This window comes from Megalodesulfovibrio paquesii (assembly GCF_054653055.1).
Map to the genome: position 1 here is coordinate 840,001 of NZ_BAAIGQ010000005.1, position 57,198 is coordinate 897,198.

A 57,198-nucleotide genomic window follows, 5' to 3' on the forward strand; every position below is an offset into this window, starting at 1 on the left:
GCTTGAGAGAACGCTGGCCAAGGAACTCGGCAAAATACCCCCGTAACTTCGGGAAAAGGGGGGCTTCCCTCGGTGAACATACTTGCTGTGCTAGCTAAGGGAAGCCGCAGAGAAATGGCGGTGGCGACTATTTACTAAAAACATAGGACTCTGCGAAGTCGTAAGACGACGTATAGGGTCTGACGCCTGCCCGGTGCCGGAAGGTTAAGGGGTGGGGTTAGCGCAAGCGAAGCTCTAAACCGAAGCCCCGGTAAACGGCGGCCGTAACTATAACGGTCCTAAGGTAGCGAAATTCCTTGTCGGGTAAGTTCCGACCTGCACGAATGGCGTAACGATCTCCGCGCTGTCTCGGCCAGCGACTCAGTGAAATTGAATTCGCGGTGAAAATGCCGTGTCCCCGTAGAGTGACGGAAAGACCCTGTGCACCTTTACTATAGCTTGACATTGTGTTTTGGACATGCATGTGTAGGATAGGCGGGAGGCTGTGAACCAGGCGCGCCAGCGCTTGCGGAGCCACCCTTGAAATACCGCCCTTGCATGTCTAAGACCCTAATCCCACGCCGTTACCCGGCTGGGAGACAGTGTCTGGTGGGTAGTTTGACTGGGGCGGTCGCCTCCCAAAACGTAACGGAGGCATGCAAAGGTTCCCTCAGGCTGATTGGAAACCAGCCGGCGAGTGCAAAGGCATAAGGGAGCTTGACTGTGAGAGAGACATCTCGAACAGGGACGAAAGTCGGTCTTAGTGATCCGGTGGTCCCGCATGGAAGGGCCATCGCTCATTGAATAAAAGGTACGCCGGGGATAACAGGCTGATCGCGTCCAAGAGTTCACATCGACGACGCGGTTTGGCACCTCGATGTCGGCTCATCACATCCTGGGGCTGAAGCAGGTCCCAAGGGTTCGGCTGTTCGCCGATTAAAGTGGTACGCGAGCTGGGTTTAAAACGTCGTGAGACAGTTTGGTCCCTATCTTCTACGGGCGTAGGAGACTTGAGAGGGGCTGCCCCTAGTACGAGAGGACCGGGGTGGACGATCCGCTAGTGGACCTGTTGTCGCGCCAGCGGCATAGCAGGGTAGCTATGATCGGAAAAGATAACCGCTGAAAGCATCTAAGCGGGAAACTTGCCTCAAGATAAGGTCTCCCTGAAGGACCCAGGTAGACTACCTGGTCGATAGGCCGGATGTGGAAGTGCAGCAATGCATGCAGCAAACCGGTACTAATAGTCCGTTCGTCTTCTTACTCCCCAACTACTCCTCCATCTCACCTCTTTCCCTATATATTCGCCTCGCCGCGAACCAGGGAATCAGATCAGGCACACGCGAGAAACGCGCAACAGCGAACTCCCCGCACCCAGCCTGCTCAACCCGATGCAGACCCCAATCCCTGCATCCTCACCCCCCCCGCGGCACTAAAAGGCATGCCATTTGTCCTGGTGGCCATTGAGGAGGGGTCACACCCGTTCCCATTCCGAACACGGTAGTTAAGCCCTCCTTCGCCGATGATACTGCATGGTTGTGTGTGGGAAAGTAGGTCGCTGCCAGGGCATCCCTTCCAAAACGCCCCGCTTGTTTACTCAAGCGGGGCGTTTTGACGTTGGGGGGAATGGGGAGGAGCGGATGCAGGGCCGTCTTTAATACGTATGCCGTCTGGCAGGCCCTACCACGCGGCCCTCCTTGACCCGAAGCTGGTTTGCTTTCAGGAGGGCCCGGCGGCAACACTCGCGTGCCGCAAGGTGATTGGCCTGCAGCTCATCCCTTTGCCGACATGTAAGTACGGCATGTTGCCCCAACATGGCTTCGACTTCATGCAACCAAGCCTGCGCTTGCTCTGGGCTCATTTGAATCCTCATCTCGATGGGGTTGTGAGTTTGTTCAGATTTAGATAATGAAAATGAATTTCAAAGTCAATAATGGAGTGGGTGATTGGTTATCTCTGGCAACCGTCTGCGACCGGAGTTTCGTTCTCCCTTGGCGATTGCATGCCATGGCAGACAGCTGGCTTCGGCACGGTAATGGGGGCGTATTACAGAAGAAGGCGGTCTTGTCCGCCAGAGGGAGATGTACAGGGCTTGCGGAATACACCTGAAGTGTCAGCGGCAAGGATCAGCATGTTGATCGGCTAATTGGACCGCACCGAATTTGCCGGCGGACAGAGAACGGCACTGCCTGATTACTGATGCGCCAGCTCCATGATTCGCAGATATTCCGCCTCGGCAACGGGCATGACGGAAAGCCGGGAGCCTTTGCGCAACAGTTCCATGCCTTCCAGGCCGCGTACCTGACGGAGCTGGGCCAGGGGGAGCGGGGTGGGGAAGGTTTCCCGCCACTGCAGGTCCACCATGTCCCAAATGGGGTGCGCCGGCGTGGATTTGGGGTCGTAATGCTGATCGTCAGCATCAAAGGCGGTGTGGTCCGGATAGGCTTCCCGAACCACGGCAGCGAGCCCGACAATTCCGGGATTGGTGATGCTGTGATAGAAGAGCACCGGATCCCCCAGCTGCATCTGGCGCATGAAGTTGCGGGCCTGATAATTGCGGACACCGCTCCAGCACGTGGTTTTGTTCTCAGAACTCGCCAAATCCTCTATGGAAAAACAACCCGGCTCAGTTTTGACCAACCAGTATGCGGGCATTGGGTAACCTCGACTGTGAAGGTGGAGCGGGGAAGACCCCTTTGCTCAGCCGCCATCCTCGCTATTGGCCACGGCCTGGCTACAGGTCATACTCTGCACCTGATTGCGGCCCTGCTCCTTGGCCAGGTAGAGTGCAGAATCCGCGCGTTTGAGCACCTCTTCAAAGGACTCGCCTTCCCTGCGCGTGGCAATGCCAAAGCTGGCTGTGAAGGGGATTTCCGTCTTGCCGTAGAGCACAGGCAGGCAGGCGAAGTGCGAGCGGATGCGTTCCGCCACGGCACAGGCGTCCAGGCACTGGGTTTCAGGGAGCAGGACGGCGAATTCCTCACCACCGTGGCGCGCCAGGGTGTCGTACAGCCGCAGGCAGGAGGCAGCCCGCAGGGCGGCTTGCCGGAGGATCTCGTCACCAGCGTCATGCCCGAACGAATCGTTAATGCTCTTGAAGCGGTCCAGGTCAAACAGGATGATACTGAATGGCTCGCTGGTGCGGTCGCTTCGCTTGAGTTCCTGGGCACCGAGCTCAAACAGACGGCGGCGGTTACAGATTTTGGTCAGACAATCTGTGGAGGCCATTTCCGTGAGCAGCTCATTGGCTTTTTGCAGTTCTGCGGTGCGCTCAGCCACACGGCGCTCCAACTCTTCGTTGGCCAGGGTCAGCTGCTCGTTGGCGGAAAGGAGCTTTTCGTAGAGCAGCACATTGGTAAAGCTGGCGGAAATCTTGGTGGCAAACAGCTCAAGCAGCCGGCGGTCATCCTGCCGCAAGGGGGCGCGCTGCAGGGCCAGGGCGGCGACTTCGTTGCCATCCTCCGCCCGCAGATACAGGGTGGTTGCGGTATCCAGGTAGATGTTCTCGCGGCGGTCAAAGGCCTGGCGGATGGCATCGCGGACGGTGGTGTCCTCCACGGCATCCAGGGAAGCCCGGGCCAGCGAGGCAAACCGCCCCGCCCCGGCGATGATGGTTGGCTTCTCGAAGCCGGCTTTTTGCAGGCAGATGACGCCTTCCGGCTTCTGCTCCAGGAGTGAACAGACCTGCAGCAAGGCGCCATCAGCAAATTCGGTGATGGACACCATCTCCATGAGCTGGTCCGAGGCGCGGATGATTTTTTCCAGACCCGCCCGGTTGGCTTCGATGGTGATGATGTCGCGATACGAACGCAGGGCGGCAATGATGGCCGTGAAGAGCTTCTGCGTGGTCAGCTCGGTTTTGGCCTTGTAATCATTGATGTCATATTCAACGATGACCCGTTCTTCAGGGGCCTGGCCGGGCTGGCCGGTGCGCAGAATGATCCGGGTGGCCTTGAGGCCAAGATCCTCGCGAATCTTGCGTGTCAGCTGGAGGCCGGCATCCTCGGTCTCCATGACGACATCCAAGAGAATGACGGCAATATCCTGCCGCTCACGCAGCATTGCCTCGGCTTCAGCGGCGGAGTACGCGCTCAACAGCTGCAGCTTGCGGTTTTTGTACGTCACCTTGCGCAAGGCCAGTCTGGTAACGGCGTGCACTTCGGCATCGTCGTCCACGATGAGCACCGGCCAATAGCCCTCGGGCGCCGCAGGGGGCGCGCCTTGGCTGCCGCCCCCATCTGCTGCTGGCGGGGTATCCGTTGCTGTGGGGGGCTTGGGGGCAAAGAGAAACTGCGTCATGGGGAGGCTCCGTCTGTTCCTGCAGCGGGTTCGGGCGCGGGAGTTCGTCCCACAGGATGCTGAGGAAAGACAAGGGTGAAAGTCGCGCCCTCGCCCTCGCGGCTGGCAAGGGAGATGGCGCCGCCCAGGGAATTCACCACAAGATTGTACACAATGTGCAATCCCAAGCCGGTGCCCCCCTGGCCGCGGCGAGTGGTGAAGAATGGATCAAAAGCGCGCCGGCGTACCTGTTCGGGCATGCCCGCGCCATTATCCTGATACGTGAGGACAAGCGTTCCCGGCTCATCCGAAGGTCGAACGGCAAGATGCATTCTGCCGGCGTTCCCGGAGTGCTTGAAGGCATGCGCCAGGGAGTTCATGACCAGATTGCTGACAATCTGGGCCAGTGCTCCGGGATCGCACACCAGCTCCAGGGCCTCAGGGCACTCCACCGTCAGGGTGTGCGGGGTTCGCTTGAGCTGAGGCCGGAGACTGAGGATGAGATCATCGAGATATTCCTTGAGGTTGATCGCCCGCAGCTCATGCACGCTCTGGTCTGCGGCCACTTGCTTGAAGGACCGGACCAGATCGGCCGCGCGGGTGCAGTTGGCCACCATCAGGCGTGTGGCCTCGCTGGCGTCTTGAACAAATTCAGTCAGTTGTTCGGCCGTCAATGTCTGATCGGAAAAGGCGTGGCTGATGGTGGCCACATCTTTATCCAGCTGCGAGGCTGCAGTGAGCGCCACGCCCAGCGGGGTATTGATCTCGTGGGCCACACCGGCCACCATGGAGCCGAGCGAGGCCATTTTTTCTTGTTCCTGCAGCGTGTTGTGTGCACGTCGCAATTCTTCTTCGGCCTCAATCAATTCAGTGTCGTCCAGAAATACCCCATTGATGACCACGCGCTTCAGGCCGTCAACCTCCTGTTCGCTGACCCGGGCCTTGATGCGCAACCAGCCGTTGCGGCCGTGAAGGTCGATGAACCGGCCCAGGTATTCCCAGCGCGGCGGGCGTTGCAAGGCGTGCTCAAGGGATTGCAGAAACGCCGCGGACGGCTGCATCAGATCGGCAATGCGGTCCAGGGTGGCCAGGTCTGGATTCATGCGGAAGAGCTTGGCAAACCGCGGGCTGATAAAGGTGAATCCAAACCGTTGGGAAAGGGCGGAGGTGTCCGGCTCCAGTTCTTCCAGCCGAAAGAGCACCCCCGGGACACTGGCAGCCATATCCATCAGTTGCCCGCGGCTGGCCTCCAGGGCCTGCGCCGCGGCGACGAGGTCGGAAATATCCCGCCATTCCACAAGGATGAATTCCACATGGTCCTGCTCGAAGACCAGCGGCTTCACGCTCACATCCACTGGGTAGAGGTGGCCGGCGCTGTCCGCGTTGAGACTTTGATATCGCGACGGACGCCCGGCCAGGGCATCGGCGACAGCCTGGCGGGTGGAGGCGGTCCCGTGCGGGGCTTCGGGGCGCCACCAGCGTTGTTCCCAAAACGCACAGCCAAGCACCTGCTCAAGGGAGGCATCAATTCGCAGCAAGGCCGCCTGATTCACCTTGAGCACCTTGCCCATAGGGTCTAGCAAGGCGACGTACTGATTGGCATTTTCGAAAAGCGCTACCAGCATTTCCTCGTTGTGCTTGCAGCGGTCCTGCCAAAACCGGGCCCGCGTTGCAGAGCGGATGAGAAACGCCAGAAAGGCCAGCAGCAGCACATCGGCCAGCACCATTCCGGTGATCACGGTTCGTGCGGCGCTCTGCCAGCGCGACATGGCTTCGGAATAGGGCTGCTCCAGGATCAGGCGCCCCCCCTCAGGGGTGGGCAGCGTGGCTCGCAACACGGAGGAGGAAAAATCCGGGGAGCCTTGAAGCAGGCGTAGTGGGTCCTGCCCCGGACGCTCCAGAATCAGGAGGCTTTGCGGTGGCAACAATTCCTTCAGGAGGGCGTCCGGTGGCGGAAACGCCAGGGCGCCTTCGCCCTGCACGGCGACAAGCCTTGCCTCCAGTCGTTCCAGAGCAGCGCGTTCTGCGGCAACGCGGTGCTGGCGATAATGCATGGCAAAATAGCCATTGAGCACCAAAAGAAAAATCCCTGCAAAAATACATATTTGCAGAGTGTGTCTTGAGAAAAGTGGCTGCGACGCAGCAGATGACAAGGAGGTGCCGGCCATGAGGCTCAACAGGATGTATAAGGATGTGCCAAAAAGGACGTGCGGAAGTGGGTAGCTCCTTACCATGGGTGCCTGAACAGGTCCAGCGGCAAATTATCACAATAATGTCAAGGGAATAGCAATCCTAAAAAAGAGGAGAAAGCGGGTGTTCAGGCAACAGCATCCAGGACCAGATGGCTGAGATAGCCCAACACGGCGGCAAGGTAGCCCGGGAGAACGGCCTGCCAGGGAAGTTGATAGAACCACAGGGGCAAGGCGCAGACCAGGGCCGGGATAAGAAGCGCCGCCCACCACCGGTGCGTAAAGCCCCGGTGGCGCGAAATGGCGGGCAGCATGGCAATAAATCCTAATATTGCCGACCACTTGTATCGCTCTTGGGCCATGAGTACCATGTCCACCACGGCCAGGAGGGCGTAAAAAAGGTGCTGGCCCTTGGAGTTGGTGTCCACATCCGGGAAGATGGAAGCGCCCAACCCGATGAGCATCAGCATGGTGGCGGTAAAGGGATCGAAGGTGGCCAGGTTGTGATGGTGTGCCGCTGCCAGTCCACCTCCAATCACAACACCACCGAAGGCGAGGTGCAGCTTGTATCCGGGCATACTCATCTCTGGGCTCAGGTGCGTCCAGCCATTTCCTTGCTGCTCACGCGTGGAAAGTCAAGATTTCAGTGGTTGATCGATGTTTCACGTGAAATAACATCCTTGAATTATTGTCTATTATTTTTGACGAGAGTGGGGAAGGGTGGCTGTTGGTTGCGCCGGGTTGATGTGTGTTGATCACAGTGGGGCACAGCCCCTTTTGACTTCTCCGCCCCCCTGCGCTAGACAGCCCGCAAGAACAGGAAACGGAAGACGGTGTAAATCCGTCGCGGACGCGCCGCTGTAACCGGCAATCTCCCCGCCTGGGCCACTGTTTCTGCGGAAATGGGAAGGGTCAGGCATTGCGCAAGGGGCCGGAAGCCAGAAGACGCCCTGTTCTGGAGCAAGACTGCCTCGCGTGCCAGGCAGGAGTGGCAACCAGTCTGCATACGCGCGTTTGCCAGGAGCCCGGCGCTCCCGAACGCGTTTGCGCCGTTGTGTTGTTCCCGCCCCTGTGTTCCCCCCGCGTTGCATCTCCGCTCCTTTGTTCAACACGCGAACGGCAAGGAGTTTTGGCAATGGAAACGCATGTGCTTGGATTTCCCAGAATCGGCTCGGCCCGCGAGCTCAAGGTTGCCCTGGAAAAACGTTGGCGCGGTGAGAGCAGCGCAGAACAGCTGGATGCCACCGCGCGCGAGCTCAAAATCCGGCATTGGGCCCTCCAGCGCGAGGCCGGGCTCTCCCTGGTGGCTGTCGGAGATTTCTCCCTGTACGACCACGTGCTGGACACGGCGGTCGCACTGGGGCTTGTGCCGCCCCGCTTTGTGGCCCAGGACGGCGAATCGGCTCAGGACCGCTACTTCCGCATGGCCAGGGGCGACGCCGCCCGCAACCTCCCGGCCATGGCCATGAAAAAGTGGTTTGATACCAACTACCACTTTATGGTTCCCGAGCTCTCGCCCGGCCTGCAGCCCACCCCGGGGGGCCTGCCCGCCATTGAGGATGCCGCCCTGGCCCAGTCCCTGGGATTTCGACCCAAAACCGTGCTGCTTGGGCCCATCACCTTTCTGAGCCTGTGCCGCGAGGATCATGGTGCGGACCGCTGGGCGCTCATGCCCGCGCTGCTGGAGGCCTACGCCGAACTTGTGCGGCAGGCGGCCGTGCGCAGCAAGTGGATCCAGCTGGATGAGCCGATTCTGTGCACCGAGATGTCCCCGGACGCCCGGGCCTTTTTTGCCCAGTCCTGCAAGGCCATCCGCCGTGCTGCGGGCGATTGTCCCGTGATGCTGGCTGCCTACTATGGCCCACTTGGGCGAAATCTGGAGCTGGCTCTGGACTCTGGCTTTGCAGCCGTGCATGTGGACGCCGTGCGCGGCCGGCAGGAGCTGGAGGCCGTGGTCAGCCGTCTGCCTGGCGGCATGCGGCTCTCCCTCGGACTGGTGGACGGGCGCAATATCTGGAAAACTGATCTGAATGCGGCCCGCCAGCGGGCTGAGGAACTGGCCCGCCGCCTGGGAGTGGAGCGGCTGCTGCTCGGCTCCAGCTGCAGCCTGTTGCACAGCCCGGTGGATCTGGAGTCGGAAACGCTCCTGCCTGCACGCGAGCGACGCTGGATGGCCTTTGCCGCGCAAAAGTGCCGCGAGGTGGCCGCGCTTGGGGAGGCCGTGGCGGGCAATGCGGACGAGGCTTTTTTTGCGGAGAATGCCGCCTGCCTGGCCGAGCGCAGGGCTGCTCCGGAACTGTGCGACCCGGCCGTTCGCGAACGGATCGCTGCGGTGGAGCCGGCAATGACCCGCAGGCAAAGCCCGTTCCCGGTGCGCAAAGGGCTGCAGCAGGCGGCACTGCAGCTGCCGCTCTTGCCCACCACCACCATCGGCTCCTTTCCGCAAACGGCCGAGATCCGAACCGCCCGTCTGGCCCACCGCCGCGGCGAGATGAGCAACGATGCCTATGCACAGTTCCTGGAACAGACCATTGCCGACACCGTCGCCCGGCAGGAGGCGCTGGGTCTGGACGTGCTGGTGCATGGCGAATCCGAACGCAATGACATGGTGGAATACTTCGGCCAGATGCTCCAGGGCTTTCGCTTCAGCGGTAACGGCTGGGTGCAGAGCTACGGCAGCCGCTGCGTCAAGCCGCCCATCATTCTGGGGGATGTTTCCCGCCCCGGCCCCATGACCCTGCGCTGGATCGGCCATGCCCAGTCCCTGACCAGGAAGCCGGTCAAGGGCATGCTCACCGGTCCGGTGACCATCCTGAACTGGAGCTTCGTGCGCGATGACCTGCCACGCTCGGAGGTCTGCAGGCAGATCGCCCTGGCCATCCGCGATGAAGTGCAGGATCTGGAAGCCGCGGGTGTACAGATCATCCAGATCGATGAAGCCGCGTTCCGCGAGGGGTTGCCTCTGGCTCCCGAGGCCCAGGAGACCTATCTGGAGTGGGCCGTGGAGGCCTTCCGTCTGGCCTCCTCCGGCGTGCAGGATGGCACCCAGATCCACACCCATATGTGCTACAGCGAGTTCGGCCCCATCCTGCGCTGGATTGCGGCCATGGATGCGGATGTGGTCAGCATCGAGTCCAGCCGCAGTGGCATGACCCTGCTGCAGGCCTTCAACGACTTTGATTACCCCAACGACATCGGCCCTGGCATCTACGATATTCACAGCCCCCGCGTGCCCGAGGTGGAGGAGATGGTGCAGCTGCTGCGCAAGGCGCTGGAAGTCATCGACGCCGAACGGCTCTGGGTCAATCCGGATTGCGGCCTGAAAACCCGCGCCTGGCCGGAAACCATGCGCAGCCTGGCCAACCTCGTCGCCGCGGCCAAGGCCGTCCGGGCCGAGGTGCAGGGCAGATAGGACGAGACCAGAAAACGAGAGGGAGCCCCTTTTGAAAAGAGGCTCCCTCTCACACGGGTCGTTCTCAAAGGAACATGCTCTAGAACATGTTCTTTTCGCTGTCGGCCAGGGTCTTTTCGATGACTTCCTGCAGGGCCGGGGGCAGGCCCTGGATGTCCACGTTCAGGAAGCCCCGGACGATGGTGGAGGTGGCTTCATCCTCGTCCAGGCCACGGGCCATGAGGTATTCGATTTCTTCCTGGTCAATCTTGCCCACGGCAGCTTCGTGGGAAAGCTCCACGCCGTCCACGTCGGCCACCAGTTCGGGGATGGCGTGGATCTTGCCGCCGCCCAGGATCAGCCCCTTGCATTCCAGGTGCCCCTTGGCAGGCACGTGGGTGCCGGAGATGCGGCCGCGGTTGATGATCACGCCGCCGGTGGTCAGGGTGCGGGCGATGATTTCCGTGCGGGTGTTGGGCGCGTTCAGCACCACCTCGCTGCCGGCGTCCACATAGGAGCCGGGAGGGGTGACCACCACGGAGTTGAAGCGGGCCACGGCGCCTTCGCCGTCCAGGGTGATCTTGGGATACATCTGCAAATCCCGTACGGGCTTGAGCAGGATGTAGTTGTTGATGAACACGCCATCCTGCCCGACCACGCCAGCAGACCGGGGACGCACGGTGGTGTCCTCGCCCCAGTTGTGGATCATGGTGAAGGACAGTTTTCCGCCCTTTTTGATATAGAATTCAGAGATGCCCATATGGGCCGCACCCTTGGCGTCATGTGCCACGGCGCAGCCGGTGATGATGTGCAGCTCCGAATCCTCTTCCACAATGATGAGGTTGTGGACATTCTGGCCGACCTGATTGCCCTTGATGAACAGGCAGGACTGCACCGGTTCGGTAATTTTGGCGCCTTTCTCGGTGCGGATGAAGTAGCCGCCATGAAGATTGTCACGGGCGGCGCGAGTGAAGTCATCCTTCTCCGGGTCCACCAGCTTCCACATGTATTCCGGCAGGCCGTCGTACTTTTTGAGGGCGGCCTTGATGTCCAGGATTTCAACACCCTTGTGGTGGGTTTTGCAGTGGACGTTGGAGTGGTTCATGTGCACGAAGGAGCCGCTGCGCATGTGCTCGTCCACATCCACGCCGGCCATGAGCAGGTCGTGCTTGTCCTGGGGGCTCAGGGTATGCAAATCCTCGATGGGAGCCGCCTCTGCCCCGGTGAATTTGAACGATTTGAGATCGATGGGAGTGGGCATGGTATTTCTCCAGTGTCGGCAGAAAGCTAGTTCAGGCAGCGGACGCATTCCTGGTAGCCATACTTGCCGACGTGGTCGAGGATGTCTCTGGGGTTGGCCTCGCAGCAGAGGTGGCCGTTGTAGAGCACCTGGCCGCGGTCTGCATTGATGTAGTCCAGGATATAGCCGGTGTGGGTGATGATCAGCCCGGAGGTGGCCTGCCGGGTGGCTTTTTTGGCCTTCATGGAGAGCTTGGGATCGGGTTCGATCTCGCCGCGCAGCAATTCCCGGACGGTTCTGCCGATGAGATGCATGTTCTCCAGGTCCACGCCGGATTCGGGTTCGTCGAAGAGCACCAACGAGGGCTGCTGGGCCATGAGCTGCAGCAGTTCCGAACGCTTGATCTCGCCGCCGGAGAAGCCGGAGTTGATGTCGCGGTCCAGGAAGTGGTCAAAGTTGACCTTCTGGGCCAGGCTCTCCACGTCCACGGATTTGCCCTGGGCGCACATCTGCACCAGATGCCGGGTCTTGAGGCCGTGAATGGTTGGAGGGCGCTGGAAGCTCATGCCAATGCCCAGGCGGGCGCGTTCGTAAATGGGCGCGCTGGTGATATCCACGCCCTTGAAGGTGATTTTCCCTTGGGTGATGGTATAGTTTCCAAAGCCCATGAGGGTCATGAGCAGGGTGGTCTTGCCGGAGCCGTTGGGGCCAAAGAGGATGAACGTCTCGTTCTCGCGAATCTCAAGATTGATCCCCTTGAGCACGGGACGATCGGCCACCATGGCGTGGAGGTCCTCGATGATGAGCATGGGCGCTCCTGTGGGGGTATCGAGTGGTATCATGGCGTCCTTGCGGGTACGGATCGCCGCCTGGTTACAACTGGTGGGCCCATCTGCCTGACCTCTCCGGGGGGCGTGTCCTGGCGGCTGGACAGCCACGCAGCCGGAATGGTATGCCCTATGCAAGTGCAACTGGTTTTGCACGGCCAGGGCTGGCAGAAGGGTCGGCCGGCTCTTTACTTAATCACTTCCGTGTGGATTGTCATGCCTCCGGCGTGCATTTTCTGCGGCACCATACGCAGGTTGTGCCGGGGAGTCAGTTACTTTCTCTTGCCAAGGACGTTCCATGGCCCGAACCGTATTGATTTTTCTTGTGCTGTTAAGCCTGCTGTGCACTGAGGCCATTGCTGCAGACCCCAAACCCGGCGGCAGGCCGGGGGGAAGACGGTCGCCCGCGGTGCCGGAATTCGTCGTCATGCCTGGGTTGCGCTTCGGGATGACTGTGCAGGAGGTGCACGCAAATCTCAAGCGTTTGAACAAGAATGAAGATGCCGTGCTCCTGACCACCATCTGCGGCATTCCCCTGGGGCTGGATGTGCTGGATGGTGCGCCCGTCTTCACCACGGACACAGGCATCACCATGGCCAAGGCCCACGGCTACGAGCCCATGTTTTTTTACAACAACAAGCTGATTGCCATCAAACGCACCATCCGCGAGCTGGACGAATTGACTTCATTGAAGCGGGAATTCCCTTCCGGGCGGTTTCGCTTTCATCATTTCCCCGGCGTGGATGAACCCCTGCGCGTGTTTCAGGCCAAGGACCGGGGCAGAATCATTTTCACCAACCAGCATTCCGATGTCTACATCTTCGATGAAGCCCTGCGCAGCCAGGTGCTGGCCGGCCTGACGGGCTCCTACTGCTGGCACACCAAGACCTTTGGACCCAACCAGCAGGGATTTGTGCAGGAATACGCCACCTGTGTGCGCTACCGCGGTGACATCCCGGCCAGCCGCCTGAGCCAGGACCTGGTCAGCTGCCAGAAGTTCTGCCGTGAGACGCCGAAGTTCCTTTCCTCGTCGCAGTGTCAGGCCATCTGCCAGGAAGCCTACACGCGGGCCTCGCAGTAGGTACGCCGCATCAGGACAGGCAAACGCGCATCGCCTCGAAATCCCAACCAAAAACAAGGCCGCCCGCAATGCATGCGGGCGGCCTTGTTTTTGGCGGGATCAAAAAAGCTCAATCCATTGAAATGTTATCGATCTTTGGGTCAAGACGCCGGGCTTGGGCCATGTCCTGCTGGGCCTTGGCCGCCTGGCCAAGGTTCAGCCAGTTGAAGCTGCGGTTGGCGTAAGCCCGGGCGGAGCCGGGGCGAAGCTTGAGGGCTTCGGTGTAGTCGGCAATGGCCCGTTGATCATCCCCGAGCATGGTGTAGGCGTTGCCGCGGTTGATGAAGGCTACGTAATCCGGGTTGTTTTCAATGGAGCGCGTGAAGTCCCGGATGGCGGAAGAGGGGTCGTTGCGAGTCAGATAGATGTGGCCGCGGTTGTTGTAAATGTAGGTCAGCAAATGGTCGCCGCCGTCCAGGGCTTTGGAATTGACCACCTGGGTGTACAACTCCAGCGCCATGGGCAGGTTCTTTTCCTGCTGGGCCTTGATTGCCTGATTGGCCAACCCGATGACGGTATAGTCTTCCTCGGTCTCCACGGCGGCGGCGGGCAGGGCCAGGCAGATGCCGAACAAACACAGCAAGGGCAGGGCGATGACGGAGCGCAAGGGAGGGCGGGGCATGATGAAACTCCTGGGCGGCAAGGCGACGGCGTCAACAGGCCGGCGGGGTTCAGGATTGCATGGCAGGCCCGTCAGTTCCGGACCTCAGGTCTGGACGGGCGCAGGCACCATGGGCGGCAGATGTGCCCAGGGGGTCCGGGCAACGGCGGTTTCCACATCGGCCACGGCCGGGCAGGCCGCAGCGTCTTCAAGAGCTGAAGCAATATTCGCGCCAGCTGCCGTTTCGGAGGGTGCCTCTGCGGAGGGGGCGGTGTCCTCTTCCGGGTCCATGGCCAGCTGTCTGATGCCGGGCAGGGCTTTGTCCAGGGCTTCGGCCAGCACGGGCACGCCCTGGGGGTGCCAGGCGTTCCAGAGTTCGTAGGCTTTCCAGTATTTTTTCAGGCGCAGCAGGCACAAGCCAAGAAACAGCGTGGCGTGGTCCAGCTGATGGGCCGGGGCTTCTTTGGGGCTGCTTTGGGCCAGGGCCAGGGCGCGCTGGAACTCCACGCGGGCCTGAATGTACTGGCCGAGATCGTACAGGGCTCTGCCCAGGCAGAGCCGGGGCATGATTTCCTTGGGATATTCCTTGGCAAAGTCACGAAAATGGCGCACCGCTTCGGCCAGATCCCCGGCAGCCAAGGCCACGTTGCCGTCGCGGGCCAGGCTCACGCGGCGTTCCATCTCCCTGGCCTGGGCATCGGCCTGGGCCTGGGCGCGGGCTTCTTCCTCGGCCCGTTTTTTCTGGAGGTCCGGATTGGCTTTTTCCGCCAACTCCTTGACGCCGGGAGGAACCAGGCGGGAGAAGAGTTGCCGGCGGGACATCTTATTGGATGCGTCGTCGCGTTTTGGGGGCATGGCTCGCGCTCCTTGCAGAAGGGGGCATCCTAGTGCGAGAAGGCGCGCGGGTCAATCGGCAAGAGCGCCCTGTCGCGGCGGGACGGGGCTGCCCTCTGGCCAGCACAAAAAGGCCCCCCCGGGCCTTGGCAGGAAACGCCCGGGGGGGTGAGGAGTGCGACGAGTCGCACGCGATGTACCTGAACGGGTACTAACCGCCGATGAGCTGCATGGCCATTCTGGGCAGAGAGTTGGCCTGCGAGAGCATGGCGACGGCAGACTGGGTCAGAATCTGCTGACGGACGAACTCGGTCATTTCCAGGGACACGTCCACGTCGGAAATGCGGGATTCGGCAGCCTGCAGGTTTTCGGACTGGATTTCCAGGTTGGTGATGGTGTTCTGCAGGCGGTTCTGCAGGGCGCCGAGGTTGGCGCGGATGTTGTCCTTGGAGACAATGGCTTCCTTGAGGGCCACCAGGGCCTTCTGGGCGCCTTCCTGGGTGGAGATGGAGAACCCGTCGCCAGCGGCGGACTGGTTGCCAACGCCGAGGGAGGACGCCGTGGCGGAGCTGATCTGGATGTAGTAGTAGTCTTCCGCGCTGTCGTTGGCCGTGCCGAAGTGGACCTTGAGCTTGCCCGTGGAAACCATGCCGCTGCCATCGTGGTTAGCGCCGGAGAGGTTGCCGTTGAGCAGGTAGATGCCGTTGAAGTCCGTGGCGTTGGCGATACGGGTGATTTCCGAGGCCATGGCCTGATATTCGGAGTCGATGATCAGGCGCTGTTCGGAGGTGTAGGTACCGGTGGCGGCCTGTTCGGCGAGTTCCTTCATGCGGATGAGCTTTTCGTCGATGACGCCGAGGGCCCCGTCCGCAGTCTGGATCAGGGAGATGGCGTCGTTGGCGTTGCGCACACCCTGGTTCAGGGACGCGATATCCGAACGCATGAGTTCACGAATGGCCAGACCGGCGGCGTCGTCTGCGGCGGAGTTCACGCGCAGGCCGGAAGACAGCCGTTCCACCGAGGTGCCGAGGTTCCCGTACGCAGTACGCAGGTTGCGGGAAGCGGTCATCGCCATCATGTTATGGTTAATAGTCAGAGACATAGCCGTTCCTCCTTGAAGGGGTTTGTTGCATCCATGCTGTACACCGGCTGTTGGGTCGCCGAGTCCTCACCCTCACCTCCTTGTTGGCGGGTATCCCCCCGGTGACATCTCAGCTATCGGCCTGTTTCAGGAAAACTTAATCGCGCCTTAAGAAAATATTTGTATGAGAAAAAATGTGAGAGACAAGGGAGTTACGGTGAAAGGAGGGAAAATGACCCCTCATGTGCGCATTGATCGGGGGGCTTGGCCACGGCACCCTTCCCCTGACCCACCGCGGCAGAACCGCCCGGCACCAGGAAGAGCTTTTTGCCCGACGCATGAATTTCTGGCGGGATATCCAGTTGCCGCCGGTCCTTGCGCAGGGACTGATGAGCCTGCAGGCCGGGGATGTGCTTCGACTCGCTTTTGCTGCCGGTGAGGCTGTGCCGGATGCTGCCCCGGCGTGCAGGATGCGCCTGCCTGCCAGGCAGTCTGTGCGCTTCGAGGTGCTGGAGAGCCTGACCGATCGCGGCGGCCAGGCCACGCGGAGACAGCTATTTCCCCCAGTTACGGGAAAGCGACCCGCTCTTCGCGGCCTGGGGACGAAAGCGATAGGGACGGAAAAACAAAAAAAGGGACGCGGTTGCGTCCCTTTTTGGTGATGGTGTCAGGTGGCAGGCTACGCCACCAGTTCTCCGGCAGCGTAGGCGCCGCCGTATTTGAGCTCTGCCTGGATGAGCGGCTCAGGCCAGTCCAGGGGGGAGGGGCAGCCTTTGAGCAATGCCTCCTTGGCCTTTTCGTCCAGCACGATGCGGAAGCGGATGAAGCCGGTGTAAAAGCCGGCCATATCCACATCCTGGAGCAGGATGCAGCCCACGAGGCGGTTATCCTTGAAGACGAGCTTGCGGTAGGCAAAGCGTTCGGGCTCGGCTTCCACAAACACCTCATAGCCCTGGTCCGCAGGCGGGTTGACCAGGCCCACGGAAGTGGTGGGAAGCCCCCAGTAGGAAATGGAGTTCATGTTCAGGCTGCCGGGATACTTCAGATCCGCGCCAGCCATGTTGGCGCCGGCATTGTAGCCCTGGTTGAAGGCATTGGGCCAGATGGGCATGACCACCGGGGAGCCGGAGAGCATGTCGGCAGCTTCCACACAGTCGCCGGCGGCATAGATATTCAGGGCAGACGTGCGCATGTGGTCATCCACCTGAATGCCCAGGCCCACATTGATGTCGGCAGCCTTGGCCAGATCGGTCAGGGGGCGGACGCCGGCGGCCATGATGACCACGTCGGCCGGGAGCTGGCCCTTGTCCGTTTCCAGAGCCACGAGCGTGCCATTTTCGTCGCGCAGCACGGCCTGGGGAGAATGCCCCTGGGCAAAGGCCAGGCCTTTCTTGGCCAGGTGTTGCTTGAGCAATTCGCTGGCCTGCTCATCAAAATAGCTGCGCATGAGCCGGGAGCGCACGGCCAGGGTCACTTCCTTGCCCATCATGGCCAGTGCTTCGGCGGCCTTGAGGGCAATGAGACCCGCGCCCACCACCACCACGCGCCGGGCTTGCTTGACGGCGGTGCGCAGGGCGTCCACATCGCCGCGCTGGGTAAAGGTGAAGACGCCCGGACCGGAAAGGCCGGCGATGGCAGGCAGATAGGGCGCCCCGCCCAGGCCGAGCAGGAGCCGGTCGTAGCAGATGGTTTCGCCATGTTCCGTGGTCAGCGTCTGGGTCACGGGATCAATGGCCGTCACCTTGCTTTCCAGCTTCATGGTGACCTTGTGTTCGGCATAAAAGCTCTCGGGCCGCAAGGGAAGATGGCGCTCGGAAACTTTCTCTGCGAGATAATAGGAAATAAGGGGCCGGCCGTATGTGGGGAAGGCTTCCTCGCTGACAACAAGAATCTCGCCGTCGGGATCATTGGCGCGGATGCCTTCGATGGCGCCGATGGAAGAGACGCCGTTTCCGATGAGTACATAGCGCATGCAGAACAACTCCCTTGAGTGGATGTCGGTCTGTCTTCATACGGCAGGTGGCAGGGAAAGTCCAGCCTGTTGCGCCAGTCGGGGTTGGAACGGTGAGAATTCATAAACAAACAGCAATGTTTCTGCTTCAGGTGATTTACAAAATCACCTGGCTTTGGTATTGCGCAGAAAAGTATTGAGATACGAGGTCTTGATGCTGCAGTGGCTCGCAAGGCCCCCACAGTACCGCACCTTCCACAAGAGAGACGACATGCGCCGAATCCGTTGCGCCACTCCCCGACGCTGCCGCCAACTAGCCATTCTTCTTTGTCTTCTCTTCGGCATGATGGGCTCTGGCTGTTCCATCATGCAATCTTCGGACGATCTTTCCCTGGGAGCCTCCGGTTCCGCCTGCCCTCCGTTGGGCCCCTCCGGCTCCGAGAAAGTTGATGTTTCCTGTCAGCCCCTGCCCAAGGAATTTCTTGCCAAAATCATGGCCGTCTCCAAACCCGTCATGGGAACCCGCCACAGATACGGCGGCACCGGCCCGGGCGGCTTTGATTGCTCTGGTTTTACGGCATATGTGTACAAACAGTTCGGCATCAAACTGCCCCGCGGCAGCTACAACCAGCTTCCCCTGGGGCGGCCTGTGGCCAGGCAGGATCTGCGGCCCGGGGATCTGGTTTTCTTCAAAATTTCGCGCCGCGCCGTGGTCACTCATGTGGGGATCTACATTGGCAACGATCAGATGGTGCATGCTTCCATTCAAAAGGGCGTGACCATTGATCGTGTGTTTGGCGACGATTATTATAACACGCATTACTACGGTGCCTGCCGCCTGCCTCAGGTGGAAGCCCAGGCGGTGACCGCCTCCAAATAACCGAGCGGCTATCTAAGCAGAATGCGCCGGCCGACAGGATTGTCGACCGGCGTTTTTTATTGGATCCATACAGGTCCAGGCAGGAACAGTAGTAATAGCCGGCTCAGGTCAGGGCTCCAGGGCAAGGCACTGTCCTATCGCCTGATTGAAGCCTGACTGCGTGTTATCAGGCAGGCGCGGGACTCAGTCCGGGGGCGGCATGTATTATACATTATACTATAAAAGCCCCTGCCGGCGCTGCAAGCGGCCGGCAGGGGCTCGTCCATCATCATATCCTCTCGGAAACGTTACTGGCACAGCCCTCGCTTCTGCGCCTCGCGGATGCCGTCGCAGGCGTCCAGGGAGCAGGCCATCCAGTAATCGTAACACGCCGCCGCTGGCAGGCCCATGCGTTCATTGAGCTGGGCGCGTTCCACATACAGCTGGGGTGTTTTGTTGCTGAGCTTGATGGCCCGCGAATAATCCTCCAGCGCCTGCTCGTTCTTTTTCTGACGGCTGAAGAGGGCCGCGCGCAGCTGCAGGGCCTCGGTGAGGGAAGGATCCTGTTCGATGGCCTGGCTGAGCAGCTCCAGGGCCTTGTCCTCGCGGCCTTCCTTGAGCAGCGAGCGGCCTTGCTCCAGGAATGCCCTGGCCTGGTCCGCATTTACCGAAGGAACAGGAGGGGGAGGGGGCGTCTCTGCACCCGGCTTGCCCTGGGCCTCGGTGCCTGGCTCTTCCACAGCCGGCTGCAACACCACCCGGTAGGTCACGGCCTTGCGGGGCGAGATGGACACCACCACGCGCATGGGCGTGTAGCCATCCCGGCGAATTTCCAGCCGGTAGCTGCCAGCCTTCAGTTCCATGCCCTGTTCGAATTTGGGTTTGATATTCAGGACCATTACCGTGGCATCTGCAGGGGAGACTTCGAGAAAGAGCTTGCCGATGCTGGATTTGAGATCCGCTGCGTCAGCCTCCTTGATCTTGGCGAAGGAGGAAGCCACAGGTGCGCTTTCGGGCTTGAGCGTGACGTCCAGTGTCAGGGCTTTGCCATCCTCGATGATGGCCCGCACGGAATGGTCTTCGTACCCGTCCTTGATGAAACTGATGGTGTAATTGCCCACGGGCAGGGCCATGCCGTGCTGGTAGCGGGTTTCCAGTTCCATGATGGACGCCTCGGCGTCAGGCGGGGTCATGTTCAACAGCAGCTTGCCGTGTCCTGCGGCGATGGCGTCACGTGCGCCAGTCTGGTTGGTGGAGGAAACGACTTTGGCTTCGGCGGGTGGGGCTTCCCGGGGCTCTTCAGCCTCCGGTTTGGTTTCGGGCGTGGCGCTGGTGGCGTTGGCCGTGGTGGTGTTTGCGGAGGCGTTGGAGGAAGGCTGCGCAGGCTCGGATGGTGCTGCTTGCGTGCCTTCTGGTGTCAGGGCCACGCTGAGGTGCGTGGCTTCGCGATCCTTGATTTCCACGCGCAGCACCTGCTTTTCGAACCCGTCTTTCTGCACGTCCACGGTGTATTTGTCGGCCTTGAGCTCAATGCCTTGTTCAAAAACGGGTTTGATGCGCAGCACGCGGATGGTGGCGTCCGCCGGTTCGGCATCCACATACAGCCGGCCAAATCCCTTGCGGTTCAGGGGAAGTTCCTCTTGCCCGGGCTTGTCTCGTTCCAGCTGTACCTTGAGGGTGGTTTTTTCGCCGGGCTTGATTTCGGCAGGTGCCTCGGCGTCAAGGTAGCCGTCCTTGGAGATGCTGATGCGATACGTGCCGGGGGCCAGCTCAATGCCCTGCTTGAATTTGGGCTTGATGCTCAGGATGCGGATGGTGGCGCCCTCAGGCTGGGTTTCCACAAACAGCTGGCCGGCAGGTTTCGCAGCGTCGGTATTTTCGTCTGGTTTCCCCTTCGCATCATCTGGCGCTTCTGGGGCCACTGGTTTGGCATCATCCTTGGCTGGGGCTTCCTTCGGGGTCTCATCCGGCTTGGGGGTGGTGCCGGGGAGAGGCTTGAGGGTCACTTCCACGGTGGTGGTGGCGCCGGCCTTGATGGTCAGTTCGCGGAAGACGGTTTCGTAGCCGTCCGCCTTCACATCAATCATGTAGTTGCCAGGGGTGAGCTTGATGCCTTGCTCAAACTTGGGCTTCACATACAGCAGGCGCACCTGAGCGTCCACGGGCTTTGTTTTGACGATGAGGATCCCTTCCGTCTGGCCATACGCCTGAGGTGCGTGCAACGCCAAGGCACATACGAGGATGGCCAGCGCAAGCAGGCTGCGGGCATATACTGTGGGAAGAAGCATGCGATCTCCTGAGGATGCGGGCTTGTCCAGCAAAGGCTTCATGATGTGCGCATCATGCATGATGCGGGGAAAAGTCGCAAGGGAGGTCCCCGCCCCGTCCCGGGAGACGGGAAAGGCGCTATCCGCAGGAAATGTGGGGTGTTGACTGTATTCCCGCGCAAGCAGACTGCGGATCCTTACGAAAATGAATGGAATATGAAGATTCAGCCATGCAATGCGCTGCGGTTTACCTGTGCTCTTTGCAAGGAACTCTCCTTGCAGCGGGAGTGGAATTTTTCCCGTTGCAGGGATTTCATTTTTCCGTAAGATGTCGCGAACCGCAGTTGCGTTTTTTTGCCATACCATGGGCATGGTGCAGTTGAGAGCCAGGCGGGACTCAACTGCCTGGGCCAACTGCCTGGGCCAACTGATTGGTCCGACCGATTTGGGACGCGCGCTGGTGGTGATTCTCTCCAGGCGCTGCTGTTCATATACAATGCAAGTCATGAAGATGAGGTCATGCATGCGGGGTCCGTTGTTGTTGGCGCTGCTGGCCGTCTCCCTGGGCGCTGGGGGCTGCGGGGTCTTTTCCTTTCGTGATGAAACCATGCCGGTGCGAGGCGCCCTTGAAGGAGCAACGCCCGCCAATCCTGTGGCCGTGAACAGCGCGGATGTGGACGGCGATGGCATTGTCGATGCCCTGGATGCCTGCCCCGACACCGCGCCGGATCAGGCCGTGGACGCGCGAGGCTGTGCTGTACCGTGCTCGTTTACCGTGCGGGTGGCCTTTGAACCAAATTCGGAAGACGTGCCTCTGTCGCAACAGGAAAAACTGCAGCGTCTGGCGGTGTTGTTGCAACAAAACCCCCGGGTGGAGGCCACATTGGTCGGGCAGTTCGATGCCCCGGCCGACGGGGCAGCCGTGACGGCCGACGCCAGCCGCGGACTGTTGCAGGCCAACCGCCGGGCGGAGCAGGTACTGACCGCCCTGGTGACGCGCCATGGCGCGCCTGCGGCCAGAGTGCATCTGCAGGATGCTGCGCAGACGCTGTTTCAACCTCGCGAAGAGGAACTTCCTCCCCGCCGTCAGGTCCGGCAGGTGACGGTATTCGTGCGCGGAACCTACGCCCGCCAGGGCGGCTGGCAGGCGCTGGGCAAGCCGTTCAATATCATGTTCAGCGACAATACCGCCACACTGGACGAAGCAATGTGTCGCCGGCTGGATCTGCTGGGCCGACAGCTGCAGGCGAATCCGGGGCAGTCCGCCACCCTGGAGGGCCATACAGACAATGTTGGCAACCGACAGTCCAATCTGGCCCTTTCCCGTCAGCGGGCCCAGGCCGTGCAGGAATATCTGATCCGACGCTGGCAGATCGCGCCCCAGCGGCTGGCCATTGCGGCGGCTGCTGACGCAGATCCTCTGCTGGACAACAGCTCGGCCCATGGCCGCGAGCGCAACCGCCGGGTGAGCGTGCGGCTGTACCAGGGCATTCCTTCCGGGGCTCTGCAGGCCAGGGCGCGGGCACTGGAACAACTGCTGCAAGACCCGGCCGCAGCCTGGCGCGTTCAAAGCGTGCCCCAGGTGGTGGTGCACGGCCAGACACCGCTGGAGTTCGGCAAGGATGACACCACCATCACGCCGGAAATGGCCCGCCGGCTGGAGAGCATCGGCTCCATGCTCGCGGCCCGGCCTGAGCTGCGGGCCATTGTGCAGGGCCACTGCGACAAGTTTGGCAACCCGCAGCTGGAACAGCTGCTGGCCAGGAAACGGGCCGAGGCGGTCTGCCGCCTGCTCATGCAGCGTTATCACATCGCACCGGACCGGCTCGATGTCCGCAGCTTTGGCGCGGATGTTCCCGTGGCCAACAACGGCACCGAGGAAGGCCGCCAGCGCAACCGTCGCGTGGAATTGCGTATCGTGACTGGCCAGTAGGATTCCCGGCTGCGCAGATGACGCAGGGCAGGGGGGTCGACGAACGGCACGGGACATGGTACAGGCGTGCGGGCTTGTGGCGGGAGCAGCATTTTCCCTGCCTGCTATGCCCGTTGCGACCTGCACCCGGCCGATGCGCCCGCTCGCGAAGCCGGACTGCCCCGGTGGCCGCCACTGAATGACCCGAGTCCGCCTCACGTTTTTTCCGACTTTTTCCCGGAGCCCCGAGTGACCCCCGAGATTGCCGCCCCCAGCGCCGACAACCCAGCCGGCCCAGAGGCCATTGCCCACGCCTCGCCTGCTGGTTCAGGCACGCCTGCTGCCCCTGCCGTCTTACGGTGGTATGCCGACCCCTGGTGTTGGCTTATCGTTGCGTTGGCTGCGTTTTTTCTGCTGTACCAGCTCGGCCAGCGCCCATTCTGGCAGGATGAGGCCGAAACCGCCTGCCTGGCCAAAAATGTGCTCAAATACGGCCTGCCCCGCGTCACGGACGGGGTGAGCGTCATTTCCCAGGAGCAAGGCCGGGAATATGGCCCGGATCTGATCTGGTCCTGGTCACCCTGGATGCAGATTTACGTGTCAGCCCTGGGATTGAAGCTCGGCGGGTTGAACACCTTTGCCGGCCGCTTCCCCTTTGCCCTGGCCGGGGTCATCTGCGTGTTGCTGACGTACCGCATGGTCCGGGTGCATTTCAACAATATTCAATTGGCCCGGCTGGCGGCGTTGTTCCTGACGCTCACGGTGCCGTTTCTGCTGTTTGGCCGGCAAAACCGCTATTACACCCTCGGGACCATCCTGACGATTCTGAGCATGGAAGCCTTCCTGCCCAAACGCCCAAAGGGATGGGCCTGCGTGCTTGCCGGAATTTCCATGGGCTTGATGTTCCATGCCAACTATCTGCTCCTCTTCAGCTTCGGGCCGGCCGCAATGGTGGCCAGGTGCCTGGTGGATCGCCAGCTCCCCCGCCTGAAGGAACTGCTGCTCATGGGCGTGTGCGCCCTGGTCATCATCCTGCCCGGATTCATGCTGTACGGCATTGGCAAGCAGGGCGGCATGATGGACATGACCAAAATTCCAGCGAATATTGGGAATTATTTCGCGGACTTTGTGCAGTTCATCCTGCCCCTGCCCGTGGCGGCGTATCTTGTCTGGCGGTGGCGGAAGTTTTTCCTGGCCTGCATGCTCAGGCACGCGCCGCAAGAGTATCTGGAGCGCTCTGTCCTGATGATGGCGCTGATCATGCTTGGCAGTGTGCTCATCCTGGCGCTCATCCCCCAGCAGTTCCTGCGGTATCTGGTGCACTTGTACCCGTTGCTGGCCGTCATCCTGGCCTGGGTGTGCCTGAAGGCGCTCAAGGCCCATACGGTGTGCGGCGTGTTGCTCACGGGGCTGTTGTTGTTCACCAACTGGATGCACATCATCCCCATGGAAGTATTGGGTATTGTGAACCGCCCCTGGCAGAGCGACCCGCGCATGCTGACCTACCCGAATCTTCCCATCCACCTGCTGCTGACGGAGCTGGTTCGCGGCTATCCGGATGTGAACAGCGGCATTGTGAACTTCTTCCGCGAACACGCCAGAAAGAACGACACCATCCTCATCAGCTACGGCGACCTGCCCTTGCAGTTCTATACGGACTTCAAGATCCTCGGTGGGTTGCGCGCCGACGATCCCGATGCCCTGGACAACCCGGAATGGCTGGTCAAGCGCAGTGTCTCGCGCACGGACCGCGACGGCTTCCTGGTCCAGTCCGATGATGCGATCCTGCACATGCTCAACCTGGAGCGCGACTACGACCGCCTTGATGTGGATATCGCCGACGACATGTTCGGAAACCGGGCGGATCCTTATTATCATCAGTTCGTGCCACAGGAAGAACCGTACCAAAAGCTGGTGGTGTACCGGCGCAAAGACTTGCGAGACAGGCAATGAACTGGATACGCGCTTTTTGTGACCGCTGGAAATACCGGGGGCTCACGCTGCTTCTGGCGGCCATTGCCGTGGGCGGTGCGCTGGGAACCCCGCCGCTGCCGCAGTACATCTTTCCGGAGTTGTACTATGAGAACCAGCTGTACTGGGTGGGCCGGCAACTGATCTATGCACAGCGGGATACGGCCAATGCCAATGCTGCCCTGCAATTAATGAAGCTGATGCTGCAGCAGCCGCAAGGAGAGCGCATGGCGGGGTTGTCCGATGAGTCCTTGCAGACCTCCATCCGAAAAATGACTGCCCAACAACAGCGGGCGGCGGAAAAGACAAATCTGCTGCGCTTCAAAGTGGAACGGATCGAGCGCCTGCGCGCCCAGACCCTGGGTGTCTCCCGCACCCCCGAGCCTGTGGAGGGCTTTTAGCATGGCCGTAATCGCCTGGGGTGCCAGGCTTCTGTTGCTTGCGGTCGCCTTGTTCGCCGTTGGTCTTGGTGTGTTCAATGGCGCAGCCTATCCTCCTCATGGGCTCGATGGCTTCAAGGAGGCGGACTACAACAAAGCCATCCTCAAAGTGGCCGCGTTGTATGCCGTATCTGTGAATATGAGCCTGGGAGGACTGGAAGAAAGCGAATATCACTCCCTTGGCAATGGCAAAACCAGCTTTGCCTGGGGCATTGTCACCCTGCAGGACCGGGAAGGCATGGAGTACCGTCTTTGGGTGTCCTTGCAATACACAGGCGTGGCCTGGACCCGCGCCTCCAGCAACGTCTATCCGGACAACAAGTCCCTCGGGCTGTTGGTGGATCCGTTTAATCGGATGTTTTTCCTGAAAAATACCCAGCCGAACAAGGTCAAGACATCTGCCGAGCTGGATCTGATGCTTCGGGAACAGCTGCGCAGGTTCCGGGAATATGCAGGCACCTCCCAGTAGGCCGCTGCCGGGCAGCTTGCCTTTGCCGGCGCTTGCTGGTAGGTGACCTCCTTTACCCAGTCGTCGCTACTGCTGCCCTGGTGGGAGTGCCGCGCCCGGCGCGCGCCCTCGTCGCAGCGTGGTTCACCGTGCGAGAGTGGCGGAATTGGTAGACGCACCGGACTTAGGATCCGGCGCCTCCGTGCGTGGGAGTTCGAGTCTCCCCTCTCGCACCAACCCCCCCGTCGCCCGCTCCTCGCGGCGACTAATGTTCCGGCTGGGCGCCGGTTGCATACGCGTCACGAATCGAGTGCCTAAGGAGATCTCTCGAAATGGAATACACTGTCGAAGCCGTCAGCTCCGTCAAACGCAGCATCAAAGTGCACGTGCCCGAAGAGGAAGTGCTCGCCTCCCTGTCCGCCACCACGGCCATGTACCGCAAGGATGCGGACATCAAGGGTTTCCGCAAGGGCAAAGCCCCTTCGACCCTGATCGAAGGCAAGTTCAAGAAGCAGATCACGGCCGAGGCCACCACTGATCTGGTGAATCTGCACATCAACGAAATCCTGGGCGAGCTCAAGGTCTCTCCGGTGTCGCGCATCGACTTCGACGGCGGCGAGATGGAGAAGGGCCAGGCGTTCGAATACACCATCAGCTTCGAAGTCATGCCTGAGTTCGAGCTGCCGGTGTACGAAGGTGTTTCTGTGGAAGAGGAAGCGGCAGTGGTCAATGAGGCCGAGATTGAGGCCGTCATGGACCGTGTGCGCAACAACGCCGCGGAACTGGTGGACGTGACAACCCCCCGCAAGCCCGTCAACGGCGATGTGGTGGTCGTGAGCTTCAAGGCCCGCCAGGATGGCGCGGTGATTCCCGGTCTGGAAGCGGACAACTTCGAACTCTCTCTGGGCGAAGGCCATGCCCTGGAAGCGTTTGAAGAAATGGTCAAGACCCTGGAGCCCGGCCAGTCCACCCAGGGCCCGATGAGCTTCCCCGACGATTTCCTGAATACGGAACTGGCCGGCAAAACCGTGGACATGGAACTGACCCTGCATGCGGTGAAGGAAAAGCAGCTCCCGCCCTTGACGGACGAGCTGGCCAAGAAGGCCGGCGGCTTCGAAAGCGTGGAAAAAATGCGCGAAGCCATCACCAAGTCCTACATGGAAAGCCGCCGCCAGTTGCATCGCTCCACGGCGCAGAAGAAGTTCCTGGATGCCCTGCTGGCTCAGGTGAGCCTTGAGATTCCGCCCTCCCTGCTGGGCCGCCACCTGGACAACCTGGTGGGCGACGCCGTGCACCGCGCCGAGCGCCAGGGCAAGACCCTGCAGGCCGTGACCGGCATGGACGCCGAAGCCTACCGCGCCCATGTGACGCCCCAGGCGGAAGAACTTGCCCGCGCGGAAATCCTGCTGCTGACCGTGGCCCGCAAGGAAGGGCTGGAAGTGACCGAGCAGGAAGTGGATTTCCATTTCCGCCAGCTGGCCGCGCGCATGGGCCAGGATTTCCATGAACTCAAGCAGTTCTATTCCCAGCACGGTCTGATCTTCGAAGTGCGGGACAAGCTGCTGGCAGACAAGGCCATGGAGCGCATGTACTCCAAGGTGAATGTGGTGGAAGTGCCCGCCACCCCTGCCGAGGCCCCTGCCGAAGCGGCGGATGCGTAACACAGCCCGAACAGGTCTGAACGGACCTGAGCAGGCCCAGACAGAAAGGGCAGGGCATGCAACGGCATGCTGCTTGCTAGCACCTGTGTGAAAGAAGAATGACGGCAAGTCTCGCCGGGGCGGGAGTGGACGACCAGCCCGCCGCTGGTGTAGAGGGTGCCTATTAGATAGTAAGTGGCGCGGTGGCCCGTGGTCATCGCGCCGCATTGCAGCCACACCCACGCCTGGCCCGGCCCGTTGCGCCCGCCCGCACAGCGTCTGGACCGGCAGGAGCCACAAGGAGTTTGCCATGACCGTGGGCGCCGTGCCCTATGTCATCGAGACCACCGGCCGTACCGAGCGGATGTATGACATCTACTCGCGCCTGCTCAAGGACCGGATCATTCTGCTCAGCAGCGCCATTGACGACCATGTCGCCAGTCTTATCTGTGCGCAGTTGCTGTTCCTGGAATCCGAAAATCCTGAGAAGGAAATCAACCTTTACATCAACTCCCCCGGCGGCGTGGTGACGGCTGGCCTGGCCATCTACGACACCATGCAGTATATCTCCGCGCCGGTGGTCACCCTGTGCCTGGGCCAGGCGGCCAGCATGGGCGCGTTTTTGCTTGCCGCTGGCGCGCCGGGCATGCGCTATACCTTGCCCAACAGCCGCATCATGCTCCACCAGCCCTCGGGCGGGTTCCAGGGGCAGGCCACGGACATTGAAATCCATGCCCGCGAAGTCCTGCGCCTCAAGGAAACGCTCAATATCATCCTGGCCAAGAACTGCGGCAAGGATGTGGAGCAGATTGCCCGGGATACGGACCGCGACAACTTCATGACCGCCGGGGAAGCCAAGGCGTATGGCGTTGTGGACCACATCCTGACTTCGCGTACGGACAAGGCCGCACCCGGCGGCGAGTCCGCCTAGAGACCTGCCAGGGGCCGCCACCCCGGGCAGGAGAGACCCAAGAGAGAGATCATGGCCACCAAGAAACTCGGCACCCCTCCCGAACTGCACTGCTCGTTCTGTTCCAAGAGCCAGGACGAGGTGCAACGACTCATTGCAGGCCCGGACGTCTACATCTGCGACGAGTGCGTGGCCCTGTGCAACGAAATCATCGCCCAGGAAAGCATCAACGAAGACCTGGACGACGGCCGCCTGCTCTCCCCGGAAGAGATCCACAAAAAGCTTGATGAGTACGTCATCGGCCAGCAGCACGCCAAGAAAATCCTGGCCGTGGCCGTGCACAACCATTACAAGCGCGTCTTCTTCTCCGGGCAGATCAGCGACGACGTGGAGCTGGAAAAGTCCAACATCCTGCTCATGGGCCCCACCGGCTGCGGCAAAACGCTCCTGGCCAAGACCCTGGCCCGCGTGCTCAAGGTGCCCTTTGCCATTGCCGACGCCACCACCCTGACCGAGGCTGGCTATGTGGGCGAAGATGTGGAGAATATCCTCGTCCAGCTGCTGCAGAATGCGGATTACGACATCGAAGCCGCTTCCCGCGGCATCATCTACATTGATGAAATCGACAAGATCGCCCGCAAGGGGGACTCCCCCTCCATCACCCGTGACGTCTCCGGCGAAGGGGTGCAGCAGGCGCTCCTGAAGATCATCGAAGGCACCGAGGCGAATATTCCTCCCAAGGGCGGCCGCAAGCACCCGCAGCAGGAATTCATCCGCCTGAACACCTCGAACATCCTGTTCATCATGGGCGGGGCCTTCATCGGGCTGGAAAAAATTGTGCAGGAACGCCGCGCCGGCCGCTCCATCGGCTTTGGCGCGCAGGTGGAATCCCCCGGCAAGCTGGACCTTTCCAGCGTCTACTCCGAGGTGCATCCCATCGACCTGATCAAGTTCGGCCTCATCCCCGAATTCGTGGGCCGCATCCCCGTGCTCACCTTTGTGGAAGACCTGAGCGAAGACGATCTGGTGCGCATCCTCACCGAGCCCAAGAACGCGCTCACCCGCCAGTACCACAAGCTCTTTGAGCTGGACAAGGTCCGCCTGCGCTTTACCAACAATGCCCTGCGGGCCATTTCGCAGAAGGCCATTGAACGTAAAACAGGCGCCCGCGGCCTGCGCAACGTGATGGAAAACATCATGCTCGATATCATGTATTCCCTGCCGTCCCTCACGGGCGTTAAGGAATGCGTGGTCAACAAAAATGTGGTGGAAAAGGGCATGGAGCCGTTGCTCATCTACCAGCAGGAGGCGCGCTCTGCGAACTCCTGATCAGGACGCTACGCGCCAGCCTTCCTTGCCTGTTGTTCCCTGTGCCCGGACGCGGTTGCGTCCGGGCTTTTTTGCTTGCGATTTTTTTAGCCTGTCTCCATTTGACTTTTCGCCTTCGGGCGTTACCTTGAGACTTCCAGCCTCCCGCCTGCCCTTGCGGCGTGCCCAGTCTCGTACACAGTGGCGTGCCCTGCACGCCCCGGGCGCAGGCGCGGCGGCGCATCCTGCGATTTGAGAGGAGCGTTCCATGTCAAAACCCTACCTGCTGGACGGCGATTCCCAGACCGAACCCTTGCGCCTGCCCCTCATGTCCCTGCGCGAGGTGGTGATGTTCCCGCGGTCCATCGTGCCCCTGTTCGTGGGCCGGGAAGCCTCCATCAAGGCCATCGAGCACGCCCTGGCCCATTACGACAAGAAAATCTTCCTCGTGGCCCAGCGCGAGCCGGAAATCGAAAAGCCAGAGCCGAATGACCTTTTCCAGGTCGGCACGGTCAGCAAGATTCTCCAGCTCCTGCGCCTGCCCGATGGCACCATCAAGGTCCTCTTCGAGGGCCTTTACCGAGCCGTCTGGACCCCCGATGGCGACACTTTCCCCGCGGACCAGCTCTATCCGGTCATCGCTACGCGCAAGATGCTGGAAGAGGATTACAACACGCCGGAAACCAAGGCCCTCATCCGCGCCACGCAGGAGGCCCTGGAAGAGTTCGGCAAGGTAAACAAGAAGCTGGCGCCGGAAACCATCCTGGCCGTCTCCTCCCTGACCACCCCCGGCAAGATGGCCGACGCCATCATGCCCCACCTCAAGGTGGACTACCTGCGCAAGCAGGAAATCCTGGAGCAGACCGATCCGAAAATCCGCCTGGAGGAGGCCTTTGCCCTGCTGCAGGGGGAAATCGAGATCACGGCCCTGGAAAAGAAGATCAAGAATCGCGTCAAGAATCAGATGGAGCGCAACCAGCGCGACTACTATCTGAACGAGCAGATGAAGGCCATCTCCAAGGAGATGGGACGCGAGGACGATCCTGTGGCCGAAACGGCCGAGCTGGAAGAAAAGCTCAAGACCAAGGTCATGTCCGACGAGGCCCGGGAAAAGGCCCTCAAGGAAATCAAAAAGTTGCGCACCATGCCGCCTTCCTCCGCGGAATACACCGTGGTGCGCAACTATGTGGACTGGATCCTCGACCTGCCCTGGAACACCTGCAAGGAAACGTCCATCGACCTGGACGAAGCCCGCAAGATCCTTGATGAAGACCACTACGGCCTGGACAAGCCCAAGGAACGCATCCTGGAGTTCTTGGCTGTGCAGAAGCTGGTCCAGACCATGAAGGGCCCCATCCTCTGTCTGGTGGGCCCCCCCGGCGTGGGCAAGACCTCCCTGGCCAAGTCCGTGGCCCGGGCCACCGGCCGCGAGTTCGTGCGCCTCTCCCTGGGCGGCGTGCGCGACGAAGCGGAAATCCGCGGCCATCGCCGCACCTATGTCGGTGCGCTGCCGGGCAAGATCATCCAGTCCCTAAAACGGGTGGATTTCAATAACCCTTTGTTCTGCCTGGATGAAATTGACAAGATGAGCATGGACTTCCGTGGCGACCCCTCGGCCGCCCTCCTGGAGGTCCTCGACCCTGAGCAAAACTCCACCTTTAACGATCATTATCTGGATCTGGATTACGACCTCTCCAAGATTTTCTTCATCACCACGGCCAACACCCTGCACAGCATCCCGCTGCCCCTGCAGGACCGCATGGAAATCATCCAGCTGCCCGGGTACCTGGAAGTGGAAAAGAAGAAGATTGCCAAGTCCTTCCTGCTGCCCAAACAGCTGGAGCACCACGGCCTGAAGGAAGAGAACATCCAGCTTTCGGAAAATGCCGTGCTGGAGATCATCCGCCGCTACACCCGCGAGGCCGGCGTGCGCAACCTGGAGCGGGAAATCGCTTCCGTCTGCCGCAAGGTGGCCCGCAATCTGGTGGAAAAGGATGAACTGGAGAAGACCGTCAGCGTCAGCGTCCAGAGCTTGGCCACCTACCTTGGCGTGCCCAAGTTCCGCTACGGCGAGAAGGAAGAGCAGCCCCAGGTGGGCGTGACCACCGGTCTGGCCTACACCGAGCTGGGCGGCGAGCTGCTGGTGGTGGAAACCGCGCTCATGCCCGGTGATGGCAAGGTGGAGATTACCGGCAAGCTTGGCGACGTGATGACTGAATCCGCTCGCGCCGCACGGTCCTACATCCGTTCGCGCTCGGATCTCTTTGGCCTCAAGTCCGACTTCTACAAGCTGGCGGATATTCACATCCACGTGCCCGAAGGCGCCATCCCCAAGGACGGCCCCTCGGCGGGCATTACCCTGGCCACGTCCATGATCTCGGCGCTATTGAACATCCCCGTGCGCAACGATCTGGCCATGACCGGCGAAATCACCCTGCGTGGCCGTGTCCTGCCTATTGGCGGCCTGCGGGAGAAACTCCTGGCCGCCCACCGCGGGCTGATCACCACCGTGCTCATCCCCAAGGACAACGCCAAGGACCTGAAGGACGTGCCCGAGGAGATCGTCAAGTCCCTGGAAATTATCCAGGTGGAGCACATGGACGAGGTGCTGCAGCATGCCCTCATGCCGCCTACGGACCGCGCCATCTTCTCCACGGCAGAGCAGTGCGCGCCCATCGCCACAACCCTGCTCAAGGACGACGGCCACCACCCCCTGCAGCGGCACTAGCCGCGGCAGGCCCGCACAAGCAGCAACCGCCCCCGGCGCTTTGGCGTCGGGGGCGGTTTTTTTGTCGAAACCGTGAGGGACTACAGCAGGCGGGTCACGAAATTGGATGCTGCGTGGACGATGGCCCCCTTGCATCCTGTCGGCGCGGGGTCAAAGATTGCGTCGGCGCAAATGGGCAGGATGACTTGCATGACAATGCCGTCCGGAGGCCGGGCCACCATCTCCAGCTCCATGTACCCGTCAGGATTCAGGCCTTTGATGACGGTTTGCAGCCTGGCCTCAGTCCAGCCGCTGCTGGAGACGAGCCCGGTTGCGCTGATGACAAGTTTAGGCGGGTTTGACTTTTCGAGAAACAACTGAATGTCATTGACCTGCATGACGCGCTTCATTCCATCCTCCATGGGGCTCCCCCTGGATAAGGTTTGGGCAACCATAGCACGTCGCGCAGATAATAATAGATCAAAATATTGATTAGATAGTATTCTAGGGAGATGGGAACTGCCCTGTGTGCCACATTCCGTGTGCTTCGGGCTGTCGCCATGCGGTTTGCCTCTTTCAGAGAAAACAATCGCATAATGGCGAGTGGATGCGACAGGGCGTGCTACCCCGGCCTGAGGGGGAAGCCCCGGAGCAGGGGGCCTTTTGCAAGACGCCCAAAGGTGGAGGGGAGCGGGAGGGAAAAAGGGAGAAGGGGGGGGTGAGGGAAGAATCTCGTTTCAGAAGGATTCTTCCCTCAAAAAGAACAGGTGGTTAGACTAGTTGGCTATAGGAGCCTTGCGGCGGGTCACACGGTACACCTGCGCCGGCGGGAAGTTCTCCAGCACCCAGCCCAGGCGTTCCACCTGCAGGTCCAGGCGGTTGCGAATGGCGCGGGGGATGGGGCACCGGAAACCGTAGGTGAACTGGTAAAAGGCGCCATCCTCGCGCAGGTGCTGGAAGGCGCCGCGCAGGATGGCGTACACCTTGCGCTTGGGCATGGCCAGCAGCGGCAGGCCGCTGACCACCGCGCCGGGCTGCTTCTGGCCGATTTCGTCCAGTCGGCAGAGGCGGGCGGCGTCGGCGCAGTGCACGTCGGCATCAGGATACCGCCGGCGCAGCAGCTCGGCAAACTCCTGGCCGTATTCCACCAGGATGAGATTTTCCTGGGCCACGCCGCGGGCCAGCAGGGCTCTGGTGAAGACGCCGGTGCCGGGTCCCAGCTCAAGGACCGGCCCACATTCGCACTGGATTTCCGAGGTGATGACCCGCGCCAGCGCCTGGCTGGAGGGCACCACGGAGGCGACGCGCAGGGGGTCGCTGGTCCAGGCGAAGAAAAAGCGAAGTGCGTCCGTCATATTCCTCTCCACTCGGCAAGGTCTGAGTCCGGAGCCTGGTCGGAACCATTCCGACGATGACCCACGGTGTCATACTGGATGCTGGTCATGCCCATACGCCCGGCATGTTGCAGGCAGGTGGCGATCAACCACAGGAAGTGAACCCAGGACCTTCCATGGTGGAACAATGCGCGCGACCATGCGAAAAAAAGCCCAAGGCGATGTACACGGAATGGCCGTATTTCGCAATGGGGGACAGGGCCTGCCCGCCGTCAGGGAGTAAGGCAGAAGAGGGGAGCCCGTCCATATTAGAACGTAACATCCCGGACAAAATACAGATAATCAATGTCCCGCACGCTCGCGCCGCACTGGCCGAGCAGGCCGTGGACCTGGCCGCGGTGATGCGTCTGGTGGTTGAAGACGTGCAGGATGCAGGCGGCCACGGGCAGGGCCGCATCCTTGCCTTCGGTGGTCCGGTACTTGAGAATTTCCGGAAGATTGGCGGTGGGCAATGTTTCGGCAAAGGCCAGGAGCCGGGCGTCTTCGGCCTCGCGCAGGGGGAGCAGGGCCGCCAGGGAGTCGGCCACCATGCCGCTTACGCTGGCCGGCGCCTCTCCTTCGCCCGTCAGCCGGGTGAGCCAGAGCCGGTCGGCCAGCAGGAGATGATTGAGCACGCCGAGGATGGAGCCGAAGTTTACCGGCCGGGGGGCGGCCAGACACGCAGGGGCGGCCTTGGCGGCGTCTTCGAAAAGTCTGGCATTGGCCCAGCGGTTGTAGCGGGCCAGGGACTGGAACAGAGGGGAGAGGGCCGGCATGCATGCCTCCTGCAAAGGGGAAAGGACCATGCGGGGCAAGGTGCCTGAGTTGGCCCGCAGATGCAAGAGAGGCACATGAAAAACGGAGGCTCCGCACATGCGGTGGCCTCCGTGTTGACGACGCAGACAAGAGAATGACTAACGCATGGTCAGCGTGCCGGGGTGGAAGGTGGTGCGCACGGAGGGGGCTGTGCTCATGTCCGGGCTGCCGCTGCCGTCGTCCATCAGCTCCATGGCTTCCTGGTCCACGGGCAGGGACAGCGAGCTCATGGCCAGCACATCCAGGGAGGCGGCGTCCATGAGCTTGATGGTGAAGCGCACGTGCCGGGAGGTGGCCACGTAGGTGCCGGCCATGATCAGCGCACCCTTGATGTTGCGCTCGTTCACCAGCCCCACGCGCCGGGTGAGCAGGAATTCGCCCTGGTCCGGCCGGAAGAGGATGGTGTTGGCCCGGCGGATTTCCTGAATCACGTAGCCGGCTTTGCTGAAATTGGTGGCCAGCTCCTCGGCCAGCTGCCGGGCCAGGGGGGAGCTGATTTCCAGGGAGTTCAGGTTCACCGGCGTGGTGATGATGAGCCGGTGGCCGGGGCTGACTTCCCCGGAAAGCCCAATCTGTTCGCCCAGCTGGAAGTTCAGGTCGTCAGCCAGGGCATGGGCCAGGGCGGGCAGGGTGCCGGCCCCGGCCGTGCCTGCGGAAAGCGCCCAGAACAGGGCCAGACTGGCCAGCATCACGGCAAGACGCAGCATGGATTTCATGGCCGCTCCCTTAGCGCGCCGCCTGCACCAGGCGGTTGCAGTTTTCGAGTTCCCGTTGGATCATCATCTGTTCCGGCTTGGTGCGGGCGGAGTTGTACGCCTGTTGCAGCCGGTAACGGGCCAGTTCGTAGCGGCCCTCGGCCATGTACTGCTTGGCCAGACGGAAGTTGCTCAGGCTGTGTTCATTATACGGCACCGAGGCCACATCATGTTCCTGCCAGTCCCGGGGCGACCGGGCGCAGCCGGCGGCCAGCAGGAAGGACAACAACGCGAGAAGAAAAGCATATTTATACATGGGCGTACCCGCCTTTGCGTGTTGTATCTGGTGGACGTGTGTTATTTGATGTCATAGCCGCGGTCGATGTCCGTCAGGCCGGGACCCTTGGTCATGATGTCGAAGTCCCGCACGCCGACGTACGTTTCGCCCAGCATCTTGCCCGTGCTCTTGAGCATCTTCTGGCTGACCTCGGACTGCGCAAACACCAGGCTGCCGGTGCGCAGCACTTCATCATCGCTGCCGCGGACGAGGCGGGCGTTGACGAAGATGTTTTCCTTGTCCCAGTAATAGGTGCCCGTGAGCACGGCGACATTGCGGCCTTCCACAGACACATCCGGCCCGCGGCGGCTCATGGCAAAGTCACCTTCGCCGGGCCGCATGTCGATGGCTTTTTGCAGATGATATTCCCGCACCTTCAGCCCCCGGCTGGTGAATTCGTGAATCATCTGCTCGGCGATATACCGGCCGAAGGAGGAAGAGACGTCATAACGGTCCTGATGCACGAAGCTGGAGGGCATGATCACCATCCCCCCCACCGACACGGTGGCGCCGCCGGCGCCCAGCAACTGGTCCGCCAGTTCCTTGACCTTCAGACGGATTTCAATGGCCGCCTCGTTGTTGGGATTGGGGGTGGGGATGGCGTTCTTTTCACCCACCCAGTAGTAGCCGCCCTGGCCATCGGGCAGGTACATGCCGGTATGGATTTCGTCCACCGGCTGCATGGGCACGGTCACGCCATTGACGTTGGTCTTTTGCGCCGGCCCCAGGGTCACCACCGCGCCGGGATCCGGCTGCCAGGTCCGCGGGTCCTGCACCACGGTGTCCTCGCGGCACCTAGTGGCGCCGGAGGAGGCTGTGGCAACATAGGTGGCGCCTCCTTCCTGTCCGGAAATGTCGAACGGGAACGGCGTCGTCGGTTCACCGCGACCCTCGGCCCGACTGGGGGAGCGGCAGTCCGGACGGTCCGAACCTGGAGGGCAGTCGGGAGACTGCGCCAAAACCACCGCAGCCCCCACAAGGAGCCACAGCAGTGGAATGAGCAGCAACAGGCGAAATTCTGAGACGGCGCGCATGGGGCACATCCTTGTTAGAGCGAGAAGCAAGCCGCGGAATGGACGCGGTCTGGGCCAATGCCTCGCAGCGGCGTCCGTGCCGCTTTCAGGAGTTTCTATCGACCATCTTCGCCGGCACTTTAGCCTTCTTCAAGCAAAGCGGATACACGGTTCTTCCCTTGCCAGGGCTTTTCACGTATGGACGGGGCAGACGCCAGCCCGCAACTCCCTGCCCGCACAGGCCCACAGCCCATACCACTGCTTATGTCATTGCCACCGATTTCCACGTTTCGACCTGCAAGACGACCCACCCGCCAGCTTCACCTGGGCGAGGTGCGCATCGGCGGCGATGCGCCCGTGGTTGTCCAATCCATGACCAATACCGATACCCGCAATGTGGACGCCACTGTGGCCCAAATCCAGGCCCTGGCCGCCGCCGGCTGCGCCCTGGTCCGTCTGGCCGTGCTGGATGATGCCGCCGCCGCGGCCCTGGCCGCCATCCGGCCCCAAAGCCCTGTTCCACTCATTGCGGATATCCACTTCGACCACCGCCTGGCCCTCAAGGCCCTGGAAAGCGGGCTGGAAGGCCTGCGCATCAACCCCGGCAACATCGGCGGCCGGGACAAGGTGGATCGCGTGGTGGACGCCGCCAAGGCCCACGGCGCGGTGATCCGTGTGGGCGTGAACTCCGGTTCTGTGGAAAAGGAACTCCTGGCCAGACACGGCGGCCCCACGCCGGCGGCCATGGTGGAAAGCGCCCTGGCCCACGTGCGCATGCTGGAGGACCGCGGCTTTTACGAGACGAAGATTTCCCTCAAGTCCTCCAGCGTGCAGCACACCATAGAAGCCTACACGCTTTTGGCCGCCCAGTGCGACTATCCCCTGCACATCGGCGTCACCGAAGCCGGGACGCTGCTGCGCGGGTCCATCAAGTCTTCCGTCGGCCTGGGGATTTTGCTCTGGAACGGCATTGGGGACACCCTGCGCGTCTCCCTCACGCATGATCCAGTGGCCGAGCCCGGCGTGGCCTGGGAGATCCTGCGCTCCCTGGGTCTGGGCGCGCGCGGGCCGGAACTGGTCAGCTGCCCCACCTGCGGCCGCACGGAAATCGAACTCATCCCCCTGGCCGAGGCCGTGGAGGCAAGGTTGCGGGAGGTTGAAGAGCAGATCACCGTGGCCGTGATGGGCTGCGTGGTCAACGGCCCTGGCGAGGCTCGCGAGGCCGATATCGGCCTGGCCGGCGGCCGGGACAAGGGCGTGATCTTCCGCAAGGGCAGGATTGTGCGTGCCGTGCGCGGCGGCGAGAATCTGCTGCCGGCCTTTCTTGAAGAACTCGACGCCCTGCTCGCGGAGCGGCGCGAATCCTCCAACCCCTAACCCCGTCTTTTTGGAAGTGCATCATGAAAATGACCTCCCTGTACGTCCCCACCCTCAAGGAAGCCCCGGGCGACGCCGAAGTCGTCAGCCACAAGCTCCTGATCCGCGCGGGCTTTATCCGCAAGCTCACCTCGGGGATTTACGTCTACCTGCCCATGGCCTGGCGGGCCCTGGGCAAGATCAGCGCCATCGTCCGCGAGGAGATGACCCGCGCCGGCGCCCAGGAAATCCTCATGCCCATGGTCCAGCCCGGAGATCTCTGGAAGGAGACCGGCCGCTGGGAATTCTACGGCAAGGAGCTCCTGCGCTTCAAGGACCGCCACGACCGGGATTACTGCCTGGGGCCCACCCATGAGGAAGTGGTTACCGATCTGGTCCGCGGGGAGGTCAACAGCTACCGCCAGTTGCCGCTCAATCTGTTCCAGATTCAGACCAAATTCCGCGACGAGATCCGCCCCCGCTTCGGTCTCATGCGCGGCCGCGAATTCATCATGAAGGATGCCTATTCCTTTGACATGAATGAAGAAGGGGCGGACAAGAGCTACTGGGCCATGCACGGGGCCTACACCCGCATCTTCTCCCGCCTGGGCCTGAAGTTCCGGGCTGTGGAGGCGGACACCGGCTCCATTGGCGGTAATTTCTCTCATGAATTCATGGTCCTGGCCGAAACTGGCGAAGATACCATCGCCTTTTGCAGCCAGTGCGAATGGGCCGCCAACCTGGAAAAAGCCCAGGTGAAGGCGCCCGCTGACGCGCCCGCAGCCAGGGACGAGGCTCCGGCCGAAGTCGTGGCCACCCCGAGCGTGCACACCGTGGAAGAGGTGGCCGCGTTCCTCAAGGTTGCGCCCTCAGCCATCGTCAAGACGCTCCTCTTCGACGCCGACGGCGTCATCGTCGCCGCCCTGGTCCGGGGGGATCGCGATCTCAATGAAATCAAGCTCAAGAACCACCTCAACGCCGCGGTCCTGACCCTGGCCCAGCCCGAGGTGGTGGCCAGGGTCACCGGCGCGCCCGTGGGCTTTGCCGGCCCCGTGGGCCTCAAGGTGGCCAGGATCGTCATTGACCACGAACTCCAGGGCGCCAGCGGCTGCATCGTCGGCGCCAACCAGGCCGACGCCCACCTGCTGCACGTGGATCTGGCCCGCGATCTCGACGCCGCCCTCGTCGCCTACACCGATCTGCGCACGATCACCGCCGGCGACCCCTGCCCGGCCTGCGGCGGTGGCATTGATCTGGCCAAGGGCATTGAGGTCGGCCACGTCTTCAAGCTTGGCCTCAAATACTCCGAAGCCATGAACGCCAAGTTCCTCGACGAAAACGGCAAGGAACGCTTCATGATCATGGGCTGTTACGGCATCGGCGTCTCGCGCATCCTGGCCGCCTGCATCGAGCAGAACCACGACGCCGACGGCATCGTCTTCCCTCCGCCCGTGGCCCCCTTCGAAGTGGCCGTGCTCTCCCTGGCCGGCAACGACGAAACCGTGGCCGCCAAGGCCGAGGAGATCTACGAACTCCTCGTCAACAATCGCATCGACACCCTCCTGGACGACCGCGCCGAGCGCCCGGGGGTCAAGTTCAAGGACGCCGACCTCATCGGCACGCCCATCCAGCTCGTGGTGGGCGGCAAGGCCCTGGCCCGCGGCGTGGTGGAAGTGAAAAACCGCCGCACCGGCGAAAAGTCCGAACTCCCCGTGGACAACTTCCTCCACGCCTTCTCCGTCTGGCGCCAGGGCGTGCTGGACTGCTGGACGTGTTGAGACAAGTGAGAATATGAGAAGATTGGGGGAACCCCTTTCTACAGAAAGGTTTCCCCCAACTCTCTCCGTACAAGGCCTTTTCCATGAAAGTCTTTTCCGTCCGCGAGCTGACCACGTCCTTGAGCGTCCTGCTGGAGCGGGAGTTCCCGTTCTGCTGGGTGCGCGGGCAGGTGACCAATTGTTCGCGGCCGTCGTCGGGCCATCTGTATTTCACCCTCAAGGATGAGGAAGCCGCGCTCAATGTCGTCTGGTTCAAGCATGCCCAGCGGCCCAACGAGGGTGGGGTGGACCCGCTGACCGGGGAGTGGAAGGAATCCTCGGGGCAGGATCTGGCCCGGATTCTGGACACGGGCATAGAGGTCATCTGCGGCGGGGGGCTGACGATTTACGGTCCGCGCGGGCAGTACCAGCTGGTGGCGGAGTTTGTGGAGGATGTGGGGCTCGGCCGGCTGCATCTGGAGTTCGAGGCCCTCAAGCGCCGTTTTGCCGGGCTGGGCTGGTTTGCCCAGGAGCGCAAGCGGCCCCTGCCGGCGGATCCGGCCCGTGTAGCCGTGATCACCTCGCCTTCTGGCGCGGCAGTGCAGGATTTTCTGCGTGTGGGCCAGACCCGCGGCACAGGGGCGCACATTCGCATCCATCCCGTGCTGGTGCAGGGAGAGCTGGCAGCCGGGCAGATTGCCGCGGCCATTCGCGAGGTGAATGCCGCGGGCTGGGCGCAGGTTATCGTGCTCATCCGGGGCGGCGGATCATTGGAAGATTTGTGGGCCTTCAATACGGAGGCGGTGGCCGAGGCCGTGGTCACGAGCGGCCTGCCCGTGCTGGCCGGCATTGGCCATGAGGTGGACACCACCCTGGCAGACATGATTGCCGACCTGCGCGCGGCCACGCCCAGCCACGCCGCCCAACTCCTTTGGCCTGAACGGCGGGATCTGCTGCAGCGGGTGGATCATCTGGAGCTCGCCCTGCAGCGGGCCTGGGACAGGCAGCTGGAGGCCGCCACGCGTGAGCTGGCCGCCCAGGAACGCCAGCTGGCCGTGCTTTCGCCCCTGCGCCGGCTGAGCGCGCAGCGGCAGGAGGTCGAGGCCCTGGCCAGCCGGCTTGACCCGGCCCTGCAACGGCGCCTTGACGCCGCCAGTCTCTTGGCCCAAGGATTGGCCGACCGCCTCGCCCGCGGCGGGGACGCCGTGTTCGTCCGGCAGGAACACACCCTGACCCGGCTGGAACAGGCCCTGGGGCATCTGGACCCCCACGCTCCCCTGGCCCGGGGCTACAGCCTCACCACGCACGCGCGCTCCGGTCGCCTGCTGCGCAGCGTGGCCGAGGTGCAGGCCGGAGATTTCCTGCGCGTCCAGGTGGCCGACGGTGCGGTGACCGCCACGGTTGATTCCGTTGAGGCGCAGGTGGAATTGACGCAAGGAGCAAACCCATGACCGACCCAACCCCCAGAGACCGCTACGACGCCCAGGTGGCCCGCCTCAAAGAGGTGGTGACCGCCCTGGAGCGGCCGGATGTTCCCCTGGAAGAAGCCGTGGCCCTGTACAAGGAGGGCCTGACCCTGGCCCGGGACTGCCGCACGCGCCTGGAACAGGCCCGGCACGAGGTGGAGCAGCTGGCTCGCGAAGGTGGCGAACATGGTGCCAGTGCAGAGGAGCAGGCCTGATGACGACGGCAATGACAGTGGACGAGATGAAGCGCCTCCTGGCCGAGCGCGCCGCCCTGGTGGAAGCAGCCCTGGCCACCTGTCTGCATGATGCGGACATTCCCGAAACCCTGCTCTCGGCCATGGAATACAGCCTCCAGGCCGGCGGCAAGCGGCTCAGACCCGTGCTCTGCCTGACCACTGCCTCGCTTTTTGGCCTGCCCACGGCGCAGGTGCTGCCCTTTGCCTGTGGCATCGAGTGCATCCACACCTATTCCCTTATCCATGACGATCTTCCGGCCATGGATAACGACGACCTGCGCCGCGGCAAGCCGACCAATCACAAGGTCCATGGCGAGGCCATGGCCATCCTGGCTGGCGACGGCCTGCTCACCGAGGCCTTCCGGCTCATGGGGCAGGCTCAGGGCATTCAGGCGGAAAACGTGCTCCAGGCCGTCACCACCATGGCCGCGGCCGCCGGCGCGGCGGGCATGGTGGGCGGGCAGGCCCTGGACATGCAGTACGAACAGCGTGCGGACATCACCCTGCCCATGCTGCGGGGCATGCACGCCCGCAAGACTGGCGCGCTCATTCAGGCGTCCTGCCTCTGCGGGGCCATCCTGGCCGGGGCAACGGCCGAAGCCCGGGCCGCCATGGCCGGCTATGGCGCGGCCCTGGGCGTGGCCTTTCAGATTGCCGACGATATCCTTGATGAAATCGGGGACACGGCCGTGATGGGCAAAACAGCCGGCAGCGACAGGGAGCGCGGCAAAACCACCTATGTCTCCCTGGTGGGGGTGGAGCGTAGCCGCGAACTGGCCTGCCAGGCCGCGGATGAGGCTGCTGCGCAGCTGGATCGGCTCGTTACGCCTGGACTTGTCACGCCTGGGCATGCGCCGGGCGCGGAAGCCGGCTTCCTGGCCGCCCTGTGCCGCTATGTGGTGGAACGGGCCTGTTGATTTTTTGTTTTACGTCGGGGCGGAAACCGCGTAGGCATGAAACCTTCTGCGTCATGTTTTTCGTCCTTTGAGATGCCTCGACCCAAGGGCCTGCCAGCGCCATGAAACCATTGATGAACTCTGTATTGTTGCCCAGCATTTCCTCGCCCGCCGATCTCGCCCCCCTCGGTATTCCAGCCCTGACTTCCCTGGCCGGAGAACTCCGGCAAGCGATTATCGACACTGTCTCCAAAAATGGCGGGCACCTGGCGCCTTCGCTTGGCGTGGTGGAACTGAGTTTGGCCCTGTGCAAGGTCTTTGATTTTTCCAAGGATAAGATCATCTGGGATGTCGGGCACCAGGCATATGCGTACAAGCTGCTCACGGGCCGCTATCAGCGGTTTAATACCTTGCGCACCCTGGGGGGCATCTCTGGTTTCCCCAAGCCTTGCGAAAGCAAGTTTGATCATTTTGCCGTCGGTCATTCCTCCACCTCCATTTCCGCGGCCCTGGGCATGGCCATGGCCAGGGATCTGGCCGCCAAGAGCAACAAGGTGGTGGCCGTCATCGGCGATGGCTCCATGACCGCCGGGCTGGCCTTTGAAGGGTTGAATCAGGCCGGGCACATGGACCGCGATCTCATCGTCATCCTCAACGACAATGAGATGAGCATTTCGCCCAATGTCGGCGCGCTTTCGTCTTTTTTGTCCCGCAAGATGAGCTCGCGCTTCATGCAGCAGTTCAAAAAGTCCACGGAGCAGCTGCTGCGACAAGTGGTGCCGGACTTCAGCCAGGATATCGTGGAGTACCTGCGCCGTAGCGAGTCTTCCTTCCGCAGCTTCGTCACCCCGGGCATGCTCTTCGAGGCCCTGCACTTCGAATATCTCGGCCCCATCGACGGCCACGATCTCACGGCCCTGGTGGACGTGCTGGAACAGGTCAAGGAGCTGGAAGGCCCCATCCTGGTCCATGTGCTGACCAAAAAAGGCAAGGGCTACATTCCGGCGGAACAAAACCCCACCTATTTTCACGGGGTTGGCTGTTTTGAACCCGAAACCGGCGAGGCCCTCAAGCACGGCGGCTGCCTCCTGCCCACCTATACGGAAGTGTTTGGCGAAACGCTGTGCAAGCTGGCCAGGCATGATCCGGGCATCGTGGCCATCACCGCCGCCATGCCCGAGGGTACCGGTCTGGCCTGCTTTGCCCGGCAGCATCCCGAGCGCTTTGTGGATGTGGGGATTTGCGAGCAGCACGCCGTCACCTTTGCGGCGGGTCTGGCCTCCCAGGGCTACAAACCCGTGGTGGCCATTTATTCGACCTTCCTGCAGCGCTCGTATGATCAGGTGGTGCACGATGTCTGCCTGCAGAACCTGCCCGTGCTCTTCTGCCTGGACCGGGGCGGCCTGGTCGGGGAAGATGGCCCGACCCACCATGGCGCCTTTGATCTGGCCTACTTGCGGCACATCCCCAACCTGACCCTCATGGCTCCCAAGGACGAGCCCGAACTGCAGCGGATGATCGCCACCGCGCTGCAGCTGGGCACGCCGGCGGCCATCCGGTATCCGCGCGGGGTGGGGCCGGGGGCGCCCAGACTGGATGACTCGCGACCCATTCCCCTGCTTTCTGTCGGACAGGCCGAGTTCGTGCGCGATGGCGAGGATTGCAGGGACTGCTGCATCATCGCCGTGGGCAGCCGGGTGTATCCGGCTCTGGAGGCAGCCCAGCTGCTGGCCCAGGAAGGCATCGGCTGTGCGGTGCTTAACGCCCGGTTCATCAAGCCTGCTCCGGAAAAACAGTTGCTGGAGGCCGCGGAACGCTGGCCCCGGCTGTTGCTTGTGGAGGAGGGGACACGCCTGGGCGGATTCTCTTCCGCCGTGCTGGAATGCCTGACCGATGCCGGCGTCCTCTGCCGGGCCGGGGCACCACGCATCAAGCGTCTGGGCCTGCCGGATGCCTTTGTGGAACACGGGCCGCAGAAGGTGTTGCGGCAGCAGCTGGGCCTGGACAAACTGGGCATTGCCACTGCTGTTCGGGAGCTGATTGCCTCCTCGCCCATGGCCTGAAGTGGGCCTGAAGTGATCCCGAAGCGCGCCTGGGGCTTCAACTCTTCGTGCTCCCCATACCGTTGCCACCAAAAAGGGCCTGCCGCTGAAGCGACAGGCCCTTGGTTTTTTGCAGGCAGGGGTGTGGGATGAAGGCGCCTTACGGCATGATGATCCGCAGGTACGGGATGCGCCGGATGACTGCCGTAAGAGCCCAGGAAACCAGGAAAATACTGATGGACAGCAGGAACACGCCCAGGCCGTCCGGAATGCCCCGGCTGGCCATGTCCTCCACGGTCATGGGCGGGAACACGGCTCCTCTGAACACGGGCGTGAGCACCCCGGTCAGGAACTGCAGGATCAGGATGTGAATCAGATAGATGCCGTAGCAGCAGGCGGAAAGCCCAATCAGCCGCCTGGCCCAGAACTCCGGCAGCCGCATGGGCATCTGCTTGAACAGCAGAAAGAAGCTGATGCCGGACGCAAGCTGGAAGGGCGTGTAATGCAGCAGGTACAACGTATCCATATGGCCGTTGATGACGGTATGGATGTACTGCAGCCCAATGGCCCCGCTAATGCCCAGCACAATGGTGGCCAGCAGGACCGGCGTCCATTTCAGGGGCAATGGCGGTCTGGAATGCAGGAGCCATCCCAACACCACCAGGGCCATGTAGATGGGAAAAACCTCTTCGAACAGCTTATGATACAGCTGCACCCCCCAGACGGCCAGGCACAGGTAGTTCACGGTGTGCAAGGCGATGGAGATGCCCACATACCACCAGCCAAGGGCCCTGCGGCGGGGGAAGTCCATGGCCCGCAGAAAGGGCAGGGCAATGTACACACCAAGCAGCATGTACAAATACCACAGGTGGGCCTCCATGGTGTTCGTCAGCAACCGCTTGAAGAACGTGGGCAGGTAAATGGAGGTGCCCATGGTGTAGTGGTTGCGCACATAATAAACACAGACCCAGAAGAACAATGGAATGGCCAGCCTGGGCAGGCGCTTGCGATAGCAGTCCCACGGGGTGGGTTCGCGCTCGGCTGCGCGGGGCGAAAGCAGCATGGCCCCGGTGATCATCAGCAGGGGGGAGATGCTCAAAAACCCAAGGGCTGCGCCGGTCATCCCGGTCAGCCACCGCTCTGGGGTGTCCACATACGCCAGCAGGTTGGTGGCAGCATGGGCCACCACCACAAAAAAGATGCTGACGCAGCGCAGGGCATCAAGGTTCAACTGGCGTGAAGAATTAACGGGAGCCGGTGCGGCACCCCCGGTGGAGGAAAGCGTATTCACGTGCTCGTCTCTAGGTTAGCCCATGGATTCCGGGGCGATGGGTTGATGTTCTTCCAGGTCGTACATCCCATGCATGGCAAAGGGCAAGGGGTATTGTGGCACTTGATTAAAACGGATGAAGCCGATGGACTTGCCTTCTGGCATGGCGGAAAGTGGCGGCATGCCCTGGGGAACGGGGAAAATCATGGGGCTGGCGTTCACGCTGGCCATGCGGTCGTCATAGCGCTCTTTGAAGTAGGCGACGATCTGGTCCACCTCGTCGCGGGTAAAGGCTTCCATCACCACCAGCTTGGTGCGCTCGGGGTCGGAGTAGACATCCGGGTGCATGGGATCGCCCACCACGTCGTCCCATTCATAGCTGTCGCGTTCGGCTTCGCTGAAGTCCGGGCGGAAGAGATGCACGTCCACATCGCGGCGGCCCTTGAAACTTTTGATGACGGCAGTCATGACATAGCAGCGCGGAATGCGCAGCGGGATGGGTGGATCATAGATGTTGATTTCCATGGGAGTCGTATCCTTTGCTCAGGCGATTTGTTTCAGGTGCTGTACGTGATTTGCCGCCGCCTGGGAAGAGTGGCGGACCGCAATGGCTCGTGATATAGGCCGGCCATGGAACAGCCGTTTGTCATCTCCAGCCCTTTCGAACCGCAGGGGGACCAGCCCGAGGCCATTGCCCAGCTGGTGGCCAATCTCAATGCCGGCGTCAAGGACCAGGTCCTGCTCGGGGTGACTGGCTCGGGCAAAACCTTCACCATGGCCCAGACCGTGGCCCGGGTGAACCGGCCGGCGCTGGTGCTGGCGCCCAACAAAACCCTGGCCGCCCAGCTGTACAACGAGTTCCGCGCCCTGTTCCCAAACAATGCCGTGGAGTATTTCGTCAGTTATTACGATTACTACCAGCCGGAAGCCTACATCCCGCAGTCCGATACGTACATCGAGAAAGACTCGTCCATCAACGATGAGATCGACAAGCTGCGCCACGCAGCCACCCATGCCCTGCTCACCCGGCGCGACGTGCTCATCGTGGCCTCGGTGTCCTGCATCTACGGCCTGGGCTCGCCGGAATACTACGCCCGCATGCTCATTCCCCTGGAGGAGGGCCAGCGGCTGAACATGGATTCCCTCATGGCCCGGCTGGTGGAAGTGCAGTACGAACGCAATGACATCGACTTCCATCGCGGCTGCTTCCGCGTCCGCGGGGATGTGCTGGAAATCATCCCGGCCTACCACCACGAACGCGCCCTGCGCCTGGAATTCTTTGGTGACGAGCTGGAAACCCTGAGCGAGGTGGATCCCCTCACCGGCGAGATCCTGGGCCGGCTGCGCAAAACCGTGGTGTATCCCGCCAGTCACTACGTCTCCGACCGCGACAACCTGACCCGCGCCGTGAGCGACATCCGCGTGGAGCTGCAGGAGCGGCTGGCGGAGTATCAGACCCAGAACAAGCTCGTGGAGGCCCAGCGCCTGGAGCAGCGGACCATGCTCGACCTGGAAATGATCGAGGAGATGGGCTACTGCAACGGCATTGAGAACTATTCCCGCCATCTCGACGGCCGCGCCCCCGGCACCCCGCCTTCTACCCTGCTTGATTACTTTCCCAAGGATTTCGTGCTGTTCATTGATGAATCACACATCGCCGTCTCCCAGGTGGCCGGCATGTTCAATGGCGACCGCTCCCGCAAATCCACCCTGGTGGATTTCGGCTTCCGCCTGCCCTCGGCCCTGGACAACCGGCCCCTGAGCTTCGACGAATTCCAGACCCGCATCGGCCAGACCATTTACGTCTCTGCCACCCCCGGCGAGTACGAGCTGCGCCAGAGCCAGGGCGTGGTGGCCGAACAGATCATCCGCCCCACAGGTCTGGTGGACCCCGAACTGCTCATCCGCCCGGTCAAGGGGCAGGTGGATGACCTCCTGGGCCGTTGCAAGGAGCGCATCGCCAGGGATGAGCGCGTGCTCGTCACCACCCTGACCAAGCGCATGGCCGAGGATCTGACCCAGTTTTTCAACAAGATGGGCGTGAATGCCCGCTACCTGCACTCGGATGTGGACACCCTGGAGCGCGTGGCCATCCTCCAGGCCCTGCGCAAGGGCGAGTTTGACGTGCTGGTGGGCATCAACCTGTTGCGGGAGGGGCTGGACCTGCCGGAAGTCTCCCTGGTGGCCATTCTCGATGCGGACAAGGAAGGTTTCCTGCGATCCACCCGCTCGCTCATCCAGACCTTTGGCCGCGCGGCGCGCAATGTCGGCGGGCTGGTGGTCCTCTATGCGGACAACATCACCCCCTCCATGCGCGCGGCCATCGACGAGACTGAACGCCGCCGCGCCAGACAGATCGCCCACAACAAAGCCCACGGCATCGTGCCCCAATCCGTACGCAAGGAAACAGAGAATGTCCTGGACGCCATCCACGCCCAGGCCCGGCAGCGCGATCTGCAGGAGGGCGGCAAGCCCAGGCGCGGCCGCGGCCGAAGCCTGCAGGAGCAGAACGAACAGGCCGGCCAGGGCGCAACCAGGGCAGAAGCCGACGCCCAGGCGGCCCAGGCCGCCGAGGACGCTGCTGTGTATGGCGCAGACCCCCGGCGCACGGCCAGGGAGATCAAAACCCTGGAGCGCCAGATGCGCGAGGCCGCCAAGGAGCTGGAATTTGAACGTGCCGCCCAGCTGCGCGACCGCATCAAGCGCCTGCGCGAGCTGCTGACCGCTGCCGAAACAGATGCCGACTCCGCCGCCGATCCTGCCTGATCCGGCTCACGCTCCAGCGCACCACACCCCCATGCCCAGCCTGAAAAAACCACTCAAGCGTCCGGACCTGCGCTACAGCCGCATGCACGATCGCCTGGGCGTCTTCTGGCCCATCACGGCCGGTTCCATCGCCCTGGCCCTCATCTTCGCCACGGCGGTCACCTTTTACATGACCTATGAAGGCTGGGATTTCTGGGACAGCTTCTACATGACGGTCATCACCCTGTCCTCCGTAGGGTTCCAGGAGGTGCGCCCGCTCTCGCAGGAGGCGCGCATCTTCACGTCCTTCCTCATCTTTGGCGGGGTGGGCAGTTTCGCCTTCCTGGCCGGTTCCGCCGCGCAACTGCTGGTGGAGGGCCGCATCAACCAGATTCTTGGGAGACGCCGCGTGCAAAAAGCCATCGACAGGCTGGAGAATCACTTCATCATCTGCGGGTATGGCCGCATCGGCTCCATCGTGGCCAGGGAGATCATGCGCGAAGGGCATCCCCTGGTGGTCATCGAGCAGGATCCAGACATCGTCAAAAAGCTGGAGGCGGATAACATCCTGCATCTGGTGGGCGACGCCACCTCTGACCAGTTGCTCCTGGCCGCCGGCCTCACCCGGGCCAAAAGCCTGATCACCGCCCTGACTCAGGAAGCAGCCAACGTGTATGTGGTCCTCACTGCCCGGCAGCTCAATCCGGAGATCATCATCGTCTCCCGCGCGGATCACGAGTCCCACATTTCCCGCCTGGAACGCGCCGGGGCGGACCGCGTGGTTCTGCCGCACACCATTGGCGGCGTGCGCATGGCCCAGAGCGTGCTGCGGCCGTCCGTGGTGAACTTCATCGACATGGCCGTCCAGGGCGGGCTGGATCTGCAGATGGAAGAGCTGTCCATCTCCTCCGGCTCCTCCCTGGTGGGCAAGAATCTCATCGAAAGCCAGATCCGCCCCCGCTTCAACCTGATCATCATCGGCATCAAGCACGCCGATGGCGAGATGCACTTCAACCCCTCGCCAGACGCGGTCATCAAAGCCGGGGACAGTCTCCTGTGCATCGGCAAGCCCGAGCACTTCGAGCAGATTCAGGAGATCTTGTAGATGGCGGACCGCTTTTTCGGCGCGGCCGATCCCGTGGTGGTCATCCTGCATTATGGGGATCCCGCCGTCACTGCCCGGCTGTACCGCCAGCTGGCCGGCACGAAAGCAGCCCCGGCCGATCCCAGGGGACGCTGGCAGGATCGGATTCTTGTCCTGGACAACGCCTCGCCCCAGCCCTGGCCGGCCGGGCAACACCTCTGGACCCGCCTGCCTGATAACCGCTACTGGGCCGGCGCCCTGGCCTGGACTCTGGAAACCTTGCGAATCCAGGGCCGCACGCACGTCTGGTTCTTGAATAACGACCTTTGGTTCACCCCCGAAGCAGGCGTGCTGGACAAGGCCTGGCAACGCCTCCAGGCCCTGGAAACGCGCAGCGGCCAGGCCATTGGCGCTTCTTCCCCGGCCGTGATCCGGCATCCGTATCACCCGCAGATGGTGCAGGACCCGGCCCGGCAGTTCCGCCGGGTCCATTTTCTGGACGGCGTGGCCCCCCTGTTGCGGCTGGAGGCCGTCCAGGCCATCGGCGGGCTGGACTGGGAAGACAACCCCCGCGGCTATGGCGTGGACCTCTGGCTCTCCCTGCGTCTGCACCGGGCCGGCTGGCCGCTGATGGTGGATCATCAGGTGGCCATCCGCCATGAACATCACACCGCCGCCCGGCAGGAACCGGCCTTTCTGCCCCGGGCCGCGGATCAGGAGGACGCCTACCTCCGCGCCCGGCTGGGAGCGGACTGGAGAGCCGTCATCCAGGATCTGGCCAATGCCTCGATGGATGTGGACGACACCCGCATCCCGGACCTCGACTGAAGGAAGACCGCCGCATCATGTCCCAGCAGACTCCCCCCGCCGACGCCGTGGCCCGCGTGGCCCAGCTGCGCACGCTCCTGGAAGAGCACAACTACCGCTATTACGTGCTGGACGATCCTGTGATCTCCGACGCGGAATACGACGCCCTGTTCAAGGAATTACAGCATCTTGAACGCGAGTGGCCCGCGCTGGACGACCCGGCCTCGCCCACCCGCCGAGTGGGCGGCGCGCCGGCGGCCCAGTTCCCGCCCTTTGCGCACGCCGTGCCCATGCGCAGTCTGGATAACGGCTTTAGTGTGGAGGAGTTTCGCGAGTTCCTGGGCCGGGTGGGGCGGCTCCTGCCGCCGTCCATTCCTCTTGCTTCCCTGCAGTTCTGGGTGGATCCCAAGATGGACGGCCTGGCCGTGGAAGCCGTGTACCGTCAGGGACGCTTTGTCGGCGGCGGCACCCGCGGCGATGGCGAGGTGGGCGAGGACATCTCCGAAAATCTGAAGACCATCAAGAACCTGCCCCTGGCCCTGCGCGGCGAGTCTGTTCCAGATCTGCTGGAAGTGCGCGGTGAGGTGGTCATGTTCCGCAAGGAGTTCGACAAGCTGAACGAGCGCCAGGAGGCCGCCGGGGAGAAAACCTTCGCCAACCCGCGCAACGCCGCGGCTGGCTCCCTGCGCCAGCTGGATTCGCGCATCACCGCCAGCCGGCCCCTGCGCTTTCTGGCCTATGGCGTGGGCCGCGTGGAGTGGCCGGCCGGTACCGGGGAGACGCAGAACTGGACAACCCAGGCCGGGATCATGCACGGTCTGGCCACCCTGGGCTTTGCCATCCCACCGGAAGCAACCCTGTGCGCCGCCGCGGGCGAGGTGGAAGCGCGCTATGCGCACCTGGGCGCCATCCGAGAGAAACTCCCCTTTGAAATCGACGGCGTGGTGGCCAAGGTCAACGACCGCGACCTGCAGGCCGAACTGGGCGAGACCGCCCGCGCCCCCCGCTGGGCCATCGCCCTGAAGTTCCCGGCCCATCAGGCAGTGACGAAGCTGCTGGACATTCAGGTCCAGGTGGGCCGTACCGGCGTGCTCACGCCGGTGGCCATCCTGGAGCCCGTGGAGGTGGGCGGCGTCACCGTGAGCCGGGCAACGTTGCATAATGAGGAAATGATTCGGGAAAAGGACGTCCGCGTCGGCGATGTGGTCCGGGTGCAGCGGGCCGGGGATGTTATCCCCGAAGTACTGGGCCCGGTGTTGGAGAAACGTCCCGAGGGGGCGCAGTCCTTCCAGTTCCCGGCTGTTTGTCCGGCCTGCGGCAGCGAGACCTCCCGCCTGCCCGGCGAGGCGGCCTGGCGCTGCCTGAATCTGGCTTGCCCGGCGGTACGCGTCAAATCCCTGGTGCATTTCGTTTCCAAGGCCGGGCTGGATCTGGAGGGCCTGGGCCGCAAGTGGGTGGAGATTTTTGCGGAAAAGGGCATGGTCCAGACCCCGGCCGATCTCTTTACTCTCACAAAAGAGCAGCTGCTGCCCCTGGATCGCATGGGCGAGAAGCTGGCCGAGAACATGTTGGCCGCCGTGGAGCAGGCCCGCCATGCCCCCCTGCGCCGGGCCATCAGCGCCCTGGGTATCCGGCTGGTGGGCGAGCAGACAGCCAAGGCCCTGGCCCGGCGGTACGGCTCCCTGGAGGCCCTGGCCCAAGCCACAGCCGAGGATCTGCAATCCATTGAAGATATCGGGCCGGAGGTGGCAGCCTCCATCCGGGCCTTTTTCCACAATCCAGCCAATCAGCAGCTCCTGGCCCAGCTGCAGGCTGCCGGGTTCGCACCCGTGGCCGAGGAAGCTCCCACCCCAGCTGCCGGCGCCGCATCGCAACCCCTGGCCGGCATGAAGGTTCTCGTCACCGGCACGCTGCCCGGCCTGTCTCGCGAGGAGGCCAAGGCCCTGGTGGAACGCCTGGGCGGGCAGGCCGTGTCTTCGGTTTCAAAGAAGACCGATTTTGTGCTCCAGGGCGAGGCGCCGGGCGAGAGCAAGCTTGCCAAGGCCCGCGAGTTGGGAATAGAAATACTGGATTATGCAGCATTCACCCGCCGCGTGGGCCTGTGACGCCGGCGGAGCAGACGGCGCAACACGCCTGCGCAAGGAGTGGAACATGAGTATGGGCACGGTCAAGATCGTCATCATGGGAGCCAAAGGCCGCATGGGCCAGACCATCGCGCGGCTGGTGCAGGCCGACCCGGTCCTGGAGCTGGTCGGGGTGATGGAGCGCAGCGGCGGCACGGCCGGACTGGAGTGCTTCAACTGCGTCTTTGGGTCGGACCTGGACACGGTCCTGCCCCAGGTGCCCGGCGCAGTGGTGGTGGACTTCACCTCTCCGGAATCCAGCGTCCGCACCGCCCAGGCCTGCGCCAGACACGGCAACCCCATGGTCTGTGGCACCACCGGCCTGACGGCGGAACAGCAGGCCCAGATGGCCGAGGCCGCCGCCAAGGCGCCCATCCTCTGGGGACCGAACATGAGCGTGGGCGTGAACACCCTGCTGAAGATCCTGCCTCAGCTCACCAAAATGCTTGGCGAAGTCTATGATATTGAAGTGATGGAAATTCATCACAATCAAAAGAAAGACGCTCCCTCGGGCACGGCTCTCAAGCTGGCGGATTGTCTGGCCCGGGCCCGGGACTGGGATCTGAAGGAAACCGGCACCTACTGCCGCGAGGGCATCATCGGCGCCCGGCCGCAGCAGGAAATCGGCGTCCAGACCATTCGCGGCGGGGACGTGGTCGGCGTGCACACGGTCTATTTTCTCGGCCCTGGCGAGCGCATCGAGGTCACGCATCAGGCCCATTCCCGCGAAACCTTTGCCCAGGGCGCCCTGCGCGCCGCCAAGTGGGTGGCCGGCCAGAAGCCCGGCAGGCTCTACGGGATTGGGGATATTCTGTAAGGAATCTTGAGGCCTGCGCCGCAACCGCGCACTGCGGTGCTGCGGCGCAGGCCTGTGATGCTCTGAGTCAGGGCTGGCCCTTTCGGACAAAGGGGCACGCGGCCGGGGCTACTGCACCAGTTCCATGGTCTTGGTCAGCGTGGGCTGGATGTAGACCTTGCCCTTGATGACCACTGCCGGCAGGGTGACTGACCCGGAGAAACCAGCCGCGGTCATTTTCTTGGAAAACTCCTTGTGCACGGCGTTGTCGTCTACATCCTTGAAGACGAACGGGATGTCGAGCTCCTTGAGATCTTCCATGTACCGTTTGGTGATGGTGCAGCGCTTCATGCTATAAATGATGACTGGATCCGACTTTTTCGCCTGGTTGGGTTTGGCCGCAGCCTGTGCCTCTTGTTTGGCTGGCGCGTTGGTCTTGAGCAACCCGGCAAGGCTTGGCCGCTGGGCAACCTTGCCCTTGTTGTCCACAACAGGCAGATCCACGCTGCCGGAGATCCCCGCCTTGTCCAGGCAGTCTGAGAAGGCCTTGTAGTCTGCGGGATTGTCGATGTCTTTATAGTCAAAATCGATTTTGGCCTGCTTGAGTTCGGCAACATACTTCTGTGTAATGGAGCATCCTTTCCGCCCATACACCACCAGCCTGTTTTGGGCGGCTGGGGCCGGGGCGGATTCCTTGGCCACCGCAGGAGCCGTGTCCTTGCCGCTTGCCTGCTGGGTGCCTTTGTATTCCTTGAGCAAACCAGCAAGATTGGGACGCTGGGCGGCTTTCCCGTGGGAGACCACCACAGGGAGGTCGATGCTTCCATACAGGTTTGCCGCCTGGGCCTGCCGGGAAAACTCCGCATCGCCAGCCGGGGTGTCGATATCGACAAACTCGAAGGCGATGCCGGCTTTCGTCAGCTCTTCCATGTACTTTCGGGTGATGCTGCACCCCTTCCGGCCAAGCACTTTGAGGGTGTCATTTTCCGGGTTATTTTTTCCTGCGACCTGGTCGGCGGATTGCGTGGCGCCGGTGGGGCAGGCTTCCGTGGTTTGCTGGGGCGTCGGGTTTTGCGCGTCTTCCAGGGTGGGGAGGCTTTCCTCTGGTTCGGCGGGCGAGGAAGGCTGGCCCCACTGGGCAGGAAAAGAGCGCATAAGCACCTGGGCATTGGCCGAATCTGCAAAAAGGCAGGGGGCAAGCACCAGCAATGTTACTATGCAGAGCGCATGAAGGCGCATGGGATTTCCTCCTGGAATCAGGATCGATGAGGGGTTCACGGGCACGTCGCGATCACTAGCTCCATTCCCGGTATCGTCGGGAGGCAGCCAGAGCAGGCGGGTCCTGGTGGAGAGCATCGCCATAGGATTCTGTTGTTATGAAGCTGGATGCGCTGCTACAGGGCAGGCTCAAGCGGCTTCAGCGCTTCAGGATCAATCTTGGGAGGGTTGCTCAGATAGAGCTTGATGCTGTACATTTTTTTGGAGTCTGCCTGACGGGTGAATTTGGAAACCCGCACCTGAAAGATATGGTCTCGCAAAAAATTCTGGTACGCTACGGATTTGGTGGTGCGTCTGATGTCGGCAATGTTCGTGCCGTAGAAATACTCGTTTTTGTCCTTCGGGTTCTTTCTGAGCGGAAGGCCGTATTTGTCGAGGATCAGTTTCGAGACTTGATCGAAGGTCGCCTCCACCTCCATTTCATATTCAATGGCATAGAGCGCCGCATCGTCATACCTGACTTTGATGCGGAAACTCCCGGATGGCTCATTCGACAGAATCGTGTCGCAGTCCACGGTTTTCGGGCACATGACCAGGGTGTTGATTGCATTGGGAACGACGACATGGTTCCACCCTTGGGCAGCGGCAAAGGCTTGCATGGCCTCGACAGGCATCGAAACCTTCAGGCCGCGGATATCGAAATCCTCTGCGGTCCCTTCCTTGGCGATGCGTTCCTTGGTTGCATTGTCTGCAGCGGCATCGCCAGCCGCTGCAGCGTGCGGAAGAGCCACCGCCATGAGTACCAGCATGGCAAAAAGCGTGCGGGCTACTGACACCATGTTTCCCTCGTTGTTGAAAATGTTCGCCAGTTGAAAAATGGATTAATCGTAATGTGGCACGTGTTATACTTGTTCCCCTTCGGACGAATCGGGGTTTTCCCCGTAGGGCCATAAAAAACGCCGCGGACCCGGATGTCGGGTGCGCGGCGTTCATGCGGCAGGAGGTGGTTGCTGCTAGATATTGTAAATCTTGTCCCCGGGCACGATGGGGATGCCATGCTTTTGCAGGGCTTCGATGGCCTGGTCCGTGCGGTCGAAGCGGAAGATGAGGATGGCATTCTTGCCGCTCTGCTGCACAAAGGCGTACATGTATTCCACATTCACGCCTTCCGTGGAGAGCAGATCCAGGATGTGGTTCAGCCCGCCAGGGTTGTCCGCCACTTCCACGGCTACCACAGTGGTGCGGCCCACGGTAAAGCCTTTGTCCTTGAGCACGGTTTTGGCTTTTTCGATATCCGTGACAATGAGCCGCAGGATTCCGAAGTCGGAGGTGTCGGCCAGGGAGAGGGCGCGGATATTGATGCCGGATTCGGCCAGGGTACGGGTGACCTCGGCCAGCCGGCCGGCCTTGTTTTCCAAAAAGATGGATATCTGTTCCACTTTCATGAAACGCGTCCTCCTGAAGAGTCTTGACAGTCCGGGCAGTCTGTAAGGTCGTGAAATGGCCCGAGGGTGCGGCTGCCGCTACATGCGATCACAGTACACATTTTCCAGGAATTGTTCCAGGGCTTCATCCATGCGCTGGGAATATTTGGTCAGGGGGTACTGGGCCCCGCAGCCGGCGCAGCGCAGGGTCACTTCCTGGCAGCCGCGCTGGGCCGAGAGGGGCTGCTCGCAGCGTTCGCAGGGGATGGTTGTCTGAACAGACCGTGGACTGCGCGAAAAATAGCCGTACATACTCCCTCCATCGTGATGTCTGGAGTGCCAGACCAAGGAATGGTTTGCTGGGACTACTCCATGCCGCGGCCGCTTGCAAGCCCTGCGCTTAGGACGATGGCTCTTCCGTCTCGTGCGGCCGCCCCGCCTGCAGGGCTCTGACAGCGCTGACAAGGGCCACGGCCTTGATGCCCTTCTTTTCCCCGGTAAAGCCCAGGCCTTCTTCCGTGGTGGCCTTGACGTTCACCTGGGCGGGATCGAGCTTGAGCAGCAGGGCCACATTCTTGCGAATGGCCTCACGATACGGGCCAATTTTCGGGATCTGGGCGATGATGGTCAGGTCCGCGTGGGTCAGCATCACGTCCGCGGCCCAGACGTCGTGGAGCATCTCGTGCAGGAAGATGGCTGAATTCATTCCTTCGAATGCAGGATTGGAGTCCGGGAAGCGCGTGCCGATGTCCCCGGCGCAGATCAGGCCGGCCAGGGCGTCCGTCAGGGCGTGCAGCAGGACATCGCCATCGGAATGGGCCAGGATGGATGGAGCCTTGGGGATGGGCACGCCGCCCAGCTTCATGGGCCGGGCCTTGGGATCGTCGGCGTCGCCGTATTTGTGCACGTCGTAGCCCCAGCCGCTCAGGGGCAGCAGGGCCTGCTGCGCGGGCTGGAGCAGGGCCAGATCCCGGGGGGTGGTGATCTTCACGTTTGTCTCCTCGCCAGGGACGAGACAGACAGGCTGGCCCAGGCGTTCGATGAGGGAGGCGTCGTCCGTGGCCTCCCAGCCTTCGGCCTGGGCGCGGGCGTGGGCCTCGCGCAGCAGGGGCAGGGCAAAGGCCTGGGGTGTCTGCACGGCGCGCAGGGTGGCGCGGTCCAGGGTGTGCAGGACGGTATCTGCCTCCACGGTTTTGATGGTGTCCGTGACCGGCAGGCCGGGAATGACCGCCTGGACCCCGAGCCCGAGTTGGCCCCCGGGCCTGAGCGCCTCCAGCAGCCGGCGGACCAGGGCGGCCGAGGCGAAGGGGCGGGCGCTGTCGTGGACGAGCACCTGGTCGCAGTCCTCGGGCAGCGCGGCCAGGCCGTGACGAACGCTGTCCTGCCGTCGCACCCCGCCGGCGACGAGGCGCCAGGGCAGGTTCAGGGCGTCATCCACCCACAGCTGGCGGATTTCTGCGTCCATTTCGGGAAGGTTCGCCTCAGGAGCCACGAAGACCAGCCCGGCGATTTCGGGCAGGCCGCGCATGGTCAGGGCCGAACGCCAGTAGAGGGGCCGGCCGTCGAGTTCCAGAAACTGCTTGGCCCGGCCACCTGTGGCGGCCTGTAGCCGGGTGCCGCCGCCGGCGGCCAGGATGATGCACCAGATGGACATGCCTTCCCCGGCAGCCGGGCGGGAGGAGGGCCCTCCCGCAACGGACTGCAAAACGTGGATGAATAAAGAAAGGGGAGCCGGCCTGTAAGCCGGGTTCTGTTCCCCCGCGGTCCCGAGGGAGGCGGGGGTGGTCGTCATTC

General features: G+C 62.2%; 46 protein-coding genes, 1 tRNA gene, 2 rRNA genes, 1 other RNA gene and 1 riboswitch (2 of these 51 cut by a window edge). Of the genes, 25 read left to right on the forward strand and 25 right to left on the reverse strand.

Annotation, left to right across the window (positions count from 1 at the left end; translation table 11 throughout):
* Together ACYQ00_RS10390 and rrf are read left to right on the forward strand one after the other, a co-directional pair.
* Positions 1-1,241 (forward strand): 23S ribosomal RNA (locus tag ACYQ00_RS10390) (it extends 1,675 nt beyond the left edge of the window).
* A 187-nt stretch (positions 1,242-1,428) separates the two neighbouring features.
* A 5S ribosomal RNA gene (gene rrf / locus ACYQ00_RS10395) occupies positions 1,429-1,543 on the forward strand.
* 626 nt (positions 1,544-2,169) lie between these two features.
* Here the strand turns inward: rrf and ACYQ00_RS10400 are convergent.
* From ACYQ00_RS10400 to ACYQ00_RS10415, 4 genes are all read right to left on the reverse strand, one after another.
* On the reverse strand, positions 2,170-2,631 hold the full coding sequence (locus ACYQ00_RS10400) for an EVE domain-containing protein (protein ID WP_460032054.1): 462 nt from the start codon (positions 2,629-2,631) through the stop codon (positions 2,170-2,172).
* Between the two features lie 45 nt (positions 2,632-2,676).
* On the reverse strand, positions 2,677-4,275 hold the full coding sequence (locus tag ACYQ00_RS10405) for a DUF3369 domain-containing protein (protein WP_460032055.1): 1,599 nt from the start codon (positions 4,273-4,275) through the stop codon (positions 2,677-2,679).
* A complete protein-coding gene (locus ACYQ00_RS10410) occupies positions 4,272-6,308 on the reverse strand; it encodes a PAS domain-containing sensor histidine kinase (protein WP_460032056.1) in 2,037 nt (678 codons plus the stop codon). The genes ACYQ00_RS10405 and ACYQ00_RS10410 overlap by 4 nt, the downstream gene beginning before the upstream one ends.
* 263 nt (positions 6,309-6,571) lie before the next feature.
* Positions 6,572-7,027, reverse strand: coding sequence for a metal-dependent hydrolase (locus ACYQ00_RS10415; RefSeq protein ID WP_460032057.1), 456 nt, complete (start codon positions 7,025-7,027; stop codon positions 6,572-6,574).
* Between the two features lie 241 nt (positions 7,028-7,268).
* Positions 7,269-7,390: riboswitch (cobalamin riboswitch) on the forward strand.
* Positions 7,391-7,578: 188 nt separating this feature from the next.
* Here ACYQ00_RS10415 and metE point away from each other — a divergent pair.
* Positions 7,579-9,855 (forward strand): 5-methyltetrahydropteroyltriglutamate--homocysteine S-methyltransferase, encoded by a 2,277-nt coding sequence (gene metE, locus ACYQ00_RS10420; protein ID WP_460032058.1) that lies wholly within the window; start codon positions 7,579-7,581, stop codon positions 9,853-9,855.
* Positions 9,856-9,934: 79 nt separating this feature from the next.
* Here the strand turns inward: metE and ACYQ00_RS10425 are convergent, their stop codons facing one another.
* Positions 9,935-11,095, reverse strand: coding sequence for a SufB/SufD family protein (locus tag ACYQ00_RS10425; RefSeq protein ID WP_460032059.1), 1,161 nt, complete (start codon positions 11,093-11,095; stop codon positions 9,935-9,937).
* Between the two features lie 26 nt (positions 11,096-11,121).
* Complete coding sequence (locus ACYQ00_RS10430) at positions 11,122-11,883, reverse strand: ABC transporter ATP-binding protein (RefSeq protein WP_460032511.1); 762 nt, start codon at positions 11,881-11,883, stop codon at positions 11,122-11,124.
* 316 nt (positions 11,884-12,199) lie between these two features.
* Between ACYQ00_RS10430 and ACYQ00_RS10435 the strand changes: the two genes are divergently transcribed.
* Positions 12,200-12,982, forward strand: coding sequence for a hypothetical protein (locus ACYQ00_RS10435; protein ID WP_460032060.1), 783 nt, complete (start codon positions 12,200-12,202; stop codon positions 12,980-12,982).
* Positions 12,983-13,091: 109 nt separating this feature from the next.
* Here ACYQ00_RS10435 and ACYQ00_RS10440 read toward each other — a convergent pair whose 3' ends face one another.
* The 4 genes from ACYQ00_RS10440 to ACYQ00_RS10455 form a co-directional block, all read right to left on the reverse strand.
* Positions 13,092-13,643 (reverse strand): tetratricopeptide repeat protein, encoded by a 552-nt coding sequence (locus ACYQ00_RS10440; RefSeq protein ID WP_460032061.1) that lies wholly within the window; start codon positions 13,641-13,643, stop codon positions 13,092-13,094.
* 84 nt (positions 13,644-13,727) lie between these two features.
* The gene (locus ACYQ00_RS10445; protein ID WP_460032062.1) at positions 13,728-14,477 is read right to left on the reverse strand and encodes a tetratricopeptide repeat protein; all 750 of its coding nucleotides are present in this window, start codon (positions 14,475-14,477) and stop codon (positions 13,728-13,730) included.
* A 190-nt stretch (positions 14,478-14,667) separates the two neighbouring features.
* Positions 14,668-15,558 carry a flagellin N-terminal helical domain-containing protein gene (locus ACYQ00_RS10450; protein ID WP_460032063.1) on the reverse strand — a complete coding sequence of 297 codons (891 nt, stop codon included), beginning with the start codon at positions 15,556-15,558 and terminating at the stop codon, positions 14,668-14,670.
* 658 nt (positions 15,559-16,216) lie between these two features.
* On the reverse strand, positions 16,217-17,509 hold the full coding sequence (locus ACYQ00_RS10455) for an NAD(P)/FAD-dependent oxidoreductase (protein ID WP_460032064.1): 1,293 nt from the start codon (positions 17,507-17,509) through the stop codon (positions 16,217-16,219).
* A 346-nt stretch (positions 17,510-17,855) separates the two neighbouring features.
* Between ACYQ00_RS10455 and ACYQ00_RS10460 the strand changes: the two genes are divergently transcribed.
* On the forward strand, positions 17,856-18,368 hold the full coding sequence (locus ACYQ00_RS10460) for a C40 family peptidase (protein ID WP_460032065.1): 513 nt from the start codon (positions 17,856-17,858) through the stop codon (positions 18,366-18,368).
* A gap of 287 nt (positions 18,369-18,655) precedes the next feature.
* Here the strand turns inward: ACYQ00_RS10460 and ACYQ00_RS10465 are convergent, their stop codons facing one another.
* Positions 18,656-20,635, reverse strand: coding sequence for a PEGA domain-containing protein (locus tag ACYQ00_RS10465; protein ID WP_460032066.1), 1,980 nt, complete (start codon positions 20,633-20,635; stop codon positions 18,656-18,658).
* A gap of 502 nt (positions 20,636-21,137) precedes the next feature.
* Here ACYQ00_RS10465 and ACYQ00_RS10470 point away from each other — a divergent pair.
* From ACYQ00_RS10470 to lon, 9 genes are all read left to right on the forward strand, one after another.
* Positions 21,138-22,547 carry an OmpA family protein gene (locus tag ACYQ00_RS10470; protein ID WP_460032067.1) on the forward strand — a complete coding sequence of 470 codons (1,410 nt, stop codon included), beginning with the start codon at positions 21,138-21,140 and terminating at the stop codon, positions 22,545-22,547.
* 228 nt (positions 22,548-22,775) lie between these two features.
* Positions 22,776-24,479, forward strand: a complete 1,704-nt coding sequence (locus ACYQ00_RS10475) for an ArnT family glycosyltransferase (protein ID WP_460032068.1) — start codon at positions 22,776-22,778, stop codon at positions 24,477-24,479.
* Complete coding sequence (locus tag ACYQ00_RS10480) at positions 24,476-24,898, forward strand: hypothetical protein (protein WP_460032069.1); 423 nt, start codon at positions 24,476-24,478, stop codon at positions 24,896-24,898. The genes ACYQ00_RS10475 and ACYQ00_RS10480 overlap by 4 nt, the downstream gene beginning before the upstream one ends.
* A 1-nt stretch (position 24,899) precedes the next feature.
* Positions 24,900-25,406: a hypothetical protein gene (locus ACYQ00_RS10485; protein WP_460032070.1), complete on the forward strand. Its 507-nt coding sequence runs from the start codon at positions 24,900-24,902 to the stop codon at positions 25,404-25,406.
* Positions 25,407-25,536: 130 nt separating this feature from the next.
* Positions 25,537-25,621 (forward strand) — tRNA-Leu (locus tag ACYQ00_RS10490).
* 96 nt (positions 25,622-25,717) lie between these two features.
* On the forward strand, positions 25,718-27,046 hold the full coding sequence (gene tig / locus ACYQ00_RS10495; protein ID WP_460032071.1) for a trigger factor: 1,329 nt from the start codon (positions 25,718-25,720) through the stop codon (positions 27,044-27,046).
* Between the two features lie 289 nt (positions 27,047-27,335).
* The gene (clpP, locus tag ACYQ00_RS10500) at positions 27,336-27,956 is read left to right on the forward strand and encodes an ATP-dependent Clp endopeptidase proteolytic subunit ClpP (RefSeq protein ID WP_460032072.1); all 621 of its coding nucleotides are present in this window, start codon (positions 27,336-27,338) and stop codon (positions 27,954-27,956) included.
* Between the two features lie 51 nt (positions 27,957-28,007).
* Entirely contained in the window at positions 28,008-29,264 is a 1,257-nt protein-coding gene (clpX, locus tag ACYQ00_RS10505; RefSeq protein WP_460032073.1) for an ATP-dependent Clp protease ATP-binding subunit ClpX, read from the forward strand.
* A 247-nt stretch (positions 29,265-29,511) separates the two neighbouring features.
* Complete coding sequence (lon, locus tag ACYQ00_RS10510; protein ID WP_460032074.1) at positions 29,512-31,971, forward strand: endopeptidase La; 2,460 nt, start codon at positions 29,512-29,514, stop codon at positions 31,969-31,971.
* Between the two features lie 80 nt (positions 31,972-32,051).
* Here lon and ACYQ00_RS10515 read toward each other — a convergent pair whose 3' ends face one another.
* The 6 genes from ACYQ00_RS10515 to ACYQ00_RS10540 all read right to left on the reverse strand — a co-directional run bounded on the left by ACYQ00_RS10515 (position 32,052) and on the right by ACYQ00_RS10540 (position 36,205).
* Positions 32,052-32,360 carry a hypothetical protein gene (locus tag ACYQ00_RS10515; RefSeq protein WP_460032075.1) on the reverse strand — a complete coding sequence of 103 codons (309 nt, stop codon included), beginning with the start codon at positions 32,358-32,360 and terminating at the stop codon, positions 32,052-32,054.
* A 366-nt stretch (positions 32,361-32,726) separates the two neighbouring features.
* Positions 32,727-33,305 (reverse strand): class I SAM-dependent methyltransferase, encoded by a 579-nt coding sequence (locus ACYQ00_RS10520; protein WP_460032076.1) that lies wholly within the window; start codon positions 33,303-33,305, stop codon positions 32,727-32,729.
* 287 nt (positions 33,306-33,592) lie between these two features.
* Entirely contained in the window at positions 33,593-34,099 is a 507-nt protein-coding gene (locus tag ACYQ00_RS10525) for a DinB family protein (protein ID WP_460032077.1), read from the reverse strand.
* 138 nt (positions 34,100-34,237) lie between these two features.
* Complete coding sequence (locus ACYQ00_RS10530) at positions 34,238-34,855, reverse strand: FlgO family outer membrane protein (RefSeq protein ID WP_460032078.1); 618 nt, start codon at positions 34,853-34,855, stop codon at positions 34,238-34,240.
* Positions 34,856-34,865: 10 nt separating this feature from the next.
* A complete protein-coding gene (locus ACYQ00_RS10535) occupies positions 34,866-35,150 on the reverse strand; it encodes a hypothetical protein (protein WP_460032079.1) in 285 nt (94 codons plus the stop codon).
* Positions 35,151-35,191: 41 nt separating this feature from the next.
* Positions 35,192-36,205: a FlgO family outer membrane protein gene (locus ACYQ00_RS10540; RefSeq protein WP_460032080.1), complete on the reverse strand. Its 1,014-nt coding sequence runs from the start codon at positions 36,203-36,205 to the stop codon at positions 35,192-35,194.
* 243 nt (positions 36,206-36,448) lie between these two features.
* On the opposite strand from ACYQ00_RS10540, the gene ispG reads away from it, so the two are divergent.
* From ispG to dxs, 6 genes are all read left to right on the forward strand, one after another.
* The gene (ispG, locus tag ACYQ00_RS10545) at positions 36,449-37,561 is read left to right on the forward strand and encodes a flavodoxin-dependent (E)-4-hydroxy-3-methylbut-2-enyl-diphosphate synthase (protein ID WP_460032081.1); all 1,113 of its coding nucleotides are present in this window, start codon (positions 36,449-36,451) and stop codon (positions 37,559-37,561) included.
* 23 nt (positions 37,562-37,584) lie between these two features.
* Positions 37,585-39,318, forward strand: coding sequence for a proline--tRNA ligase (locus ACYQ00_RS10550; RefSeq protein ID WP_460032082.1), 1,734 nt, complete (start codon positions 37,585-37,587; stop codon positions 39,316-39,318).
* An 83-nt stretch (positions 39,319-39,401) separates the two neighbouring features.
* Positions 39,402-40,748 (forward strand): exodeoxyribonuclease VII large subunit, encoded by a 1,347-nt coding sequence (gene xseA / locus ACYQ00_RS10555; protein ID WP_460032083.1) that lies wholly within the window; start codon positions 39,402-39,404, stop codon positions 40,746-40,748.
* Complete coding sequence (xseB, locus tag ACYQ00_RS10560) at positions 40,745-40,978, forward strand: exodeoxyribonuclease VII small subunit (protein WP_460032084.1); 234 nt, start codon at positions 40,745-40,747, stop codon at positions 40,976-40,978. The genes xseA and xseB overlap by 4 nt, the downstream gene beginning before the upstream one ends.
* Positions 40,978-41,916 (forward strand): polyprenyl synthetase family protein, encoded by a 939-nt coding sequence (locus ACYQ00_RS10565; RefSeq protein ID WP_460032085.1) that lies wholly within the window; start codon positions 40,978-40,980, stop codon positions 41,914-41,916. Before xseB ends, ACYQ00_RS10565 begins: the two co-directional genes overlap by 1 nt.
* Before the next feature lie 113 nt (positions 41,917-42,029).
* On the forward strand, positions 42,030-43,958 hold the full coding sequence (gene dxs, locus ACYQ00_RS10570) for a 1-deoxy-D-xylulose-5-phosphate synthase (protein ID WP_460032086.1): 1,929 nt from the start codon (positions 42,030-42,032) through the stop codon (positions 43,956-43,958).
* Between the two features lie 139 nt (positions 43,959-44,097).
* Here the strand turns inward: dxs and ACYQ00_RS10575 are convergent, their stop codons facing one another.
* On the reverse strand, positions 44,098-45,228 hold the full coding sequence (locus ACYQ00_RS10575; RefSeq protein ID WP_460032087.1) for an acyltransferase: 1,131 nt from the start codon (positions 45,226-45,228) through the stop codon (positions 44,098-44,100).
* Between the two features lie 15 nt (positions 45,229-45,243).
* Entirely contained in the window at positions 45,244-45,732 is a 489-nt protein-coding gene (locus ACYQ00_RS10580; RefSeq protein ID WP_460032088.1) for a hypothetical protein, read from the reverse strand.
* 105 nt (positions 45,733-45,837) lie between these two features.
* Here ACYQ00_RS10580 and uvrB point away from each other — a divergent pair, with 105 nt between their 5' ends.
* The 5 genes from uvrB to dapB are packed head-to-tail and all read left to right on the forward strand — an operon-like array spanning position 45,838 to position 52,783.
* Positions 45,838-47,973 (forward strand): excinuclease ABC subunit UvrB, encoded by a 2,136-nt coding sequence (gene uvrB, locus ACYQ00_RS10585; protein ID WP_460032089.1) that lies wholly within the window; start codon positions 45,838-45,840, stop codon positions 47,971-47,973.
* Positions 47,974-48,004: 31 nt separating this feature from the next.
* Positions 48,005-49,057, forward strand: a complete 1,053-nt coding sequence (locus tag ACYQ00_RS10590; protein WP_460032090.1) for a potassium channel family protein — start codon at positions 48,005-48,007, stop codon at positions 49,055-49,057.
* Entirely contained in the window at positions 49,058-49,864 is an 807-nt protein-coding gene (locus ACYQ00_RS10595) for a glycosyltransferase family protein (RefSeq protein ID WP_460032091.1), read from the forward strand. It begins immediately after the preceding gene.
* Positions 49,865-49,881: 17 nt separating this feature from the next.
* A complete protein-coding gene (ligA, locus tag ACYQ00_RS10600) occupies positions 49,882-51,948 on the forward strand; it encodes an NAD-dependent DNA ligase LigA (protein ID WP_460032092.1) in 2,067 nt (688 codons plus the stop codon).
* Between the two features lie 52 nt (positions 51,949-52,000).
* Positions 52,001-52,783: a 4-hydroxy-tetrahydrodipicolinate reductase gene (gene dapB, locus ACYQ00_RS10605; protein ID WP_460032512.1), complete on the forward strand. Its 783-nt coding sequence runs from the start codon at positions 52,001-52,003 to the stop codon at positions 52,781-52,783.
* A 108-nt stretch (positions 52,784-52,891) separates the two neighbouring features.
* On the opposite strand, the gene ACYQ00_RS10610 is transcribed toward dapB, so the two are convergent.
* From ACYQ00_RS10610 to rnpB, 6 genes are all read right to left on the reverse strand, one after another.
* Positions 52,892-53,917, reverse strand: coding sequence for a glutaredoxin domain-containing protein (locus ACYQ00_RS10610; RefSeq protein ID WP_460032093.1), 1,026 nt, complete (start codon positions 53,915-53,917; stop codon positions 52,892-52,894).
* A gap of 239 nt (positions 53,918-54,156) precedes the next feature.
* Complete coding sequence (locus ACYQ00_RS10615; RefSeq protein ID WP_460032094.1) at positions 54,157-54,819, reverse strand: hypothetical protein; 663 nt, start codon at positions 54,817-54,819, stop codon at positions 54,157-54,159.
* Between the two features lie 174 nt (positions 54,820-54,993).
* Positions 54,994-55,425, reverse strand: coding sequence for an ACT domain-containing protein (locus tag ACYQ00_RS10620; RefSeq protein WP_460032095.1), 432 nt, complete (start codon positions 55,423-55,425; stop codon positions 54,994-54,996).
* A gap of 78 nt (positions 55,426-55,503) precedes the next feature.
* The gene (locus ACYQ00_RS10625; protein WP_460032096.1) at positions 55,504-55,716 is read right to left on the reverse strand and encodes a dual CXXC motif small (seleno)protein; all 213 of its coding nucleotides are present in this window, start codon (positions 55,714-55,716) and stop codon (positions 55,504-55,506) included.
* 88 nt (positions 55,717-55,804) lie between these two features.
* Complete coding sequence (gene ispD, locus ACYQ00_RS10630) at positions 55,805-57,058, reverse strand: 2-C-methyl-D-erythritol 4-phosphate cytidylyltransferase (protein WP_460032097.1); 1,254 nt, start codon at positions 57,056-57,058, stop codon at positions 55,805-55,807.
* A gap of 69 nt (positions 57,059-57,127) precedes the next feature.
* Positions 57,128-57,198, reverse strand: an RNA gene (gene rnpB, locus ACYQ00_RS10635) — RNase P RNA component class A (it continues 314 nt past the right edge of the window).

Excerpts from the sequence above, each read along its gene's own strand:
- ACYQ00_RS10400 (WP_460032054.1), bottom strand. The coding sequence starts at position 2,631 with ATGCCCGCATACTGGTTGGTCAAAACTGAGCCGGGTTGTTTTTCCATA.
- ACYQ00_RS10405 (WP_460032055.1), bottom strand. The coding sequence starts at position 4,275 with ATGACGCAGTTTCTCTTTGCCCCCAAGCCCCCCACAGCAACGGATACC.
- ACYQ00_RS10410 (WP_460032056.1), bottom strand. The coding sequence starts at position 6,308 with ATGCATTATCGCCAGCACCGCGTTGCCGCAGAACGCGCTGCTCTGGAA.
- ACYQ00_RS10415 (WP_460032057.1), bottom strand. The coding sequence starts at position 7,027 with ATGAGTATGCCCGGATACAAGCTGCACCTCGCCTTCGGTGGTGTTGTG.
- metE (WP_460032058.1), top strand. The coding sequence starts at position 7,579 with ATGGAAACGCATGTGCTTGGATTTCCCAGAATCGGCTCGGCCCGCGAG.
- ACYQ00_RS10425 (WP_460032059.1), bottom strand. The coding sequence starts at position 11,095 with ATGCCCACTCCCATCGATCTCAAATCGTTCAAATTCACCGGGGCAGAG.
- ACYQ00_RS10430 (WP_460032511.1), bottom strand. The coding sequence starts at position 11,883 with ATGCTCATCATCGAGGACCTCCACGCCATGGTGGCCGATCGTCCCGTG.
- ACYQ00_RS10435 (WP_460032060.1), top strand. The coding sequence starts at position 12,200 with ATGGCCCGAACCGTATTGATTTTTCTTGTGCTGTTAAGCCTGCTGTGC.
- ACYQ00_RS10440 (WP_460032061.1), bottom strand. The coding sequence starts at position 13,643 with ATGCCCCGCCCTCCCTTGCGCTCCGTCATCGCCCTGCCCTTGCTGTGT.
- ACYQ00_RS10445 (WP_460032062.1), bottom strand. The coding sequence starts at position 14,477 with ATGCCCCCAAAACGCGACGACGCATCCAATAAGATGTCCCGCCGGCAA.
- ACYQ00_RS10450 (WP_460032063.1), bottom strand. The coding sequence starts at position 15,558 with ATGTCTCTGACTATTAACCATAACATGATGGCGATGACCGCTTCCCGC.
- ACYQ00_RS10455 (WP_460032064.1), bottom strand. The coding sequence starts at position 17,509 with ATGCGCTATGTACTCATCGGAAACGGCGTCTCTTCCATCGGCGCCATC.
- ACYQ00_RS10460 (WP_460032065.1), top strand. The coding sequence starts at position 17,856 with ATGCAATCTTCGGACGATCTTTCCCTGGGAGCCTCCGGTTCCGCCTGC.
- ACYQ00_RS10465 (WP_460032066.1), bottom strand. The coding sequence starts at position 20,635 with ATGCTTCTTCCCACAGTATATGCCCGCAGCCTGCTTGCGCTGGCCATC.
- ACYQ00_RS10470 (WP_460032067.1), top strand. The coding sequence starts at position 21,138 with ATGCGGGGTCCGTTGTTGTTGGCGCTGCTGGCCGTCTCCCTGGGCGCT.
- ACYQ00_RS10480 (WP_460032069.1), top strand. The coding sequence starts at position 24,476 with ATGAACTGGATACGCGCTTTTTGTGACCGCTGGAAATACCGGGGGCTC.
- ACYQ00_RS10485 (WP_460032070.1), top strand. The coding sequence starts at position 24,900 with ATGGCCGTAATCGCCTGGGGTGCCAGGCTTCTGTTGCTTGCGGTCGCC.
- tig (WP_460032071.1), top strand. The coding sequence starts at position 25,718 with ATGGAATACACTGTCGAAGCCGTCAGCTCCGTCAAACGCAGCATCAAA.
- clpP (WP_460032072.1), top strand. The coding sequence starts at position 27,336 with ATGACCGTGGGCGCCGTGCCCTATGTCATCGAGACCACCGGCCGTACC.
- clpX (WP_460032073.1), top strand. The coding sequence starts at position 28,008 with ATGGCCACCAAGAAACTCGGCACCCCTCCCGAACTGCACTGCTCGTTC.
- lon (WP_460032074.1), top strand. The coding sequence starts at position 29,512 with ATGTCAAAACCCTACCTGCTGGACGGCGATTCCCAGACCGAACCCTTG.
- ACYQ00_RS10515 (WP_460032075.1), bottom strand. The coding sequence starts at position 32,360 with ATGAAGCGCGTCATGCAGGTCAATGACATTCAGTTGTTTCTCGAAAAG.
- ACYQ00_RS10520 (WP_460032076.1), bottom strand. The coding sequence starts at position 33,305 with ATGACGGACGCACTTCGCTTTTTCTTCGCCTGGACCAGCGACCCCCTG.
- ACYQ00_RS10525 (WP_460032077.1), bottom strand. The coding sequence starts at position 34,099 with ATGCCGGCCCTCTCCCCTCTGTTCCAGTCCCTGGCCCGCTACAACCGC.
- ACYQ00_RS10530 (WP_460032078.1), bottom strand. The coding sequence starts at position 34,855 with ATGAAATCCATGCTGCGTCTTGCCGTGATGCTGGCCAGTCTGGCCCTG.
- ACYQ00_RS10535 (WP_460032079.1), bottom strand. The coding sequence starts at position 35,150 with ATGTATAAATATGCTTTTCTTCTCGCGTTGTTGTCCTTCCTGCTGGCC.
- ACYQ00_RS10540 (WP_460032080.1), bottom strand. The coding sequence starts at position 36,205 with ATGCGCGCCGTCTCAGAATTTCGCCTGTTGCTGCTCATTCCACTGCTG.
- ispG (WP_460032081.1), top strand. The coding sequence starts at position 36,449 with ATGTCATTGCCACCGATTTCCACGTTTCGACCTGCAAGACGACCCACC.
- ACYQ00_RS10550 (WP_460032082.1), top strand. The coding sequence starts at position 37,585 with ATGAAAATGACCTCCCTGTACGTCCCCACCCTCAAGGAAGCCCCGGGC.
- xseA (WP_460032083.1), top strand. The coding sequence starts at position 39,402 with ATGAAAGTCTTTTCCGTCCGCGAGCTGACCACGTCCTTGAGCGTCCTG.
- xseB (WP_460032084.1), top strand. The coding sequence starts at position 40,745 with ATGACCGACCCAACCCCCAGAGACCGCTACGACGCCCAGGTGGCCCGC.
- ACYQ00_RS10565 (WP_460032085.1), top strand. The coding sequence starts at position 40,978 with ATGACGACGGCAATGACAGTGGACGAGATGAAGCGCCTCCTGGCCGAG.
- dxs (WP_460032086.1), top strand. The coding sequence starts at position 42,030 with ATGAACTCTGTATTGTTGCCCAGCATTTCCTCGCCCGCCGATCTCGCC.
- ACYQ00_RS10580 (WP_460032088.1), bottom strand. The coding sequence starts at position 45,732 with ATGGAAATCAACATCTATGATCCACCCATCCCGCTGCGCATTCCGCGC.
- uvrB (WP_460032089.1), top strand. The coding sequence starts at position 45,838 with ATGGAACAGCCGTTTGTCATCTCCAGCCCTTTCGAACCGCAGGGGGAC.
- ACYQ00_RS10590 (WP_460032090.1), top strand. The coding sequence starts at position 48,005 with ATGCCCAGCCTGAAAAAACCACTCAAGCGTCCGGACCTGCGCTACAGC.
- ACYQ00_RS10595 (WP_460032091.1), top strand. The coding sequence starts at position 49,058 with ATGGCGGACCGCTTTTTCGGCGCGGCCGATCCCGTGGTGGTCATCCTG.
- ligA (WP_460032092.1), top strand. The coding sequence starts at position 49,882 with ATGTCCCAGCAGACTCCCCCCGCCGACGCCGTGGCCCGCGTGGCCCAG.
- dapB (WP_460032512.1), top strand. The coding sequence starts at position 52,001 with ATGGGCACGGTCAAGATCGTCATCATGGGAGCCAAAGGCCGCATGGGC.
- ACYQ00_RS10610 (WP_460032093.1), bottom strand. The coding sequence starts at position 53,917 with ATGCGCTCTTTTCCTGCCCAGTGGGGCCAGCCTTCCTCGCCCGCCGAA.
- ACYQ00_RS10615 (WP_460032094.1), bottom strand. The coding sequence starts at position 54,819 with ATGGTGTCAGTAGCCCGCACGCTTTTTGCCATGCTGGTACTCATGGCG.
- ACYQ00_RS10620 (WP_460032095.1), bottom strand. The coding sequence starts at position 55,425 with ATGAAAGTGGAACAGATATCCATCTTTTTGGAAAACAAGGCCGGCCGG.
- ACYQ00_RS10625 (WP_460032096.1), bottom strand. The coding sequence starts at position 55,716 with ATGTACGGCTATTTTTCGCGCAGTCCACGGTCTGTTCAGACAACCATC.
- ispD (WP_460032097.1), bottom strand. The coding sequence starts at position 57,058 with ATGTCCATCTGGTGCATCATCCTGGCCGCCGGCGGCGGCACCCGGCTA.